Origin of the sequence: Methylocaldum sp. GT1TLB (assembly GCF_051027445.1) — a bacterium.
GTDB lineage: Bacteria > Pseudomonadota > Gammaproteobacteria > Methylococcales > Methylococcaceae > Methylocaldum.
This window is the reverse complement of record NZ_CP194898.1, coordinates 4,323,762-4,381,432: the sequence shown is the minus strand read 5'-3', so window position 1 is coordinate 4,381,432 and position 57,671 is coordinate 4,323,762. Positions and strand designations below refer to the sequence as shown.

General features: G+C 57.4%; 45 protein-coding genes and 2 pseudogenes (2 of these 47 cut by a window edge). 37 read left to right on the top strand and 10 right to left on the bottom strand.

Going from position 1 to position 57,671, the window contains the following annotated elements; translation table 11 throughout:
- From ACR2R1_RS19225 to ACR2R1_RS19095, 27 genes and pseudogenes are all read left to right on the top strand, one after another.
- Nucleotides 1-62 carry the end of a DUF3147 family protein gene (locus tag ACR2R1_RS19225; protein WP_240502649.1) on the top strand. It extends 331 nt beyond the left edge of the window, so the window shows 62 of its 393 coding nt (coding positions 332-393); its start codon lies beyond the left edge, outside the window; the stop codon is at nt 60-62.
- A 74-nt stretch (nt 63-136) separates the two neighbouring features.
- A complete protein-coding gene (locus ACR2R1_RS19220) occupies nt 137-1,072 on the top strand; it encodes a chromate resistance protein ChrB domain-containing protein (RefSeq protein ID WP_156879700.1) in 936 nt (311 codons plus the stop codon).
- A complete protein-coding gene (gene chrA / locus ACR2R1_RS19215) occupies nt 1,069-2,460 on the top strand; it encodes a chromate efflux transporter (RefSeq protein WP_156879701.1) in 1,392 nt (463 codons plus the stop codon). The genes ACR2R1_RS19220 and chrA overlap by 4 nt, the downstream gene beginning before the upstream one ends.
- A complete protein-coding gene (locus ACR2R1_RS19210; protein ID WP_077732426.1) occupies nt 2,457-2,648 on the top strand; it encodes a hypothetical protein in 192 nt (63 codons plus the stop codon). Before chrA ends, ACR2R1_RS19210 begins: the two co-directional genes overlap by 4 nt.
- A gap of 12 nt (nt 2,649-2,660) precedes the next feature.
- Nucleotides 2,661-4,238, top strand: coding sequence for an ABC transporter permease (locus ACR2R1_RS19205; protein WP_077732425.1), 1,578 nt, complete (start codon nt 2,661-2,663; stop codon nt 4,236-4,238).
- Entirely contained in the window at nt 4,157-4,996 is an 840-nt protein-coding gene (locus ACR2R1_RS19200) for an ABC transporter ATP-binding protein (RefSeq protein WP_240502648.1), read from the top strand. The genes ACR2R1_RS19205 and ACR2R1_RS19200 overlap by 82 nt, the downstream gene beginning before the upstream one ends.
- A 320-nt stretch (nt 4,997-5,316) precedes the next feature.
- A complete protein-coding gene (locus ACR2R1_RS19195) occupies nt 5,317-6,273 on the top strand; it encodes an IS5 family transposase (RefSeq protein WP_434110401.1) in 957 nt (318 codons plus the stop codon).
- Between the two features lie 162 nt (nt 6,274-6,435).
- Entirely contained in the window at nt 6,436-6,843 is a 408-nt protein-coding gene (locus tag ACR2R1_RS19190; protein WP_434111500.1) for a chromate resistance protein ChrB domain-containing protein, read from the top strand.
- Between the two features lie 20 nt (nt 6,844-6,863).
- Nucleotides 6,864-7,787 carry a DUF1259 domain-containing protein gene (locus ACR2R1_RS19185; protein WP_077732422.1) on the top strand — a complete coding sequence of 308 codons (924 nt, stop codon included), beginning with the start codon at nt 6,864-6,866 and terminating at the stop codon, nt 7,785-7,787.
- A gap of 2 nt (nt 7,788-7,789) precedes the next feature.
- Nucleotides 7,790-8,476 (top strand): family 16 glycoside hydrolase, encoded by a 687-nt coding sequence (locus ACR2R1_RS19180; protein WP_205780883.1) that lies wholly within the window; start codon nt 7,790-7,792, stop codon nt 8,474-8,476.
- A 3-nt stretch (nt 8,477-8,479) separates the two neighbouring features.
- Nucleotides 8,480-9,238 (top strand): transporter, encoded by a 759-nt coding sequence (locus ACR2R1_RS19175; RefSeq protein ID WP_434111497.1) that lies wholly within the window; start codon nt 8,480-8,482, stop codon nt 9,236-9,238.
- A gap of 10 nt (nt 9,239-9,248) precedes the next feature.
- Nucleotides 9,249-10,250 carry an extracellular solute-binding protein gene (locus ACR2R1_RS19170; RefSeq protein WP_434111495.1) on the top strand — a complete coding sequence of 334 codons (1,002 nt, stop codon included), beginning with the start codon at nt 9,249-9,251 and terminating at the stop codon, nt 10,248-10,250.
- Nucleotides 10,251-10,963: 713 nt separating this feature from the next.
- Nucleotides 10,964-12,058, top strand: a complete 1,095-nt coding sequence (locus ACR2R1_RS19165) for a type IV toxin-antitoxin system AbiEi family antitoxin (RefSeq protein WP_434111493.1) — start codon at nt 10,964-10,966, stop codon at nt 12,056-12,058.
- Nucleotides 12,036-12,725, top strand: coding sequence for a nucleotidyl transferase AbiEii/AbiGii toxin family protein (locus ACR2R1_RS19160; RefSeq protein WP_347259092.1), 690 nt, complete (start codon nt 12,036-12,038; stop codon nt 12,723-12,725). The genes ACR2R1_RS19165 and ACR2R1_RS19160 overlap by 23 nt, the downstream gene beginning before the upstream one ends.
- Before the next feature lie 208 nt (nt 12,726-12,933).
- Nucleotides 12,934-13,290: pseudogene (locus ACR2R1_RS19155) on the top strand (transposase); the annotation flags it as partial.
- A gap of 681 nt (nt 13,291-13,971) precedes the next feature.
- Nucleotides 13,972-15,198: a methyl-accepting chemotaxis protein gene (locus ACR2R1_RS19150; protein ID WP_434111491.1), complete on the top strand. Its 1,227-nt coding sequence runs from the start codon at nt 13,972-13,974 to the stop codon at nt 15,196-15,198.
- A gap of 18 nt (nt 15,199-15,216) precedes the next feature.
- Nucleotides 15,217-15,585, top strand: a complete 369-nt coding sequence (locus tag ACR2R1_RS19145) for a response regulator (protein WP_077732414.1) — start codon at nt 15,217-15,219, stop codon at nt 15,583-15,585.
- A 13-nt stretch (nt 15,586-15,598) separates the two neighbouring features.
- Complete coding sequence (locus ACR2R1_RS19140; RefSeq protein ID WP_077732413.1) at nt 15,599-15,934, top strand: STAS domain-containing protein; 336 nt, start codon at nt 15,599-15,601, stop codon at nt 15,932-15,934.
- A complete protein-coding gene (locus tag ACR2R1_RS19135; RefSeq protein WP_133717064.1) occupies nt 15,931-18,093 on the top strand; it encodes a chemotaxis protein CheA in 2,163 nt (720 codons plus the stop codon). Before ACR2R1_RS19140 ends, ACR2R1_RS19135 begins: the two co-directional genes overlap by 4 nt.
- A 107-nt stretch (nt 18,094-18,200) precedes the next feature.
- Nucleotides 18,201-19,832 (top strand): methyl-accepting chemotaxis protein, encoded by a 1,632-nt coding sequence (locus ACR2R1_RS19130; RefSeq protein ID WP_434111488.1) that lies wholly within the window; start codon nt 18,201-18,203, stop codon nt 19,830-19,832.
- Between the two features lie 29 nt (nt 19,833-19,861).
- On the top strand, nt 19,862-20,404 hold the full coding sequence (locus tag ACR2R1_RS19125) for a chemotaxis protein CheW (RefSeq protein WP_077732410.1): 543 nt from the start codon (nt 19,862-19,864) through the stop codon (nt 20,402-20,404).
- Between the two features lie 106 nt (nt 20,405-20,510).
- Complete coding sequence (locus tag ACR2R1_RS19120; protein ID WP_086134195.1) at nt 20,511-21,317, top strand: CheR family methyltransferase; 807 nt, start codon at nt 20,511-20,513, stop codon at nt 21,315-21,317.
- Nucleotides 21,314-21,850 carry a hypothetical protein gene (locus ACR2R1_RS19115; RefSeq protein ID WP_086134194.1) on the top strand — a complete coding sequence of 179 codons (537 nt, stop codon included), beginning with the start codon at nt 21,314-21,316 and terminating at the stop codon, nt 21,848-21,850. Before ACR2R1_RS19120 ends, ACR2R1_RS19115 begins: the two co-directional genes overlap by 4 nt.
- Nucleotides 21,847-22,920, top strand: coding sequence for a protein-glutamate methylesterase/protein-glutamine glutaminase (locus tag ACR2R1_RS19110; RefSeq protein WP_434111485.1), 1,074 nt, complete (start codon nt 21,847-21,849; stop codon nt 22,918-22,920). Before ACR2R1_RS19115 ends, ACR2R1_RS19110 begins: the two co-directional genes overlap by 4 nt.
- Nucleotides 22,921-23,025: 105 nt before the next feature.
- Entirely contained in the window at nt 23,026-25,989 is a 2,964-nt protein-coding gene (locus ACR2R1_RS19105) for a bifunctional diguanylate cyclase/phosphodiesterase (protein ID WP_434111483.1), read from the top strand.
- Between the two features lie 187 nt (nt 25,990-26,176).
- Nucleotides 26,177-27,652, top strand: a complete 1,476-nt coding sequence (locus ACR2R1_RS19100; RefSeq protein ID WP_077732405.1) for a PAS domain-containing sensor histidine kinase — start codon at nt 26,177-26,179, stop codon at nt 27,650-27,652.
- 15 nt (nt 27,653-27,667) lie between these two features.
- Nucleotides 27,668-28,291 (top strand): response regulator, encoded by a 624-nt coding sequence (locus tag ACR2R1_RS19095; protein ID WP_077732404.1) that lies wholly within the window; start codon nt 27,668-27,670, stop codon nt 28,289-28,291.
- Nucleotides 28,292-28,684: 393 nt separating this feature from the next.
- On the opposite strand, the gene ACR2R1_RS19090 is transcribed toward ACR2R1_RS19095, so the two are convergent.
- The 4 genes from ACR2R1_RS19090 to ACR2R1_RS19075 form a co-directional block, all read right to left on the bottom strand.
- Nucleotides 28,685-29,635 carry a cation transporter gene (locus ACR2R1_RS19090; RefSeq protein ID WP_434111480.1) on the bottom strand — a complete coding sequence of 317 codons (951 nt, stop codon included), beginning with the start codon at nt 29,633-29,635 and terminating at the stop codon, nt 28,685-28,687.
- Complete coding sequence (locus tag ACR2R1_RS19085; protein ID WP_434111478.1) at nt 29,632-30,135, bottom strand: transporter substrate-binding domain-containing protein; 504 nt, start codon at nt 30,133-30,135, stop codon at nt 29,632-29,634. The genes ACR2R1_RS19090 and ACR2R1_RS19085 overlap by 4 nt, the downstream gene beginning before the upstream one ends.
- A gap of 337 nt (nt 30,136-30,472) precedes the next feature.
- On the bottom strand, nt 30,473-32,218 hold the full coding sequence (gene mobH / locus ACR2R1_RS19080) for a MobH family relaxase (RefSeq protein ID WP_434111476.1): 1,746 nt from the start codon (nt 32,216-32,218) through the stop codon (nt 30,473-30,475).
- A 333-nt stretch (nt 32,219-32,551) separates the two neighbouring features.
- The gene (locus ACR2R1_RS19075) at nt 32,552-32,800 is read right to left on the bottom strand and encodes a hypothetical protein (protein ID WP_156879710.1); all 249 of its coding nucleotides are present in this window, start codon (nt 32,798-32,800) and stop codon (nt 32,552-32,554) included.
- A 126-nt stretch (nt 32,801-32,926) separates the two neighbouring features.
- Between ACR2R1_RS19075 and ACR2R1_RS19070 the strand changes: the two genes are divergently transcribed.
- The gene (locus ACR2R1_RS19070) at nt 32,927-33,379 is read left to right on the top strand and encodes a very short patch repair endonuclease (protein WP_077731979.1); all 453 of its coding nucleotides are present in this window, start codon (nt 32,927-32,929) and stop codon (nt 33,377-33,379) included.
- Here the strand turns inward: ACR2R1_RS19070 and ACR2R1_RS19065 are convergent.
- Nucleotides 33,351-34,988, bottom strand: a complete 1,638-nt coding sequence (locus ACR2R1_RS19065; protein WP_434111474.1) for a DNA cytosine methyltransferase — start codon at nt 34,986-34,988, stop codon at nt 33,351-33,353. The two genes, ACR2R1_RS19070 and ACR2R1_RS19065, sit on opposite strands and share 29 nt — an antisense overlap.
- A 1,071-nt stretch (nt 34,989-36,059) precedes the next feature.
- On the opposite strand from ACR2R1_RS19065, the gene ACR2R1_RS19060 reads away from it, so the two are divergent.
- The 8 genes from ACR2R1_RS19060 to ACR2R1_RS19025 all read left to right on the top strand — a co-directional run bounded on the left by ACR2R1_RS19060 (nt 36,060) and on the right by ACR2R1_RS19025 (nt 50,195).
- Nucleotides 36,060-38,147, top strand: coding sequence for an AIPR family protein (locus ACR2R1_RS19060; protein ID WP_434111472.1), 2,088 nt, complete (start codon nt 36,060-36,062; stop codon nt 38,145-38,147).
- Nucleotides 38,148-38,181: 34 nt separating this feature from the next.
- On the top strand, nt 38,182-39,141 hold the full coding sequence (locus ACR2R1_RS19055) for a hypothetical protein (RefSeq protein WP_156879713.1): 960 nt from the start codon (nt 38,182-38,184) through the stop codon (nt 39,139-39,141).
- A gap of 5 nt (nt 39,142-39,146) precedes the next feature.
- Entirely contained in the window at nt 39,147-40,718 is a 1,572-nt protein-coding gene (locus ACR2R1_RS19050) for a hypothetical protein (protein ID WP_156879714.1), read from the top strand.
- Nucleotides 40,706-42,466, top strand: coding sequence for an ATP-binding domain-containing protein (locus tag ACR2R1_RS19045; RefSeq protein WP_434111470.1), 1,761 nt, complete (start codon nt 40,706-40,708; stop codon nt 42,464-42,466). Before ACR2R1_RS19050 ends, ACR2R1_RS19045 begins: the two co-directional genes overlap by 13 nt.
- 1 nt (nt 42,467) lies before the next feature.
- The gene (locus tag ACR2R1_RS19040) at nt 42,468-46,142 is read left to right on the top strand and encodes a helicase-related protein (RefSeq protein WP_434111468.1); all 3,675 of its coding nucleotides are present in this window, start codon (nt 42,468-42,470) and stop codon (nt 46,140-46,142) included.
- A 4-nt stretch (nt 46,143-46,146) separates the two neighbouring features.
- Nucleotides 46,147-48,294: a DrmB family protein gene (gene drmB, locus ACR2R1_RS19035; protein ID WP_434111466.1), complete on the top strand. Its 2,148-nt coding sequence runs from the start codon at nt 46,147-46,149 to the stop codon at nt 48,292-48,294.
- Nucleotides 48,295-49,143: 849 nt separating this feature from the next.
- Entirely contained in the window at nt 49,144-49,329 is a 186-nt protein-coding gene (locus ACR2R1_RS19030; RefSeq protein ID WP_156879717.1) for a hypothetical protein, read from the top strand.
- Nucleotides 49,326-50,195 (top strand): oxidoreductase, encoded by an 870-nt coding sequence (locus ACR2R1_RS19025; protein WP_156879718.1) that lies wholly within the window; start codon nt 49,326-49,328, stop codon nt 50,193-50,195. The genes ACR2R1_RS19030 and ACR2R1_RS19025 overlap by 4 nt, the downstream gene beginning before the upstream one ends.
- A 115-nt stretch (nt 50,196-50,310) precedes the next feature.
- On the opposite strand, the pseudogene ACR2R1_RS19020 reads toward ACR2R1_RS19025, so the two are convergent.
- The 3 genes and pseudogenes from ACR2R1_RS19020 to ACR2R1_RS19010 all read right to left on the bottom strand — a co-directional run.
- A pseudogene (locus tag ACR2R1_RS19020) lies at nt 50,311-50,442 on the bottom strand (IS3 family transposase); the annotation flags it as partial.
- Nucleotides 50,443-50,606: 164 nt separating this feature from the next.
- Nucleotides 50,607-50,981 (bottom strand): hypothetical protein, encoded by a 375-nt coding sequence (locus tag ACR2R1_RS19015; RefSeq protein ID WP_156879720.1) that lies wholly within the window; start codon nt 50,979-50,981, stop codon nt 50,607-50,609.
- A 121-nt stretch (nt 50,982-51,102) separates the two neighbouring features.
- Nucleotides 51,103-51,483, bottom strand: a complete 381-nt coding sequence (locus ACR2R1_RS19010; protein ID WP_156879721.1) for a type II toxin-antitoxin system VapC family toxin — start codon at nt 51,481-51,483, stop codon at nt 51,103-51,105.
- A 654-nt stretch (nt 51,484-52,137) separates the two neighbouring features.
- On the opposite strand from ACR2R1_RS19010, the gene ACR2R1_RS19005 reads away from it, so the two are divergent.
- On the top strand, nt 52,138-53,355 hold the full coding sequence (locus ACR2R1_RS19005; protein WP_434111462.1) for an MFS transporter: 1,218 nt from the start codon (nt 52,138-52,140) through the stop codon (nt 53,353-53,355).
- Between the two features lie 164 nt (nt 53,356-53,519).
- Here the strand turns inward: ACR2R1_RS19005 and ACR2R1_RS19000 are convergent, their stop codons facing one another.
- Complete coding sequence (locus ACR2R1_RS19000) at nt 53,520-55,529, bottom strand: TonB-dependent receptor plug domain-containing protein (RefSeq protein ID WP_086134181.1); 2,010 nt, start codon at nt 55,527-55,529, stop codon at nt 53,520-53,522.
- Nucleotides 55,530-56,347: 818 nt separating this feature from the next.
- Nucleotides 56,348-57,671 carry the 3' portion of a bifunctional YncE family protein/alkaline phosphatase family protein gene (locus ACR2R1_RS18995; protein WP_156879724.1) on the bottom strand. It continues 1,220 nt past the right edge of the window, so 1,324 of the gene's 2,544 nt are visible here — the last part of the coding sequence; the start codon falls outside the window, past its right edge; the stop codon is at nt 56,348-56,350.

Below are 57,671 nucleotides of genomic sequence, written 5' to 3'. Positions count from 1 at the left end.
TCGCGGCGATAGCTACCAGCGTGTGCTATGGCTTGGTCTTATTGCTGAGAAACCTGTTTTAAAAGGCGTTTACGCAACTTGAAGCCCTTCAGCTTAATGAGTAGCATAATCTACATTACTGTAGAGAATGCTACACATGTCTTGGCTTTTGCTCATACTGACTCTGCCGACGGAGAACGCCACGGCCCGAATGCGGGCCTGGCGAGCGCTCAAAGCCTCGGGCGCCGCGGTGCTCCGGGATGGCGTCTATTTGCTGCCCGAACGGGACGGCTGTCGAGAGATTCTGGCCGAGGTCGCCGACGATCTCCGTGAGAACGGCGGCACGGCCTATTTGCTGAAGACTGAAGGAAAAGGTGAAGACGGTTTTTCGAGGCTATTTGATCGTTCATCCGAATTCGGCGAATTGCTGGTGGAGATTGCCCAGTGCCGCGCCCGGCTGACGAGCGAAACCGCGCCGGCGACACTGAAACAAGCCAGAAAGCTCCGCAGGACATTTGGACAATTGGCCGCCATCGACTTCGTCCCGGGGGAAGCCCAGAAACAAGCCGATGCCGCATTGCAGGAGCTGGAAAGTTCGGTCAGCCGCTGCCTGTCCCCCGACGAACCGCATGCGGCGGCCGGTGCGATCCCACGCTTGGATATTGCCGACTATCGCGGCCGCGTGTGGGCGACTCGTGCCCGCCCCTGGGTGGATCGACTCGCGAGCGCCTGGCTGATTCGCCGCTTCATCGACCCGGACGCCCGCATTCTCTGGTTGGCTTCACCCGCCGACTGCCCGGAGGACGCGTTGGGGTTCGACTTCGACGGTGCCGCCTTTTCCCATGTGGGCGGCAAGGTGACCTTCGAGACCCTCCTGGCCGGATTCGGCCTGGAGTCGCCACCGCTCGCGCGACTCGCCGGCATCGTGCACTTCCTCGACGTCGGCGGCATCCAACCTCCGGAGGCCCAAGGCATTGAGCGCGTATTGGCGGGCCTGCGTGAAACCAGCGCCAATGACGATCAACTGTTCACGGCCGCCAGCGTTCTGTTTGACGGGCTACTGGCCGCATTTGAAAAGGATTCCGCGCCATGAGCGAAACTTCCCACGTCACCGCACCCACTAAGAACAATGTTCGCCCGGTCGCCGTAGGTTTTTGGGCCGCCTTCCTGTTCTGGCTCAAGCTCGGCTTCATCAGTTTCGGCGGCCCTGCCGGCCAGATCGCCATCATGCATTCGGAATTGGTCGAACGGCGCCGCTGGATCAGCGAGAAACGCTTCCTGCACGCACTCAACTACTGCATGCTCCTGCCGGGGCCGGAGGCGCAGCAACTGGCGACCTATATCGGCTGGCTGATGCACCGCACCTGGGGCGGGATCATCGCGGGAGGGCTGTTCGTGTTGCCTTCGCTCTTGATCTTGATCGGACTGGGCTTGATTTACCTGGCGTTCGGCCAGGTGCCCGCCGTGGCCGGCGTGCTGTACGGCATCAAGCCGGCGGTGACCGCCATCGTTTTGTTCGCAGCCTGGCGCATCGGCTCGCGGGCGCTGAAAAATTGGGTGCTGTGGGCCATGGCAGCCTCGGCGTTCGTGGCCATTTTTGCTTTCAAAGCGCCGTTTCCCTTGATCGTGCTGGTAGCGGCGATTCTGGGCGGCATCGGCGGCAAGTTTGCACCCGGCAAATTTGTGGTCGGAGGCCATGGTGCGGCCAAGCAAAGCTACGGTCCGGCGCTGATCGACGACGATACGCCGGTTCCCGCCCATGCCCGCTTCACCTGGGCCAGCTTGCTCAAGATCATTCTAGCGGGCCTGATCCTATGGAGTGGCGCGATCGGCTTCCTATACGCGCAGTATGGTTGGCACGGCGCGCTCACGCAGATGGGCTGGTTCTTCACCAAGGCGGCCCTGCTCACCTTCGGCGGTGCCTACGCGGTGCTGCCCTACGTCTATCAGGGCGCGGTCGAGCATTTCCACTGGCTCGCTCCGCATCAAATGATCGACGGCCTGGCCTTGGGCGAAACGACGCCGGGGCCGCTCATCATGGTGGTGACCTTCGTCGGTTTCGTCGCCGGCTGGGCCAAGCAACTGTTCGGACCGGATCAGCTTTTTCTGGCAGGCACCGCAGCCGCGGCCGTGGTGACCTGGTTCACCTTCCTGCCCAGTTTCCTGTTCATCCTGGCGGGCGGCCCCCTGGTCGAAACCACCCACGGCAATCTCAAGTTCACCGCGCCCCTGACCGGCATTACCGCCGCCGTGGTGGGTGTCATCCTCAACCTCGCTGTGTTTTTCGCCTACCACGTATTTTGGCCGCAGGGCTTCTCTGGGCGCTTCGATGGCGTTTCGGCTCTGGTAGGCCTGGGTGCGCTGCTGATCCTGTTCCGTTGCCGGGTCGGCGTCATCCCGGTCATCGGCGTCTGCGGCCTGGTCGGTTTCTTGTTCACCTTCCTCAAACCCTGGTTGGCCCAGGCGGGAGTGCTGTTATGAACCGCATCGTCTTTCCGAGGATTACGCTAGGAACTTTCCTTTTCCTGATGTGCGCCATGTTGCCGGCCCGCGCGGAAGCACCGCCGCCTTTCGACCCGGTTCAGGGGGTGATCGACGCCAAGCGGGACGAGGCGGTGAAGACCATTCCCTTCTCCAAAATGCCTGAAGGTATTGCCGTCAGGCATTAAACCACCGGTTCCATGGGTTCGAGACGCCTCACCCTGACCCTTGCGGCAACCTTGTTTCTGGGGCTGGGATTGGCGCCGCTCGTGGTCATGTTCGCATCGAGTCTCACCGTGGACGGAATGTTCGGCCTGGATCGCTATCGGGACCTGTGGGCATCGCCCCGCCTGCCTCGGCTCTTCGGTCGGAGCGTGCTGCTCGCGGGACTGGCCACCCTGGGCGCGCTGGGACTCGGCGTGCCGCTCGGCCTGCTGCTCGGCAAGACCGATCTGCCGGGGCGGCGCCTGTTCGCCGCGGGGTTCATCCTGCCCCTGCTGCTCCCGCCCTATTTCCTCGCGCTCGGCTGGTTCGCCCTGCTGGGGCGGGAGGGTTGGCTCGCCCGCCTGCTGCCCGCTTCAGTGGCCGGAACTCTCTCAGAATGGCTGTTCGGACTGCCGGGCTGTGCCGTAACGCTGGCCACGGTGTTTCTGCCCCTGATCGTGCTACTCACGGCGACCCTCCTCCATAGCGTCAATCCCCGCCTGGAGGAGGCTGCGAGGCTGTACGCCGCCTGGCCGAAAGTGCTTGGCCGCATCACCCTGCCGGCCGTTGGGCCGGGCGTTCTATTCGGCGCTGTCCTGGTGTTTCTGCTGGTCCTGGGCGAACTCACCGTGCCCATGTTCCTGCGCTATGACGTGTACCCGGTGGAAATCCTGACCCAGTTCGCGGCCTTCTACGATTTCGACGCGGCCATCGCGGCAGCGGCTCCGCTGGCGCTGGTCGTGGGCTTGCCGCTGGCGGCGGAATGGCGCTCGCGGCGCTTCGCGGCACCCGATCTTCGGCCGGCGGGAACCTCGCTTTCCATCCGCCTGGGCGCTTGCAAATGGCTATGGACGGTCGGCGTATCCAGTCTGCTTTTGATGCTCGTGGTGTTGCCGCTCGGCGCACTACTGCTTCAAGCCGCCCCGGCGGACTTCGGCGACGCGTGGCGTCGGGCGGGCGATGCCCTCGGGCGCAGCCTGTTGTACGCTGCGCTCGGGGCCAGCCTTTTGACGGCCTTCGGATTTTTTCTGGGGCTTTTGTGGCGCGAGCGGACGCGCGGCGCAGGCCTCACCGAATTCGCCGCCCTGCTGCTCCTGATCCTGCCCAGCTCAGTTGTAGGCATCGGCCTGATCGGACTGTGGAACCAACCTGCGACTGCCGGCTTCTACGCCTCGCCGGGTCTCCTGCTGTTGGGGTATCTCATCCAGTATGGAGCATTGTCCGGGGGCATCGCCCACAGCGCTCTGGCGCGCCTCCCGCCGTCCCTGGAGCAGGCGGCGGCCGTGGCCGGGGCTGGCTGGTGGCGGCGGATCCTGTTCATCGCGCTGCCCCTGAGCCGGCGAGGACTCCTGACCGCCTGGCTGGTCGCTTACCTCTTTTGCCTGCGCGATACCGGACTCGCCCTGCTGGTGTACCCGCCCGGCGGGGACACCCTGCCGGTGCGCATCTTCACCGTGATGGCCAACAGCCCGTTCGGGTTGGTGGCGGCGCTGTGCGCCTTGTTGGTGGCCGCGGCACTGCCGCCGCTCATCCTGACTGGACTTGGCCTTCGCAGAGAGGCGCACTCGCCATGAGCGCCGTCGAGTTCCGGCAGGTTTGGGCGTCCTATCGGGGCAAGCCGGCGGTGCGGGATTTTTCCCTGGACGTGGAAGCCGGCGAGCGGGTCGTGCTGCTCGGCCCTTCCGGCTGCGGCAAGACCACGGTGCTGCGCCTCGCCGCCGGTTTCCGCGTGCCCGAGCGGGGCGCCGTACTGCTGGACGGGGCGGTCGCGGCGGAAGCCGGCCGCCTTGACCTGGAACCCGAACAGCGGGGTCTCGGCATGGTGTTTCAGGACCTGGCCCTGTGGCCGCATCTCACGGTGCGCGGGAATCTGGAATTCGGCCTGAAGGCGCAGGGCGTTGCCAGGGCGGAGCGGGAACGGCGCATCCGGGAAACCCTGCGGTTGGTGCGCCTGGAATCGCGGCCGGACGCGCGCCCCGGCGAACTTTCGGGCGGCGAGCAGCAGCGTGTCGCCCTGGCCCGTGCCCTCGTCACCCAACCCCGCCTGCTGCTCATGGACGAACCCCTGTCCAGCCTGGACTTTGAACTGGCCCTCGAACTGCGCCGCGAGATTCTGGCGCTCCAGGAAGCACTCGGATTCACCCTGCTCTACGTCACCCACAATCTGGACGAGGCGTTCGCCATCGCCCAGCGGATCGTGGTGATGCGCGCGGGCGCCATCGTCCGCCAGGGGTCGGTGGAGGAAATCCGCGCCCACTTCGACCAGGTTCGCCGGGGACTCCTCGCCTCGGGTACTGACGGGACGGCGGAATCGGCCGGTGTAAAGGGATAAGACGGAATGGCATCGGTCAACGGGATAGCGCGCGTGGCGAAGTGGTTAGAACTCAAGAGGTGGACGAACCCGTCCGCAAGGTCCTCATCGTGGATCTCTTGGATGCCATGGGCGCGTGCTACCTGTTTACGCGGCCTTCGCCGCGGCAGGCGTGCTCACGCATACCGAGAAAGGCGCCGATAAAAAACTGCTTCCATAACTCACTGGAGGTCAAACATCATGAAGTGGATCACGCGCGAGAACGTTAAGGAAACTCTGAATAAGTCCCTGGCCCCGATAAAATAACGCCCAACGTCCAATTTTCGACAGGTCGATACCAGATGAAGCAACTCGGACTCAGTGCCACCGTGTTTGTGAAGAAACCGAAGCTGACCAAGCGTCAGAAATTTCTCCAGGACATGGAGCAGGTGATTCCTTGGGGGTTGTGGACGAGCCGGATTGCGCCGTACTACCCGACGGCCGGCCGGGGCAGGCGTCCCTTTCCTTTGGAGACGATGTTGCGCATCCACCTGATGCAGCACTGGTTCGGCTACTCCGATCCGGCGATGGAAGAGGCGCTGCATGACATTCCGATGCTACGCGAGTTTGCCGGGCTGGATGCGGGCGAGGACGCCATGCCGGATGAAACCACGATCCTCAAGTTCCGGCGCCTGTTGGAAACCCATCAGATGGCGCAAACCCTATTCGATGAAACGGCGGCACTATTGGCGGAAAAGGGCTTATTGTTGCGTCAAGGGACCATCGTGGATGCCACCCTGATCGCCGCCCCGCCGTCCACGAAGAACCGCGAGCGGAAGCGGGATGGCGAGATGAGTTCGACCAAGAAGGGTAACAATTACCACTTTGGCATGAAGGCGCACATCGGCGTGGATGCTGATTCAGGCTTGGTGCACACGATGGAAGTCACCACCGCCAAGGTGGCGGACGGGGTCATGACCGATGCCCTGTTGCACGGCGAGGAGCAGGTCGTCCTGGGCGATCGGGCCTATACCCGCAAGGACCGCAATCTGGAGGTCGAACGCCAGGAGGGCGAGCCGGTCTGGGCGTTTCCCTTCAAGCGTAAGAAGGGCGAGGACTTGCCTGCGGAACAAGCGCTTCACAACCGCATGCTGGCCGCGCTGCGGGCGGTGGTCGAACACCCATTCCGGATCGTCAAACGCCAATTCGGCTATACCAAGGTCCGGTACCGGGGACTCTTCAAAAACGGGCAGCAACTCTACCTGCTGTTTGCCCTCGGCAATCTCTACCAGGTGCGGGAGGAGTTGATGGCGGCCTAGGGATCAATCCGTGCATCGTCCCGGAAAACCGGGGGCGAGGGGCGGAAAGAGCGCCGATAGCGGGCGCCAATTGGGGAGGGAAAAACGACCTTTTTCGGCTGGTAGCCCCGGCCGGTTTATCGGAGCCACCAATAAAACGCACTTATTCAGAGCTTCCTTAAGGTGGACCGGGTGGCCTGCCCCTGGCTCATCAAAAAGTTCATTGACCCTGAGGCCGAGTTCTTGTTCGTTCCGGCCGACCAGGTCCTGGCGGTGGCCGAGCGACACGGCGCTATTCCTTTCGATGTCCCCGGCGTGGAACTCGGGCACCACGAGGGCCGGTGCAGTTTCGAGGCGGTCGTGGCCAAGTACCGGATCGACGATCCCGCCGTGGCCCTGCTCGCGAGAATCGTGCACGGCGCGGACGTGAAACAGGACCTCTACGGGCGGCCGGAAGCCGCGGGGCTCAAGGCCATCGCCGAGGGATTTCAGCACCTGGGACTGAAGGATGATGGGGAGATTCTGGAAAAGGAATTCATCGTCTACGAGGCCCTTTATGCCTATTGCCGGCAAACGGTGAACACACTGTGAGACCGATCGAGGTATTCTCCATGAACAGAGATACGATTTACCGCTTGACCGCCATCTTCATGATAACGCTCTTGAACCTCTTGCCCGGCCCGGCTGCGGCGGAGGCCCCCAGCGGCGGGCAAGGGCTCGATACGGCAAGAATCGAGCGGCTGACCGGCGTCAAAGGGAAACTGGACGAAAAGGAGGGCGTATTCAAAGTCAGCCAGCCACGCGCCGATCTCCGGGTGACCGCGGCGGGCGTCAAAATGACGCCGCCCCTGGGGCTGACCTCGTGGGCCGCGTTCATGAAGGCGGGGGGCCGAACCCTGGTCATGGGCGACATGGTCCTGCTCGAAGATCAGGTGAATCCGGTCATGAGCGTGGCCCTCGACAACGGCCTCGAAATCACCGCCCTGCACAACCATTTCTTCTGGGATTCCCCCAAGGTGATGTTCATGCACATCGGCGGCACGGGGGATGAAGAAAAGCTGGCGGCCGCCGTGGGCGAGGTATTCGCCAAAGTCGAGGAGACCCGCGGCGGCCGAGGCGAGGTACCCTTCGCTGCCATCGACCCCGCCCAAACCTCGCTCGATCCCAAGAAAATCGAGGCGGTCATCGGCGCCAAAGGCGAGTTGGCCGGAGGCGTCTTCAAGATCACCCTCGGGCGAACCACGACCATGGAAGGTAACACCCTCGGCAGCACGATGGGCGTCAACACCTGGGCCGCGTTCGCAGGCAGCGACGAGCAAGCGGTCGTCGACGGTGACTTCGTCATGTGCGAGGACGAACTGCAGCCGGTGCTCAAAGCGCTGCGCCGCGCCGGCATCCAGATCGTAGCGATCCACAGCCACATGACCATGGAATCGCCACGAACGGTCTTCCTGCACTACTGGGGCGTCGGCCCCACGGTCGATTTGGCGCGGGCGCTCCAATCCGCCTTGGAAACCCAGAGGAGAAACCCTTGATCATGGCGACAAAACAACTCATCCATTTGGCTGTGTGCCTCGGGCTGTGCACATTCACCGGTCTGGTCTCGGCCGAGGAGAAAGCGGCTACGAGTCCCGCGGTATCCCGGCTGAGCTTCGATGAACTGACGCCGGGCGGCATTCCGCCCGGCTGGACCATCGCGGCCACGAATCCCGGCGGTCCCCCGGCGGAGTGGCAAGTCAAGGCCGATCCCAAGGCGCCGAGCGCGCCCCATGTTCTGGCGATCACGAAGATTCACGACGATTCCGGGGATGTTTTTAACTTGTGCTGGACGAACGCGGTGAAATTCCGGGACGGCGCCATCGAAGTCAGCCTCCGCGCCGACGGCGGCAAGGAAGATCAGGGGGGTGGTCTCATCTGGCGGGTGCAGGACGCCAATAACTATTACGTCGCCCGCTATAACCCCCTGGAAGACAACATCCGCCTGTACTTCGTGAAGGACGGGCGGCGCAAGCAACTGGACAGCGCGAACATCTCCGGCGTGAAATCCGGCGAATGGTTCCGGTTGAAGATCGTTCAGCAGGGAGACAAGATCGAAGCCTATTTGAACGACCGGAAATATCTGGAGACTACCGATAGAACCTTTATGAAGGCGGGCGGGATCGGCTTTTGGAGCAAGGCGGATGCGGCCAGTTCGTTCGACGATCTGGTGGTGACCGCCCGATAATCGATGGGCCGTGGCACGCCGGCGTCCACTCGGTGGGTCTTCTCTTTGGTTTTGGCCGGATCGGCCTCCGCCTTCGGCGGCCCGCCCTTCTTCACCAACGATCCCGACCCGCCGGAACCGGGCCAGTGGGAGATCAACCTGCCCTGGTTCATGGAACGCAGCCGGGATGGTTCGGCGATCGGCGAATTCGTGCGCGTGGACGTCAATTACGGCTACGACCCTTACACCCAGCTCAGCATCGAGCTGCCCGCGCCCTACAGGCTCCCCGCCGAAGGCGGATTGCGCTCCGGCGTGGGCGATGTGCTGTTCGAGTACAAGCGGCGCTTCGGCCTCGACGCCGAAGCGGGGTATTTCGGCATCAACCCCCAGCTCACCCTGCCCACGGGAGACGAGGAAAGAGGCCTCGGCGCGGGACGGGCGAACCTGCAATTGCCGCTGCTCTATCAGAAGCAGTGGGGCGACACCGTGATCTACGGCGATGCGCGTTACAAGCTGTGGGCCGGGGGCGAGGGCAAGAGTTACTGGTTTTTCGGTTTGGCCTTGGAGCACGCCGTGGGCAAGCGGCTCAAGCTCGGCGGCGAGGTGTTCGCCATTACGTCCCCTTCCCCCGGCGGCGAGCCCAACGCCGGCTTCAACCTGGGCGGAAAGTGGGTCATGGCCCCCGGCCGGGTGTTGATGGTGTCCGCCGGCCGCTCGTTCCGGGACGAGCCGGAACTGACTTTGTTCATCGGCCTGAAACTGCTGTTTTCGCCAAACCCTTAAGGAGGCAACGATGACAATGCAACCCTACAGATGGCTATCGCTGCTGCTGAGCCTGGCGCTCGCCCGGACTGCCGTGGGCGCGGAAGCCACGGTCGTGGTCTATGCCAGCGAGGATCAGGTGTTCTCGGAACCGATCCTCAAGGATTTCGAGCGGGATACCGGCATCCGCGTCAAAGCGGTGTACGACACCGAGGAAACCAAGGGTACCGGCGTCATGAACCGGCTGCTCGCCGAGAAGAACAACCCGCAGGCGGACGTCTATTGGGCGAACGAACCGATCCGGGCGGAAGTCCTGAAGCAGCGGGGTGTTTCGGCGCCTTACCGGTCCCCCAATGGCGAAGGCATCCCTAAGGTCTTCAAGGACCCCGAAGGGTACTGGACCGGCTTTTCCGCAAGGGCGCGGGTGTTCATCATCCACCACAAGGCCCGCGTCAAGCCGCAAAGCCTCGCCGCCTATACCGATCCCAAGTGGGCGGGCAAAGGCGTTATTGCCAACCCCCTGTTCGGCACGACCGCCACCCATGTGGCGGCCCTGTTCACGCTGTGGGGCGATGAGCGCGCCAAAGGGTTTATGGACGCCCTCAAAAGGAACGGCACCAAGATTTCCACCAGCAATGGCGAAAGCGCGGACCTGGTGGCCGCCGGGGAATTCGAGTTCAGTCTGGTTGACAGCGATGACGCGGTCAACCGCATGCGCCAGGGTAAACCCGTGGAGATGATCTGCCCGGACCAGGGCGAGGGCGAACCGGGTTGCCTGATCCTGCCCAACGCCGTCGTGCCGATCCGGGGCGCGCAGCACCCGGAGGCCGCCCGCGAGCTCGTCGATTACCTCCTGTCTCCGGACACCGAGCGCAAGCTGGCTTTCGCCGACTGCGCCCAAATTCCACTGCACCCTGGCGTGGAAACCCCGCCCGACGTGCCGAAGCTCGACCAGCTCAGAACCATGCCCGTCGATTACGGGGTGGTGGCCCGAAAGCTACAAGCCATCCAGCCCTGGTTAAAGCGGTGGTGAAGACGCCTCCACAATCACTGGGTCACTATGCCTAGTGCCGCATTGCCAGAGTGAGGCGCACAACTGGCTGCCCGGACTGTAGGCGCCGTCCAATCTTCTCGCTAGATCCAGTAAGCCGCCCCCGCCACGCCCTATTTGTCCACCATAGAAAGGGAAAGCCTGCTGGGCGTGAGCAATGTAAGGTTGAGGCGCGTCGGTCGAGCGGAGGCCGGCCCGTGAAAAAGACTGAACGGCGAAAGTGACACCCCCTCGTGCAGCGCGTCATCATTGCGCTAGCTTTGGACGGTTTCCTGTCACAACCAAACATCCGCTTTGTCTCGGTTTGCTACTGTTCGGAGTCCCTGGCCGAGTGGCTCATTCGGGCACGTGCTGCTCGCTCGACGTTGAGGAAAGCAGTCGTTCGTGACCGACAGGTATTGGACAGACTGAATGGCCGCAAATGGCCGAATTTCAGACAATGAGAGCAGCCTCTATTTCTGGCCATATAGGGCTCTTCCGTGGCTATCGGAAATCTATCTGAACTCATGCTTGGCTCTATCGAGGCGGGCGCCGACGCGATTTTCAGTTCATAGATACTCCGTCTTCTGATTGCCCGCGACGTTCACGTAATGATCATGTTCATGCATCGTGAACATGATCATTACGTGAACATTTCGCTTGATCTTGTGTTCGCTGTCTTATAATGTTCACGTTACGTGAACAAATGATGAAATATGAACATGCCGCTTCGCTATCGAGAAGAATCCCTGCATCACCAAGAGCAAGCCCTCCTGGAGCGTGCCTTAGCCGCACTGCAGGAAACCACTGGCTTGACCGGGAAAATTATCGCCGCGGAGCCCTTATTGGAACAGGGAGTCAGAGTCGATGCAGCCGTGGAAATCGACGTAGCCGGTCAGCCCCATCGTTATAGGGCTGAAATCAAACGAATCGATCGCTTTACCGCGATCGGCCAAGTCAGGAACCGATTCGATTCATTTCAGCAGCCCGGCTTACTCGTGGCCCCGCGGATCACCGCTGAAATGGCCGACAAATGCCGTGAACTGGACGTGCAGTTCATCGATGCCAACGGCAACGCCTATCTTCATGACCTAGGCCTGTTTATCTTCGTGAAAGGACTGCGCCCTCGAGCCAAGGAGGGGATGGATATCACGACTGCGGAACCACCTCGTGCAGGTACTGCAACTGCCCTTAGAGTGATATTCGTCCTGCTATGCCGTCCCGAGTTGGTCAATGCACCTTATCGCGAGATCAATCGAGCGGCCGGCGTTGCGCTGGGGGCGGTGGGAGAGGTTTTTTTAGATCTGAATAACAGGGGTTACGCCATAATTGGCAAGGGAATGGGCGAGCGACGCATTCTGGAGCGCAAGCGATTGATTGACGAATGGGTGACCAACTACCCCATCAAGCTCCGTCCGAAGTTAAACCCAAGACGGTTTCAGGCTTCGACTCCGGACTGGTGGCGGCAAGTCGATGTCACCCGGTACAAAGCCCAATGGGGCGGCGAAGTCGCGGCCGACAAGCTGACCGGCTATTTGAGGCCCAACACCTTCACTCTATATTTCCGACCCGAAAACGTTCGTCAAAATCTCACGAAGCTAGTGGTCGAAAACAAGCTGCGTGCCGATCCCAAAGGTGAAATCGAGGTATTGGATGCCTTCTGGAATTTTCCAGCCGATGGCGCCCTGTCCGAAACCGTGCCACCGATCCTCGTCTATGCGGACCTTCTCGCCACCCTCGATCCGCGGAATCTTGAAACGGCGCGCATGATTTATGAGCAGAGCATCAATGGTTCTGGCACCCAGGGCTGAGCGCCCGATCGACCCCATTACCCTCGCGGTCCTGAGAGAAATTCAGAATGCATCAGTTGCTCTGGGTCTGGAAGCCTTCCTGGTAGGAGCAACCGCCAGAATCATCTTGCTTGAGCACGTATTCGGGCTGCAGGCTGAACGTGCTACCCGCGATATCGATTTTGCTTTTGCGGTTGAAAACTGGGACCAGTTTAAGGCAATCAAGAGGTATCTTGTCACCGGCTCCGGTTTTCAAGAAATGGAACGGGTAATGCAGCGGCTGCTTTACCAACCAGAAGGCTGTAGGCGTAAATTCGTCGTGGATTTAATCCCGTTTGGTGGGCTCGAAGTCGAAAAAAATACCATCGCTTGGCCGCCGGACATGAGTATCCTAATGAATGTCGCCGGCTACCGAGATGCCTTGGTATCCGCGGTGCCAGTTGAAGTTGAACCTAGACTTATCGTATCGGTAGCTTCCGTCGCTGGGATTGCCATCCTCAAACTCTTTGCTTGGGTTGACCGTGGCCGAGAAGATCCCAAGGACGCCATCGATCTGCTCACACTACTCCGTCGGTATCACGAGGCGGGTAACCAGGACCGAATCTACGAAGACGCATCGACCGTGCTGGAATCAGCCTACCCCAGTTATTCTCACGTCCATTCGCCCAGACTTCGCACAACCATTTGACATAAAAAAGTGAGGAAGGCAAGAGCCTCGGAATGCATCCGTTTATCCACAGTTCGGGTGGAAAAGTCCGTGGATAAGATTGTGAAAGAAACGTTACAGCCCGCGGCTTTCCTGATTTGCGTGCTTATTGTCGAATAATGTGTCAGTTTCCTGTCTGACACTCCAGAGCGTGTTATGAACTTTTTGCTGTGGGCAAGGTACTGCAGGGATGCTTACTCGAAAACCTTACCCCAGCGATGTTTCAGACGACGAATGGACGTTCGCGGTCCCTTATTTAACCTTGATGAAGGCGGCCGCGCCCCAACGCCAGCACGATCTGCGCGAAATCGTCAATTGCTTGCGTTGGTTGGTGCGGACTGGTGAGCCCTGGCGGATGTTGCCGCATGACTTGCCGCCGTGGGGAGCCGTCTATCGGCAGACCCGGCGTTGGCTCGCGGCGGGCTGCTTCGACGCGATCGTGCACGATCTCCGCGAAGGTTTGCGCCTGGCTCAGGGGCGAAAACCGCAGCCGAAGGCTGCGATTTTGGATGGACGCACGCTGCAATCCAGTTGTGAGAGTGAACCGGAGTTCACCCCCGGAATTTACACCACCTTGACGGACTCACCCCCTCTCTCCCTCCCTTAGCCTGCACGCTTTGGCGAACCATACCTTCGAGACGGCAAGCATCCGACACCCCTACATCTAATTCCGTTTTTCCTACAAAAAAATCAGAATTTTCTTACTTTCATTCTGTGATATCCGTACCAGACTTACATTCGCTGGAAAAATGCTCGGGAAAGTTTCAATTGCTAATGGCTACGACCGCCTGGTCTGATTAGTTTGAATATAGCCCCGGAATCGTCACGGAAATCAAGGCTGCGGCCGCAAGTCGATGTACCGGGAAAATTTTCGAACAGCAGCCCCAGCACGGGCCATCTTGGACTCTTCCCGCCGACACAAACGGCTGTGCTCAGCGTCATAGACAATCGTGTCATATGCACGCATGGCCACATATCCGACTCGATAAGGAGTGCCGATAGTGTCGACCTTTAGGGATACATAGTGGCAGTTTGCCGCGAATCCTCTTATCCCCAGCACTGAAATAACAACCTTACCCAAATAACGCCCTCTTTAACCGCTATGCAGTTACCGAGGGTGCGAGCTTTATTTTGACTAATGAAAACGGTTCTAGGACGTGACAAGAGCCGGCATGTAACACGGACACGGTAATTCGGAAATCGAAAACCACCAGGAGTGAAAACACAGATGCACAGTGAAAAGGAGTTATACGCCACCCGCGAATTCTCCACCTCCGACCATTTACCGAACAAAGCCTTATGGTGTTATGCGGGTTGCCTTGGGATGGGCGGTTTTCTCATAACGACGCTGATAGGAAATTGGAGCGCCGGCAGCCTGATCGGAGGCGGCATCTTGCTACTCATGGCGCTGCTGCCGGTTCGTCTGCTCGCCGCGCAATCCGAGCGAGGGTTAGCGGCGGCGATAAGCGAAAGCAATGCCATTCTGTTGGCCGAACGGAAAGAGCAGCGCGAACACATCCACAGTCTGGACAAATTATGTACGGCCGTATTGCCCGTGTGGTCCGGCCAGATCGAGATGGGGCGGTCGCAGATGGAAGAGGCCATAGTCATACTCAGCGACCGCTTTGCCGATATTGCGCACGACCTACAAACCACGGTGATCGCTTCGCAAGAAGCGGCCTTGGATATCGGTGGACAAGCGGGCGACAGCGGCATGGTTTCGCTTCTAACGCAGAGCCAAAACGAATTGAACTCAGTTCTCGCCTCTTTAAAGACCGCTCTCGACATGAGGCGGATGGCGATGCACGAAATCCTGCAACTGTCCCACTTCACGGAAGAGTTGAAACAGATGGCAGCGGAAGTCGCCAATGTCGCCGGGCAGACCAACTTGCTGGCCCTTAACGCGGCCATCGAAGCCGCACGCGCGGGGGAGGCCGGAAGAGGATTTGCGGTCGTCGCGGATGAAGTACGGAAATTGTCGACGTTTTCCGGAGAAACCGGAAAACGGATCAGCGAACGGGTGAATGTCATCAACGAGGCCATCACCTCGGCATTGGAGCTTTCCGAAAAAACTGCCAATCAAGACGTGAAATTGCTGACCGATTCCGAGACCGCGATCAACCGTGTTCTCGACCAATTCAGCAAGGCGGGCGGCGCTTTGTGCCAATCCGCCGAGATCCTTCAAGGAAAAAGCGTAGAGATCAAGAACGAGCTATCGGACATTCTGGTTTCGCTGCAATTCCAGGACCGGGTTAGCCAAATTCTGGGGCACGTGCGCGACGATTTGGAAAAGCTCCATGCATGTATTTCCGAAGCATCCGGAAAAGAAACGATCGATGCCAAGCTTTGGCTCAAGGAATTGGCGCAAACCTATACCACCGAAGAGCAACGCCGGCACCACCCCGGCGTACAGCCTGTCAGTTCCGATCGATCCGCAAACATTACCTTCTTTTAATCCATAAGGAGTAGCTCCGTGGCCAAAACCATTCTCATCGTCGACGATTCGGCTTCGCTTCGCCAGGTCGTGAGCATCGCCCTGAAAGGAGCGGGCTATGACGTCGTCGAAGCCCGCGACGGCCAAGACGCCCTGACCAAGCTGAACGGGCAACGAATCCACCTGATCATCAGCGATGTCAACATGCCCAATATGGACGGAATAAGCTTCGTCAGAGAAGCGAAACAGCTCCCAGCTTACAAGTTCACTCCGGTGATCATGCTCACCACCGAGTCTCAAGAAAGCAAGATGGCCGAAGGCAAGGCGGCCGGCGCCAAGGCTTGGGTCGTCAAGCCATTCCAGCCTGCCCAAATGCTGGATGCCGTATCGAAATTGATCGCACCCTAAGAGAGCGTTAGCCATGGCCATCGAATTCACAGAAGACGGCGGCGCATTGCGTCTCTCCGGCGAACTGACCATCTATCATGCCGCGGAGATCAAACAGCCACTCCTGACGATGCTGCAATCCGGAAACGAACTGGAAATCGACTTATCCGGCATCAGCGAAATCGACACAGCGGGATTTCAACTTCTCATGCTGGCCAAGAGGGAAACCGATCGTACCGGCGGCAATCTTCGCCTGACCTCGCACAGCCCGGCTGTTCTGGAATTGATCGAGCTGTATAACCTGGCGGGGTTCTTCGGCGATCCGCTGGTCATCACCGCCGCGCACGGTGCGGGAGGACGGTCGTCATGAACCTGGATCAAGCACTACCGGTCTTCATCGAAGAAGGTCGCGCCCTACTCCAAGAAATGGAAGAAGGGCTCCTGGGGCTGGAACAGACGCCGGACGATCCGGATATCCTGAACGCGATTTTTCGCGCTGCCCATACCATCAAAGGTTCGGCAGGCTTGTTCGGTCTTGACGGCATCGTCTCCTTCACCCATGTCGTGGAAAACGTGCTGGATCGGATGCGCGCCGGCGAAATCCTGACTCAGCCGGATTTGACCAATCTCTTACTCCAATCGTGCGACGAAATCTCGGTGCTCATCGAGGCTGCAGCGGCGGGCTCCCAATCGGACGTCGACCCAACGTCCAACGGCGTCGGGCTGCTCCATCGATTACGCGCCTATCTTGAGACATCCGATGCTAGCAACGATGCCGGTCGCCTCCCGGCCAAAGCGCCCGCACCGGTAGAGGTTTGCGGCGAAGCTGCCGTGTCCGGCGACTGCTGGCGCATCGTCGTGGATTTCGGCGAAAACGTCCTGCGCAACGGCTTCGACCCGGCATCGTTTATACGCTACCTCTGCAATCTCGGGGAAATCGTTCATCTCGCAACCAAGACGGAACGGCTTCCGCCCGCCGAGCTCATGGATCCGGAGAGCTGTTACCTCGGTTTCGAAATCGACTTCAGAAGCGCTGCGGACAAACAAACCATCGAAAACGTCTTCGAGTTCGTACGGGAGGATTGCCATATCCGCATCACCCCGCCGCCCGCTTTCGCCGAAGTCGCCATCGAACGCATCGAAGCTCTCAAAGCAGAAGCGGACAAGGTGGGCGAGATCCTGATCGAAGCCGATGCCGTCACCCCTCGGGAAATCGAAGAAGCGCTGGCCCTGCAAAACGAGATTGACGCCAGAACCCAAAGACATCCGCCCATGGGCGAAATACTGGTGCAGGAAGGCATGCTGCAACAACCGGTCGTCGAAGCGGCTCTTGAAAAACAAAAGAAAATCCGCGACGCAAAAATCGGCGAATCCCGATTCATCCGTGTCGATTCCGGAAAGCTGGACCAACTCATCAATCAGGTGGGCGAATTGGTCATTGCCGGCGCGACGGCATCCCTGCTGGCGCAGAGAACGAACGACAGCGAACTGCAAGAAGCGCTTTCCACCATTCTGCGCCTGGTCGAGGAAGTCCGCGGCGGCGCCCTTCAGTTGCGCATGGTGCAGATTGGCGAAACCTTCAACCGCTTCAATCGCATTGTCCGGGATGTTTCCAAAGAACTCGGCAAAGACATCGAACTCCAGATCAGCGGCGCTGAAACCGAACTGGACAAAACCGTGGTGGAAAAGATCGGCGATCCCCTCACTCATCTGGTGCGCAACGCGATCGACCACGGAATCGAGTCTACCGATAGGCGTGTCGCTGCCGGCAAGCCGGCAAAGGGCACGGTTCGGCTCAACGCCTATCACGAATCCAGCAGCATCGTCATCGAAGTGACCGATGACGGCGGAGGATTGAATCGCGACAAAATATTGAGCAAGGCAATAGAGCGGGGACTGGTGAACGCCGGCCAAAACCTGAGCGAGCAAGAGATTTACAACTTGATCTTCGAGCCCGGTTTTTCCACCGCCGACACGATCAGCAACCTGTCCGGACGCGGCGTCGGCATGGACGTCGTGCGGCGCAATATCGAAGCGCTCCGCGGCATGGTGGAAATCAACAGTCGTCAGGGCCAAGGCTCGACCGTACGCATTCGCCTGCCTTTGACCCTGGCGATTATCGACGGCTTCCTGGTGAGCGTCGCCGGCTGCTCCTATGTGATTCCCCTGGAAGTGGTATCGGAATGCGTAGAGCTTGATGAACGGGAACAGCGCCACGGCTGCTATGTGAATCTTAGGGGTGAGGTATTGCCCATCCTCAACCTGCGCGAACACTTCAAGATACACGGCCAAACCTCCCGCCGTCAGAACATCGTCGTGACGCACTTCGGCGGGCAAAAGGCGGGGCTTTTGGTAGACGAACTAATGGGCGAGTTCCAGACCGTGATCAAGCCGCTCGGCAAGCTATTCGGCAAGGTGCGCGGCGTCAGCGGCTTCACCATCCTGGGCTCCGGCGAAGTGGCGCTGATTCTGGATGTGCTTTCGCTGATCCAGTATGCCGCCGGTCTGGAAGCTCAAAAAGCAGCCTGAAAGCGAACCCTTCTCTAGCCAACGGCAAACGACAGCTCGGAAGCACGAGAAGGCAATACGCAAACACACAACGATCACTTCCCACACGACAAAAAGGAAGAACAAAAATGACTGCATTCCATCGATTCACCGTCAGAACCCGGTTACTCGGACTGGTTTTCCTGCTCTGCGCCTTTCAGATCATGATCGGCTGGAACGGTTTGTCCGGCATGAAGCAAAGCAACGCCGGGCTCCATACCGTCTATAACGACCGCGTCGTGCCTCTCAGAAAGCTGAAGAGGATTTCCGACGCTTATGCCGTCCACATCATAGATGCGGTCAACAAGGCCAATGCCGGATTGATTACCGCAGAAGACGCCCGGCAGCGGATACGCAGTGCCAACGAACGCATCCGGACGGAATGGAACGCCTACGCCGCTACCCGCATGACCGAAGAGGAGAGCAGACTGGTCAGCGCGGTCAAGTCGATGTTTAGCGAGTCCGACCGAAAGATCGATCGTCTGCTCGAGGTACTGGATGCCAAGACCGGAAATATCGTGGGACAACTCGGCGAATTCGATGGCCCGCTCTACGCTGTGATCGATCCGGTCACCGATAAGATCGCCGATCTGTCCAATCTGCAATTGACCGTCGCCGAACAGGAGTTCGACAAAGCGCAAGAAAGCTATCGCGTCGTCTTCAGTTTTGCCATCGGTACGATCGTCGCGAGCATTCTCATCGGCTCCCTGGTCGGCTTGTGGCTCGTCAACAACCTCGCCAAGCAACTTGGCGGCGAGCCCGGCTATGTCGCGGAGGTGGCGCGCCGGGTGGCGGGTGGTGATCTTACCGCCACTGTCGAGACCCGGCACGGCGATACCACCAGCGTGGTTGCCGCCATGAAGTTCATGGTGGATAAGCTCTCGGCCATCATCACCGATGTGCGCGGCGCGGCGGGCCAGTTGTCGAGCGCCTCGGAAGAAGTCTCGGCAACCGCCCAGAGCCTGTCCCAAGCCTCCAGCGAACAAGCGGCCAGCGTCGAGGAAACCAGCGCCGCCGTCGAAGAGATGTCCGCCTCCATCAACCAGAACGCCGAGAACGCTCGGGTCACCGACGGCATGGCCGGCAAAGCCTCCACCGAGGCCAAGGAAGGCGGCGAGGCGGTTCAGTCCACGGTCGAAGCGATGCGCCAGATCGCCAAGAGGATCGGCATCATCGACGACATCGCCTATCAAACCAATCTCCTAGCCCTGAACGCCGCTATCGAAGCCGCCCGCGCCGGCGATCACGGCAAGGGCTTCGCCGTGGTGGCGGCGGAAGTGCGGAAATTGGCCGAACGCTCCCAAGTCGCCGCCCAGGAGATCGGGGAATTGGCCGACAGCAGCGTGAAACTGGCAGAGAAAGCCGGCAAGCTCTTGGATGATATCGTGCCCTCCATCGCCAAGACCTCCGATCTGGTGCAGGAGATCACCGCGGCTTCCAACGAACAATCCGCCGGCGTGAACCAGATCGCCACGGCGATGATGCAGCTCAACCAGATCACGCAGCAGAACGCCTCGTCCTCGGAAGAGCTTGCCGCCACCGCCGAGGAAATGAGCAGCCAAGCCGAGCAATTGCAACAGCTCATGGAATTCTTCAGGCTGGCACAAGGCGAGAACCGGGACGCGCCGGCCAAGCCCTCCGTTCGTCAACCCAAACCCGCCCAAGCGCCACGTCTCTTGGAAACCTACGCCATGAGCCAGCACGAATTCGAAAAATTTTGAGACAAGCATCCGAATAACGAGGAGCCGCTATGGCGAATATCATTGCGCACCAAAAGTCGTCGCCGCAGATCGACCACGAATCGGACAGCGCACAGCAATACCTGACTTTTCAACTGGGCGGAGAGCTGTTCGCCCTAGATATTCTTCACGTCAAGGAAATCCTCGAGTACGGCCACGTCACGCCGGTACCCATGACCCCGACCTTTATCCGCGGCGTCATCAATCTGCGCGGCGCGGTGGTGCCGGTCATCGATCTCCATGCGCGCTTCGGCCGCGGCCTGGCCGAGGTGACCCGGCGAAGCTGTATCGTCATCGTGGAGGTGCAACACGAGGAAGAACGCCACGACATCGGGGTGACCGTCGATGCCGTGAACGAGGTCGTTGAGCTTCCGCCGGCCGAAATCGAGCCGGCGCCGGCCTTCGGCGCGAAGATCCGCACCGATTTCATCGCCGGTATGGGCAAACTCGACGGCCGCTTTGTCATCTTGCTGGATCTCGCCAAGGTGCTGTCCGTGGACGAGATGGCTCTGCTCGCCGAGATGGGACAAGGAGACCATGGAAACGGGGAGTAGGCGGCAAGACGGCCCGGTCGGTCTGGATCGGCCATCGAACTTCCCGGCGGCAGGAGCGAGCCGCAAAACCAAAATCGTCTATCCGAAAAACGACCGTTCTTGAACCATGGACGCTTTGACCCTCAGCGATCATGAATTCCGTCAATACCAAAAGCTCCTCTACGACATCGCCGGCATCCATCTGTCGCCGGCGAAAAAAGCCCTAGTATGTGGACGATTGGCCCGGCGTCTCGCCCAGCACGGATTGACCAGTTACGGGGACTATTTTCGCCTCTTGACCGACCGACGGGAGGCGGAGGAGCTTCAGCACGCGCTCGACCTACTGACCACCAATGAGACCTATTTCTTTCGCGAACCGGGGCATTTCGATTTTTTGCAGAACCACATCCTCGGCTCCCACCGCCGGGCTCAAACCTTCCGGGTCTGGAGTGCGGCCTGTTCCAGCGGCGAAGAACCTTACAGCATCGCCATGGTGCTGGCCGATCGATTGGGTAGCGGTTCCTGGGAAGTATTGGGCTCCGACATCAGTCGGCGCGTCCTCGAAAAAGCCCGGCTCGGCCATTATCCCATGGAGCGGGCCAGACACATCCCCAAGGATCATTTGACCCGCTATTGCCTCAAGGGAGTCGGCTCTCAGAAAGGCACTTTTCTCATCGACACCCCTCTGAAGAGCCGCATGCGATTCATTCAGATCAATCTGAACGGACCGCTCCCCAAGATCGGCGAGTTTGACGCCATCTTTCTGCGCAATGTCATGATCTATTTCGACCTGGCGGCAAAACGACGGATAGTGGCCCGTCTGATCCAGACGTTGAAACCCGGCGGCCATTTTATCGTCGGCCATGCGGAAACCCTGAACGGTGTCGATGAAACTCTGAAACCCGTCGCCCCTACCATTTACCGCAAACCATGAGATGCATCGCCGTTTCGCCCCCCGGATTTCAGGAAATCCATTTGCGTCCGGGCGACTTCTACTTCGGGCAAGGAGCAGTGCGCCTGGTTACCCTGCTCGGTTCCTGCGTGGCCGTGATTCTATGGCATCCGCGCCTCTGCCTCGGCGGCATGTGCCATTACATGTTGCCGGCCCGCGGCCACGGGCGGGCGTCGGAACCGGACGGACGCTATGCCGACGAGGCTATGGAACTCTTCCGCCGGGAAATCTTGCGCGCCGGAGCGCCGTCGTCCGAATACCGCGCTCGATTGTTCGGCGGCGGAAACATGTTTTCCAACCGTTCCGTACCCGCCGTCCTGAACGTGAGCGCACGCAACGTGGAAGCCGCACGAAACCTGGCAAATCGCCTTGGTTCCCGGATCGACGAGGCACACTTGGGTGGCGTTGGGTATAGGAAACTGGCATTCGAACTTTGGAGCGGCGAGACCCGCCTCGAACATCGCCAGGAGCTCATCGAATTTTCCACGGCGAGAAGAAAGAACGAATCTAAATGAAAAAAATAGGCGTCATGCTCGTGGACGACTCGGCCGTAGTGCGCCAGGTCATCAGTGATATCTTGAGCCAGGATCCCGCCCTGGAAGTCATCGGCGCGGCTTCCGATCCCCTCTTCGCCATGGAGCGAATGAAACGGCGGTGGCCGGACGTCATCGTCCTGGATGTGGAAATGCCCCGCATGGACGGAATCACCTTTTTGAAGAAGCTCATGATGGAACACCCGACCCCGGTCGTGATTTGTTCCTCGCTCACGGAGAAGGGCGCAGAAACCTCCTTGCAAGCCTTGTCCGCTGGCGCGGTGGGTGTCGTCGCCAAAGCCAAGCTGGGAATCAGGCAACATCTGCAAAGCATCGCCGCAGAACTGATCCACGCCGTCAAGTCCGCGGCCCTGGCCGATCTCAAGCGGCTGACGCTCGCGGGCCTGCCGCACAAGGTCGAACCCAAGCATACAGCCGATGCCGTGCTGTCCTATTCTCATCGCCCTCTCACGCAGACAACCGACAAAGTGGTCGCCCTGGGCGCCTCCACCGGCGGCACGCAGGCTCTGGAAGCGGTGCTCACGGCTCTGCCTCGGGTCTGTCCCGGCATCGTCGTCGTTCAGCACATGCCGGAAAAATTCACCACCGCTTTTGCCAACCGCCTGGACAAGCTCAGCGCGGTCGAAGTCAAAGAAGCCGCCAACGGCGACCGGGTCTTGCCCGGCCGGGTACTGATAGCACCCGGCGGCCGCCATATGCTGCTCAAACGTAGTGGCGCTCTTTATTACGTGGACGTGATTGACGGCCCGCTGGTCAATCGGCACCGCCCGTCGGTGGACGTGTTGTTCCGCTCCGTGGCCAATACCGCCGGAAAAAATGCTTTCGGGGTAATCATGACCGGCATGGGCGACGACGGCGCCCGCGGCCTGAAGGAGATGCGCGAGGCCGGGAGCCGAACCTTGGCTCAGGACGAAGAAACCTGTGTCGTGTACGGCATGCCGAAAGAGGCCGTGCGACTCGGAGCGGCGGAACGCAGCATCGCGCTTTCGGATATCCCGTCAGCGATCCTGGATTATGGCGCGAGCCGGTAAGTTACTCGCTCCATACACGAACATCGCCATCACCGCGGTATTTTCTGAACGATTGGTCTTTAGAACCCTACATCGTGATTAGCATCATTCTCGGAAACGGAAGTTATGACAGACATAGACTTTGATCGGTCCGGGCACTCGGTATTCGTATTCGGTACCGATACGGAGAAGACGGTAAGGCAGATTGTATTGCTGCTCCTTCCTCTCGGCCTGTTTTCCTTCGGACTCTGGCTGTGCGTACAGGAACACGGCGTCCGTTTCGCCGATTATTCCGCTCTTCACACGCTTGTGGAGATTCCCGCCATCGTGATCGCCGCAATGGTATTCGGCATCGGCTGGAACGCATACGAGGAGAATCGTCCGTTGACTTTGCCGATCCTCGCCTGCGGCTTTCTGACCGTCGGATTGCTCGACCTGATGCACGTACTGTCGTTTCCGGGAATGCCGAATTTCATTACGCCGAGCAGCCCGGAAAAAGCCATCAATTTCTGGCTGGCCGCACGCTACTTGGCTGCCGTTACCTTCCTGGCCGCCGGCTTGCTGCCTTGGCGCCCGATGAAGCGGCTTTCATTTCGATGCGCCATACTGGCCGGATGCCTGGCGTTCGCTTCGCTCATCGTTTGGCTTGGCCTTTTCCGGGAAGATTTTTGGCCGCGGACGTTTCTGTCAGGACAAGGCTTAACGCCTTTCAAAATGAAGGCGGAATATGCACTGACGCTCATCTATTTCACTGTCACTCTCGTTCTGCTCTATCGCTTGCGCCGACCGCAGCCCCGGGTTCTGGCGTATTTGATGGGCGCCTCGGCGGTTACGGCCTTGAGCGAGTTGTGTTTCTCGCGATATCGGGCGGTCGACGATCTGTGCAATTTTGTCGGTCATGTTTACAAAGCGATCGCCTATTTTCTCGTTTACCGGGGAATCTTCGTCGAAGGCGTGCACGAACCTTATCTGCGGCTCCAGGCCTCCCGCGAGGCGCTTCGGAAAAGCGAGGCACGTTTTCAGGATCTGCTGGAATTCGAGCCGGACGGGGTTTTGCTGGCCGACAGCGCATGTCGCATCGCCATGGCCAACGCCAAAGCGGAGGCCATTTTCGCCTGTCCGCGAGCGGAACTCATCGGCCGGTCGATAGAAACATTGATTCCTGAGATTTGCCGGGCAAAGCACTCAGCGCGATGGCACACTCATCGCGAGGAAAAGCAAACCTTATCGGTAGGACGGGAAGTATGGGGACGCCGCAACGACGGATCCGATTTTCCCGCCGAAGTAACGCTCGGTCCATTGCATACCGAACAAGGATTGATGACCATCGTCGCCGTACGCGACATCACAGAACGAAAACAACGCGAGGAGGAGCGAGACCGACTCGTGGCCATTCTGGAAGGGACCTCGGATCTTATCGGTATCGTCAACGCCGACTACAAACCGATCTACATCAATCAGGCCGGACGCGCGATGCTGGGACTCGGCCGGGAGGAAGACATCTCCGCCCTGCATATCGAACAGTTTCACCCGCCTCAAGTATTCAATACGTTACTGAGGGGAGGACTTGCGGAGGCGGAGAAGAGCGGCGTCTGGCGGGGCGAAACGGAACTGGTCAACCGGTTCGGCAACAAAATCCCGCTCTCCCAGGTCATCATAGCCCACAAGGGGAACGACGGGCGGGTCGCTTACTGGTCGACGGTGGCTCGCGACATCGCCGATCAGAAACAGTACGAGACGATGCTGAAATTTCAGGCCACCCACGATCCTCTAACCGCATTGCCCAATCGTTTCCTGTTTCGCGAGCGGCTGGAGCAGGCGATGCTGAGAGCATTCCGCAATGGCAGCTTGGTCGCAGTGCTTTTGGTCGATCTGGACAATTTCAAGGATGTGAACGATACCTTGGGACACGATTTCGGCGACGAGTTGGTAAAGCTGATCGGAGGCCGCCTTAGAGAAGCCCTGCGCGAGGAAGATACCGTAGCGCGGCTGGGCGGCGACGAATTCGCGGTACTCCTGCCCCACATCACCGATTCCTCGTGCGCGGCGCAAAAGGCGCAATTACTGCTGGACGCCATTGCGCAGCCCTGCAGGATCGAGCACCACCATATTCTTATCAGCGCCAGCATCGGTATTACCGTTTATCCCGGCGACGGCGACGATGTTCACGGACTGTTGCGCAATGCCGACATGTCCATGTATAAGGCTAAGGACGAAGGACGGAGCAAGTTCCGGTTCTACACTGCCGAAATGGGCGCTTGTCTTCGGGAAAGACTGGACATCGTCAACGACCTGCGCACGGCTTTGGACCGAAGCGAATTCACCTTGCATTATCAGCCCAGAGTCAGTCTTGTCACCGGTCGAATCTGCGGTGTCGAAGCGCTGATACGTTGGCAGCATCCCCAAAAAGGCTTCATTGCACCGGCCAAATTCATCCCGATCGCGGAGGAAACCGGTCTGATCGCTCAGATCGGCGAATGGGTTTTCCGCACTGCCTGCGCGCAAGCAAAAGTATGGCGCGATAAAGGGCTGGCCTTCAACCGAATGGCCGTCAATCTATCGGCACGCCAATTCGCACAGCCGGATCTGGTCGAGGTCGTTACCGCCGTCGTCGAACAAACGGGTCTTCCGCCGCAGACCCTAGAACTGGAAATCACTGAAAGCATGCTGATGCGCGACCGGTCCATAGCGGCCGATGTGCTGGGCCGGTTGAAGCAACTCGGTATCTCGTTGGCGGTCGACGACTTCGGAACGGGCTACTCCTCCTTGAGCTATCTGAAACAGTTTCCGCTGGACTATCTCAAGATAGACCGGTCTTTCATACGCGATCTAGCCAAGGATCCCGATGATGCACGCATCGTCGAAGCCATCATCGTTCTGGCCCATAGCCTCAATCTCGGGGTGATCGGAGAAGGTGTCGAAACGCCGGAACAAGCCGAGTTCCTGAAGACCCGCCATTGCGACGAAATACAGGGGTATTACTTCAGTAAACCGACGCCCGCCGATGAAGTCGAAGCGATGCTGCGGACCGGCAAAACGCTCGAGTTTACGGTTCCGAAATCGCTGTCGCCGCTGACCGCGTCGGCCTGACGGCCGATATTCGACCGTATGGCAATCCATCAACGTCCACAGACGTTTCTCCATCGCCTATCGCAAGCAAGCAAACGCGAGCTATAACTCCGAACATGCCTGAAACTCGCTTTCTCCAGTCAATCCTCAAGTGAATCTCACTCTCGTCATAGCCACTTTAGGGCTCTTCGCTCTATTCGGACATCGGATGCGGCTACTGTCGAAACGCTTGCTGCGAGCCGAGCTCTATTTACACGAAATTCTGGACCGTGTGCCATCAGGAGTGATCGTCACCGACCGGTACGGACGAATCGAGATCGTCAATCCGGCTGCAACCCGGATGTTCGGTTACGGATTGAACGAAGTGCTGCCGCTCAGCACCGATCAACTGATGTCGGAAACACAGGCCGAAAAACACTACGCTCCTATCCAAAATCATCGGAATTCCGAGATGCGCAAAGTTCACGGCTCCGGATTCCGCTCTTGGCAAGGCAAGCGTAAGGACGGCACCTTCTTTCCGGTTGAAATGGCCATCGACGAACTCGAATCGAAGGACGAGCGGCATTTCCTGATCATTGCACGGGACATTACCGAGAGAGCGTACCTAAAAAGCGAATTGGATAGGCGCGAGCGAGAATTCCGGGCACTCGTGGAAAATTCGCCGGATATCATCGCTCGCTTCGATCGAGCTCTGCGCTTTATTTATGTCAACCCGGCCATAGAACGCGTTCTGGGCCGACCGGCGTCGAGCTTTCCGGGCAAGACGTATCAAGACCTCGAATTACCTGACGATCTGGTGAGATGCCTACAGTCGCCGCTAAAAAACGTTTTCGCCAGCGGTAAGGAACAAATCGCCGAGTTCGTCCTGCCGTCCCCTGACGGCGAACAGCACTTTCAGTCCCGCCATGTACCTGAGCTCTCGCCCGATGGCACAGTGCACAGCGTGCTGTTGAACTGCCGAGACATCACGGTCCTCAAGAAAACAGAATTCATGCTGCGGGAACGGGAGCAAGAAATCCGCGACTCCCGGCGACTTTTGCAACGCCTGGCCGCTCACAGGGAAAATTTGAGGGAAGAAGAGAAAAAACGGATCGCTCGGGAAATCCATGACGAACTGGGCCAGATCCTGACGGCCATGAAGATGGATATTTCCTTCATACGAATGAACTTTCTTCAAAACCACTCCGAATTGGCAAAAAAGATCCAGGCCTTGGGCGTCCTGGTAAATAGAGCGGTTCAGGTCGTACGCAACATATCGACCGATTTGCGCCCCAGCGCACTCGACTTCGGCATTGCAGCCGCACTGGAATGGCTGGTCAAAGAGTTTGAGACCCGCACCGGTATCCCATGTGTCTTAACCACAATGAGCGATATCGTCCTTGATGAACAACTGGCTATCGCGATATTCCGTATCGCCCAGGAATCGCTGAACAATGTGGCAAAGCATGCCAATGCCCGCCACGCTTCCGTACTCCTGGTTTCCCGGAATGATCATATTCGCGTCGAAATACAGGATGACGGCTGCGGCTTCGATGTGACGGCCGAGCACAAACCCAAGTCCTTTGGCCTTTTGGGAATACGGGAACGGGTGTCGGCATTGGGCGGCAAGTTCGACATCCATAGTACACCCGGGAAAGGCACCCGGCTTGCGATTCGGCTTCCTCCTAGAAGTTCTCCTTTTTGAAAATCGGAATGATTGATGATCAAGATCCTGGTAGCCGACGACCACCCTATCATTCGCCATGGAATAACTCATATTTTGTCTTCAACCGTCAATTTCTCGGTCGTGGATGAAGCCGCGGATGCGTCCGAAGTCTTGGACAAGTGCCGCTGTACCGATATCGACGTTCTGGTTTTGGACTTGTCCATGCCGGGCACTCAAGGCGTCGACTTGATTAGACGCGTCCAGCAGATCAGACCATCGCTTCCCATACTGATCCTGACCATGCATACCTCGGAACAGATCGCCGCAGAAGCGATCAAAGCCGGCGCCGCGGGTTACATCACCAAGGACTGCGAACCGGGCATCTTGGTTGCCGGCATAAGAAGAGTAGCGAGCGGTCAACGCTTCATAGAGTCTTCGCTGGCGGAAAAAATCGTTTTCACTATGGTGCCGGACCAATTTCCTCACGCGGCACTTTCGCAGCGAGAGCGGCAGATTCTCCGTCTTTTCGCTTCGGGCAAGCGAGTTCAGGACATCGCCGACGCGTTATCCCTCAGCGAAAAAACCGTCAGCACCCACAAAACGCGCCTGATGCGGAAACTCAGCGTCAAAAATAACGCCGACCTGATCCGGTATGCCGTCGAGCATGACTTGATTTGATCTGATCATCTCGGAAAAACAACAGCAGACGGACATAAGCCGGCTGGCCGCACCTAAGTACATTCCGCAAATACTTGCGGAATCTCGACTGTTTGGCTTGATTGGCGGGGTTGTCCTGCAGGTTGCCTATGCCGCAAGACTTCCCTGAATGTACTTAGAGCGTTTTCCATCCCGGTGTACGGATTCGTGCCAGGAGGGGAGAACGTAGGTCGGCAATCCCTTGCCGACGTATCGGCTCGGCGAAGGGCTTTGTCGGCAAGGGATTGCCGACCTACGTATCTGGCTGGCCGCATCCTAGATTTCTAGGATGGGCGAAAATTGCGCGAGGGCGCCGAAATTCCGAAAGTGGCGCTGCCCTCGACATGCAATCTCCTCCTCCGGCAAGCGTCAGGCTCACTCAGGCGGCCGGTCCAGCACCGTGATTGTCACGTCGTGGAGCCGCCAGTTGATCGACTTCGCATCCGCCACAGCGTGACGAATCTTCGCGGGCAAGTCCTCGGGCGAACCGCGCGGCGTCACGAACACTTCGCCGAAGAATACGTGCCCGACCTCGCGCAGCCTGACCGTGGCGCCGGCGACCCAGTCGAGCCTTTCGATGCATGCGCGCAACTCATCGGGGAGCGGCTCCGGACCCGAGCGATCGGTTTTCATCGGGCGGCGCTCCATGAGGTCGTGTACGGCCACGTACACGTTGACCACGCCGTCCTTGAGAATATCGGCGGAAACCAGCGCGGCTGCCACCGGATCGAGCCACCACAGACCGAGGCCGACACCGAGCACGCCGACGGCCGTCGCCGTCTCCGCCATCCAGTCGGCCTTCATCATCTTCGCGTCGGCGTAAAGGATTTTGTCATGGATTTGGGGTGCGAGCTTGAGTTTCGCGCGACCGAAAAAGACGCTCGGTATCGCCGTGTAAGCGATTGCCGCGAGCATAGGCCAGCCGGCCCAGACCGTGTAACCGAACAGCGTCATCCCACCGATCGTCGTGCGTTCGACAGCGATCAGCTTGGTCACGGCTTCAACCAGCAAAAACCCGCCCAGACCGACGAGCGAGAGCGAGGCGGTGAGATAGCCGATCGAGACGACGCCATGGTAACCGTAAGGGAAATCCTCGTTCGCTCTGCGGCGCGCGATGCGCGTGCAGACGAGAAAGGCGATCGCCGGCACCGATGAAAACGCGTCTTCAAAGAAGCTCGTCCGCATGGCTTGCGAGGTGCCCATGGTGAGACCGAGAAAGGTCGTGGACGAGGCGATATAGATCAATGTCCACGTTTCCAACCGCCGCGCCTTTTTTAGGTCGCGTTCCTTTTCGGGCGGCAGGTCAAATGCATCGAGGGGCCTCATGGCTGCGCGTTCTCCTGCTGAGCACGGCGTCGCAACATGGCTTTGTCCTGGGCGGCAAGGAATCGGTCCAGCGAAAAAAGCAGCGCGCTCTCGCCCGGCGTCACGGCGAGCACGTGTTTCTTCTCGGTTCCGTATCGATCCTCGATCTCAATGTAAGGCTGCGTAAGACCGAGCTTGGATTTGTAAGGCGTCTTGCTGTCGAGCCCCGCCGCCAGTACATCGATCTCTCGGCGATGCAGCGCTTCAATGAGTTCCGCTTCTGCGCCGCTCCGCCAGGTCACGGGGGCACCGAGGCCTTTCGCCCAAGCCTCGATCAGCTCGGGTTCGAGTCCCGTGACGCAGCCGCCCTCGAAGCGTACCCAGGGTGGGTTGTCCGCCACGCCGACACGCAATTCGCCACCGCGCACGCGGTTTAGCGCCCCGGCACTGTCGCGCGGAAGGGAATCGCAGCCGGCCAAGAAGAACACGGTGAGCGCCACCAGAACCAGAGTAGGCATCATCGTTGCGTTCGAGATAGGCCGAATTCGGTCGGTACAATATTAGACCGGCTTGAAGCGGTACGATTTCGTTTGCGGACCTACTAGCAACACCGGCCCTATCATCCGGCCCAATGAGTTGCGATATATCAAATTCCGGAGGGGCTTATGACAGGGGTGCAAGTCGACCGTACTCGACGAGGGCAACGTGTACTTCCTGCTCCGCCCCCGCGTGCAGGAGGAAGAGCCGGAGAAGATCGGTGATATGACGTTCCTCCAGGCGGAAAAACTTGGCGAGGATGTCCGACGAACTGATCAGCGCAAATCGACCGCGGATCATTCAATCCAAACAGTAGATTCATTAAGACGCTCGCCGTAAATGCGGGTTCGGCTGGGGATTGGTGGTCCTGAAGATTCGTCCCACGTCCCTCACCAGAATCCCGTTGATCGCCGTCGAACGGTTCTGTCCGGTCACGATATAGCGGTGGACGTTCATGCCGTTCGCGGTCCGTTCGTGCAAGCCCAGCTTCAGGAAACGCTTCTGCACTTTGTCCCAGGAGCCATCGGATGCATCGGGCTCTTTGGCGAAATCCTGAAATAAACCGGGGCTGACCAGCAACACGCCTTCCGGTACGACATGAATCCGGGTGCCCGGATTGTTGTAATCCAGCTTTTTGCTGGCAATTCCCGCAACCAGCCAGGATAGGAAGGCTTCGCCGAGATCATCGGGAGAAGCGAAAGACAAAGGTAACTTTACCTCATAGTTCTGATGATCGGCCGAATAGCCGGGTGAGTTGGTGCCGGCATTCATCTGGGCAGTCACGGATTCCGGGATATCCGGTGCTGGAGTGGATCGAGGCTTGTCCGAAACCGTGCCTTCCGGTGTTTTATCCACCTGCACCGGCGCCTCGCATCGACGCGGGGAAACCGGCGTGACGGTACCCTGGAATTCGTCGGGCCAGCGATCCCGATTCGGCCAAAGCCGGGAAACCGGAATTCGAATCAGTGTCAGCTCATGCGCCCAACCATCGCCGTTGACCACGGCAAGCCAGATCGCGCGATCGTTGCAGGTCACCAGAACACTGTGTTCCTGCAAGACATCGAAGATACGGTCGTTCTGGGTCGGAATGCCGGTGTGTCCGGATTGCACGAGATGCAAACGTATGGCGTCGACGGTGCGCTTGCTGACCATCCAGAGATCGTCGCCGACTCGCCATCCGGCCGCGCCGTTTCGGTTGAGCGGCAGTTCCTTTTCGTCGATCAGAAACCGCAAGGCAGCGATCAGCTTCTCATGCAACGGAACGACGGAACCGGACGCTGCGCGCTGTCCCGGCTCCGCTCCCAGATTCCGCGCCACCGATTCGGAATCGGCCTTATTGACGATCTCGCCGATCGCTCCGGCCCCCGCCGTATCTCCGCCGATACAGGAAAGCCACGCCGAAAACGCCTCGCGGTCGCCGGCGAGCCAAGCCAAGCCGTCAGCGGGGATGATTCGATTCACCAATAGCAGCGAAGCTTTTTCATGTAATCGATACTGGCGCTTCGGCACGAATTCCGCGCGATACCACCGAGCACGGGGATCGTCCGTCAGACTGCCTGTCCAGGGGTCCCGCGGCCCGAAGTCTTTGCCGCGTTCGTCGAATACCGTAACGACTTGGTCGACGGCCGGTTTCGCCAGGTCGTGCAGCAAGGCCGCCGTAAAAACGGCATAGGTCCACAAATCGCGCTTGTGGTTTATGTCCTCCGGCACAGCGCCGGGCGGCAACAGGTAGGCTTGTCGCAGTTTCAGCGCGATCGCGGCGACCTCCAATCCATGATCGAGCATGCCGCCGGCATAGGCATGATGGTGAGCTTCCGAGGCGGGAAGCTGCTGTACGAATTCGGCAAATCGGTTGATGGCAGCGACGTAGTAGGCCTGGAAATGATGCCGAGTTACGCCCGCCAACTCCTCGATAAGGTTGACATGCTGCCGGCGACTGAACAGCAGCTCGTGGGGAGACAAGACAGGCAAAGCGCCGGCTGGCCGGCAATCAGTTGGTTCAGGCGACAGCGCAGCCGGGGCTGCTGGCGACCGGTGCATGAACCATCCAAAGATCGGAAGCTTCATGGTGAAAACTCCAAGGCCCGCCTTGCCGTTCGCAGGCATTTCGAAGCTATATTCAATTTTAAGGAGGACAAGATTTCAGCTGCATCCAATGCAATGACAATCCCTGATCTTCATTGTCTTTGACGCCTTCCGTGAAACTTGCTATCTGCCGGCAGCTTACTCAGTGACTGATTGAAACCGTCACACGATCGCTGCATCCGGAAACGACTAAAATTCCCTGAAAGAAACATCAACAACTCATTCTTCAAGGAAAATGGAGTCAACAATGCGGGACGGCGCCGTAATAGTACTTTTGACGATTTGGTGGAGTTGGCCGCGATGCTGCCCTGGTGGTTAGCGTTGCTTTTGGCGGTCATTCTTGGATCGCTCCAGGAAGGCCGCCACCTCCGCTTCGATCGCCGCCGCCAACATTCGCCGGGCGCCTTCCCGTAACAACTCCGTCAAGGCATCCGGCACCGGCGTCGGTGCCCCTGGATTCTTCAGCGGAATGATCTTATCTTCACTCATGGCGTATTCGCTCCTCTTGTAGGAATTGATGACCTCGAAGACCATCAAGAATACGCCGCCGACCTCACACCCCATCCACAACTTTCGAGCATAATTCCTTGATAGATCCGAGGGTCTAAGCCTGATGATAAGGAAAGAAATTTTCAGCCGCTTAATGCGCTCCTACTAAGACAGGACAATTATTCGGTAAACACCTAGTCGATGGATATTGTCTCACCACAAGCTCGAAGCCGGATGATGTCAGGCATCAAGGGCAAGAATACCCGACCAGAGAGGCTTATCCGATCTTTGTTGCACCTCAACGGCTTCAGGTTTCGCTTGCATAGGCGCGATCTGCCCGGTAGTCCTGACGTTGTGTTGCCAAAGTATAAAGCTGTAATCTTCGTCCATGGATGCTTTTGGCATCAGCATCCGGGCTGTAAATTATCGAAAATGCCAGCATCAAATGAACAGTTCTGGCGAGAAAAGCTGAGTGGCAATCTTGAGCGCGATCGGCAGAACATTGGATGTTTGCTCAACAATGGCTGGAGGGTTCTCATCATCTGGGAATGTGTTACCAAGTCGAAAGAACATGTCTTGCAACTTGGTGACGAACTGAAAGCGTGGATTCTGGGCAACGAATCGTTCAGGGAATTGCCAGGCACTCCTCTCTGATACTTCTCGATCGATGGAGCACAGGGGCTGCTGTAATGTCCTTTTTCGCTGGGGCGGCGAGAAATCCAGCGACGACATCGGCTATCTGTTTCGCAAGATACGGTGGTACCGCATTGCCAACCTGAGTGTACTGATGTTTCTTTGGGCCTTCGAAGAAATAATTGTCTGGAAAAGTTTGCAATCGAGCAGCTTCGCGTATAGTCAAGCTGCGGCACTGGCATGGGTCAGGGTGAATGTAGTAATGCCCATCCTTTGCAATATGGGACACTACGGTCGTGGCCGGTATTCCCCGACACTGGACTCGGAACCGATCGTCAAAGGGAACCTCTTCCGCGTTGACGTTTTTGTGTTCCGGCCATAGATCTAAAGGGAATTGAGCAAGTGTAGGGGATTTTTTGTGGATTTCTGCATAGCAGGCCGCAAACAGGTAACGATGCAAGTCACTTGGCATGTGGCTTCGGGCTTCATGCTGACATACCCCGCCCAATCGCGAATCCCTAATCAGATGACTTAGCTCCGCAGGCATATGTCGGTCCGACCATGCCGAGTTTTCAATAAATCCAGCACCGCTGGATTCGATGAATTGGGCCTGTTGAATGGCCTCGACCATAAGCTCCTCAATCTCGGATCGACGCGGGTCTTGCCATCGTTCTAAAGTGCTGGGTGCGTCCTTGAGAGTCTGAAGCCAGTTCTCGAATGAATCGGTCTTGCGAGATCTGATCGACAAACGGCTTCGGATCTCGGGCATGCCGGATAAGGCAGCTTCGATAGGAACAACAGCAGTACGCCTAACCAGAGGGTGATGTTGTCTTGCAGCATAATCCTGACGCACCCCGAAGAGAACGACCCGATGCCTCCTTTGGGGGATTCCGTACCATTCAGCTTCGATAACAAAGTCGCTTGGTTTGCTGTTACCATTTTCCCGTACGAAAGACCGGATTTCGTATTCGAGATCCTTTTCTGGATGGGACAGGTCATCAAGAATCCTGTCGAATATCGGCGAGCCCCCGTGCTTTGATGAGAGAATCCCTTTGACGTTTTCCATAACGAAAACGGCTGGTTTGAACTCCTTTATGATTCTGAGGTACTCCTGATACAGAAAATGGCGCTTGTCGTTTTCGAATGCATGAGGATCTCCCCTGCGCATGCGAGCACGCCCAACCACGGAATATGCTTGGCAGGGCGGACCACCGATCAGCACCCATGGATCTTGGTTGCCAATCGCTTCCCGAATCCAATCGTTGACAATCTTAGGAGAGATTTCTCCCAACGTGGCACAGCGAGCCTCATACCCGGACCGCAGCCATTCCTCCTTGACCAATTTATTGGTGCTCAGATCCTCTTTTCCTATGCTTCCCCTGATGTAATCGTAATAACAGTCTGGAACCGATCCGCTCGGAAAGGCCCTGAAAAAGGAACGCAGTTTGAGTGTTTCAAAGGCGTGTGGATCCTTTTCGATCGAAACTCGAACATCGAATAACGGCTCTCCACCCGCGTCAGTTAAGGACGAAAAACCTTCGCTCAATCCTCCGGGACCGGCAAACAGGTCAACAACAGGTATGCGATTTACTGGCATCGTTAAGTTTTTCTTATTTCGTTTTTGTTGCAAGAATCTCGAGCCAACGGAGGACTAAAAATGCGAGAGCTCGGTGATTTTGGTTAATCATCCCTTAATGATGATGGGCGATGCAGGGGTTTAACCCCCGTCCCTTGCTGTGTGAAACTCCGCCTATTTTTATAGAATTTTACCCCGGCTTTCCGTTGGCAGAACGTCGTGCCTAACCGAGTTACGCAAATTCTCGCTGCCCCCAAGCGGAGAGCCCACTGAGGCAGTATAAATTGTGAGCACAAGATGGGTGGCCATCAAATTCCGGTAAGGTTGAGATTGCGACTTTCAATTTGACCCGGGAGACATCGATGAAAGAACGAGAAGGCAGCATGCATATCTGGAGTGGTTAGGTCACACGGCGGGTCTACTTCCTGTGCAACCGCTTGGCCTGTTTGTCCAAAGTAATCCAATCGCTGGTCGGCACCTTGGTGCACGAGGTGTTCGTCCGGCCCACCATGGAGAGGACTCGACTGGCACGGACAGCTCGCGGATCAACTGCGTCCTCTTTTCCCGAAAGCTGCGGACCTGATGGATCAGGTGGAAACCGATGTGCTGCCCCCTCTGGAGTTCCCGGGCGCTCACATGATCAAGATTCACTCCACGAATATCCTGAAGCGACTTAAAACAGGAATTGCGGCGGCGGGTCAACGTGATTGGCATCTTCGCGAATGAGGCCGGAATCGGCAGCCTGATCAGGGCGGTGCTCACGGAATAGTTGAACCGCTGCTCCGGTTCAACTATTTTCGATTGGAGCAGAATTGAAGAGTGGCAGTTGCAACACCGCTATTTGCCCAAGCACATGATGAAAACCTGTCGAGCAACGCCGATTTGGCGCCACTGCTCGTGTAAACCAGCGTACAACCGAGCCGGAGTTCGCCCTCGGAATTTATACGATCTTGACGCACTCAACCGCTAAATTCTTGCCTTCGATGTTCCACAGTTGGAACACAAAGGCCGGTTGAGAAGGGATATGAGTTGCCATCATGTGGCGAGAATACTCATCTAGAATAATTATGTAACATACATGTACATGAATTTGGTGGGGACTAGTTAACAAATATGGGGGAGAGAATGGACCTGGACGATTTCAGCGAAGATCTGCTGAGCGCGATACAGGTTCGTTTGCCTGACGAGCCGACGGAGGCAGATCGATGCTTCGCCTTCGTCTGTGAGGTTGGCGAACGCCTGACTCAGGCAGAGGAATTCCATGATTTCATTCCCAGCCATTTTTTTGGTACTGGATCTAAGAACCGCAAATTAAGAGTCGACGGCTATGAGTTTGATGAATCGGATGATTCCGTCCGACTTGTTGTTGCGGATTTTTCTGGCGGTATTCAGCGGGAAGTAATTACTCGTACTCGGGCAGAATCCCTGTTCGGTCAGTTACAGGCTTTTGTTGAGGATTCCTTATCCGGTCGAATCTGGAGCAACACTCCTTCCGGCATGGAAGATGGCCTGGAACTCGCAGGCATGCTTTCCGACAAGCACCCGGCGCTGACGCGTTACAGATTCTACCTGTTTACTGATGCACACCTGAGTGGCCGATTGAAAGATCTCACTCAAGGCGAAATCGATGGTCTACCTGTTGAATATCATATCTGGGACATCGGCAGGCTCCACACTGTATCCTTGTCCACTTTTGGGACTGAGGAGCTTGAGATCGATTTTACGGAGTTCGTACCAGGGGGGCTTCCCTGTCTTCCGGCAAGCAAGGGAGAAGACTATCAAGGTTATCTTGCAGTGATCCCAGGTAATGCGCTGGCCGAACTTTATGACAACTACGGTAGCAAATTGCTGGAGGGCAATGTCAGGTCCTTTCTTAGTGCTACTGGCAAAATCAACAAGGGAATTCAGGGCACTATCCTGAAGGAGCCCGAACGGTTCTTTGTTTATAACAACGGAATATCTGCAACAGCTACTTCTGCAGAGATAGTAGAAACTGCGCAAGGGCACAGACTGGTTTCGGCTAGGTACTTTCAGATCGTGAACGGTGGTCAGACAACAGCTTCGTTGTATGTGGCACGACGGAAAGGGAATGCCGATCTGAGCGAGATTCACGTTCAGATGAAACTGTCAGTGGTGACTGCTAGGGATACCGAGAAGCTGGACGACATGATCCAGAGCATCGCGATGTTCTCCAACAAGCAAAACAAGGTCAGTGACGCCGATTTCTTTTCCAATCATCCTTATCATCGAGCTATGGAGCGCCTCTCTCGTCGTATTCCTGCGCCTGCGGCTGAAGGGGCGCAGTATCACACATATTGGTTCTACGAGCGGGCGCGTGGCCAGTATCAGAATGCTCACTCGAGTCTGACCCAAGCTCGGAAAAAGGAGTTTCAGAGAACAAACCCTCGCTCACAACTAATCGTCAAGACTGACCTAGCAAAATTCGAGAACTCGTGGCGACAACTTCCCCATGTTGTCAGCACAGGAGCCCAGAAGAACTTTACTGCTTTTGCCGAGCATATCGGCAAGGCATGGGGTGAAGACGGTCATGTCTTCGACAATGACGTCTACTTCAAGGAGGTGGTCGCGCGTGCCATCCTATTCAGAGCAGTCGAGAAACTTGTCAGTGCAGCTGGCTGGTATGAAGGCGGATACAGGGCAAATATCGTCACCTATTCGATTGCCAAGCTGGCAAGCATGATCGAATTGCAGAAGCCGGGGTACGCGCTTGACTTCAAAACCATATGGGCACAGCAGGGACTAACCGATGCACTGAAGGGTCAGCTTGAGGAAATTGCAAAGGCAGTTGTTGATGCCATTACCAGCCCTCCCATCGCCCAAATGAATATTACGGAATGGTGCAAGAAGAAGGAATGCTGGCAAAAGGTGCTCGATTTACCAGTGAGATTGTGCGAGGCACTATCCAGGGAACTCATATCGCCCGATGAGGCAAGAAATATCAGCAGGGAAAAAGCCTGTCAGGGGAAGCTTGATTCGGGCATATATGCCGTATCGGCGGTAATTGAGCGCGGCACCGGTTATTGGACAAAGTTGGCCAGTTGGGCGCGACATAATTCGCCACTTTACGGAAAGGAAGCCGATCTGGTCCGAAATGCCTCTAGGACAGGCTGGATTCCGACTCCATTACAGGCAGCCTGCCTGATGAAGGTAAGCGAGCGGCTGGAAAGTGAGGGCTTCGCTCCTGCTGGATAACATATAAAGAACAGGCATTAAGCGCTAGGGAGCGATGGATTTTCCTGAATCCATGGGCATTCGCCATCAGATTTTCTTGCTCGATGACGGAAGAAGGTTACCGATTCCGGCTTGGGCCAAAGCGGAGATATGGCTGGGTTGGTGGTGCAGGAAGTGGCAACTTGACAATGCACGTCTGCTCACAGTCGCAGTGCTGCCAGCGCGTGATCTTGCTGCCGCATTCGCAGCGCTGGGGTGCCTTCTCGCCGGATCGCAGCAATTCACCAGTGGTTTAACTTGGGAGGATCTGAGGAACCTGCCGGCAGGAAGCGCGATATTCTGGGGTATCCCCAACGAAAGAGCACGATACGAGGGCGTAATTCTGGAAAACCAGAGTGATTATCTTGTGCCAGTAAGAATCAGGAAAGGGCGACGGAGGGATGTGAATGCTGTCTGGTACTTCTCAAAGCAGAGATTCGCTCAATACCTGTTCAGCCAAGAATGTCTTCCTACCCAGCGAGGCATGCTCGCAATTGGTTCCGCACAGAGCTTCCAGCAAGGTCTTGGCCTGAAAACAAACCCACGGTGGTTATGGACAGCAGGTGCCGAAGCATGCGTGGTAACCAGCCAGGCCAGATTCGCTACCGCAATTGATAATCTAGGCTTGACCGCGGGCGACTCGCCCTTTTCAGACTTCCACGATGTCCTTTGTATGTCCAGCTCCAACGAAAGGAGTTTGGCAAAGCTGCGCATCACCTCGCCGCACAAGCCAATAGATCTGGTAGCGCCCGTGAGCATTCTCGATGGAAAGAATGCATTTGATCAGATCAGGGAGATCAACACCGGCAACATTCTGATATTGCTGGATCGAGGCGAGTATTCTCCGGAGATCCATAACCTGTTGCTGGAAGCGCAAAATGCTGCACGGCACCCTTCATGCGAGATGCTGAAGGATCTACCGGCTCGCTTCCCACCAAGCGTCGAGCTTGCAGCCTTTGTCCTTCCTGACGAATGACTTACATGGGGTATAGTCTTCTCCAGCAGACTGTTCACCGGTTCAGAAATGCCACTGCTCTGAACATCCGGAAAATTCATGTTCCCTGTCACCCGATTTCTGGGGTACTGGATGCGTGCCGAGACCTTTTTGGCCAGTTTGACCGGCGCAATCCAAGTCAGGTAGAACTCGTGCGAAAACTATGGCGATTGCGTACTCATATCCTGTTTACTCTTCTGCCATTTGACAGTACCGAACTTGCACTTGCTGAACAGCTTGATGCATTCAGGCAGGCTGCTTTATGCATCCCGAGTCTTATCGACGGTGCGACAAGCCTTGAAAGGAGCATTCACCGGCTACTGTCCCGGCCGGAGAATCCGAAGAGTCACTGGATAACTGACCGTTTAAGAGGGATCGGCATTTTAGACAACAAAAAAATTGGGCTTCTCGTCGTGATGACTGGCGGAGGAAGAGCGGGAGTAGCTGCGACGGAAGTAGGAGCTTCTGAAATACCCTCCGGTATCACAGTCATCGAATCCCGCAAGCAACTTCTGGAAAACGTATTCGACATGCTCATTATTCCGGGCACGTGTCACTACCTTTCAAACCGCATCCACACAGAGATTTTCCATATGGGCCGCATCCGGGAAATCGAAGTGCTGCTATACCCAGGAGAACGATTTTCGCTTAGAGACCGACTCACCCCACCGGACAGTTCCATCTTCAGGGGCCGACTGACCAAAAGCCGTATCCTTCTTTCCAGCAATGACATCTCCGCTCTTGAAAGCGCCGATGATCAGGATACCGACAGGGAAATGAGCGAGGCTCTCTGGGATATGTCACACGATGGTCAACGATCACCCACCCCGAATCAGGTCAAATCGCGTTACGTACTGCTCATGGATGGACAGGGACTGTTTGTCCCGACAGAAAACCACTTGCTTGTCTGGCGTGATGACGCGACCGAAGATGAAAAGTATCTGGCAAGTATCGCAGTTGATGAAGTCTGCGAAGGTGACTGTGTGGTCATGCAGCCGAATGACACAGGAAAGTTGCTCGACCTGGTTTCGGCAAGGGCTGGATTCGACCAGAAGCTGGAAGAGTCATGCGACTGGCGACCGGCGCTTGAGAGATTCCTGCTGACAAGTAGCCCCGAGCAGCTCGCCGCGATCATGCAGGCAGATGGTGCTCGTGGCTTGTCACTGGCTCAGAGTATCCGCAACTGGGCCAATGGATCGGTCTATGGTCCTGGAAGCCGAAATGAATTGCGGGTGCTGCTTTCAGTACTGGTCCGACAGGGCATGCTCGCGACCCCCCTGGATTTCGATGAGTTTGTCGAGAATCACTGGAGGACGCTCCAGGAGGTTCGGGGCATTCGCCATCGTGCCGGTGCAAACCTGCGTCAGGAACTGACCAGACAGATAGCGGATGCTCTGAAACGGCATTCATCTCTTTCTGAAGGCCAAATCCTCGGCCTGGATAACGGCATCAGCGTTCGGATCAGCCAGGTGGCGGCTGTAGATGACCGGTGTTCATGGGTTCCGTCTTCTTGCGTCATGCAGCTGAGACCCATGCGAGGTGGGCGATGGCAAGGATGATCCCACCGGACATCCCATCCGATGCACCGGCTGGTGAAGCAATCCTCTTCAACAAGCTCAGAGATGATCCCGGAACCGAGGGTTGGGTCGTCCTGCATTCTCTCGAGTTGCGGCGACACCGGACCAAGGCCGAAGGAGAGATTGACATGGTCATTCTCGCGCCGGGGCTGGGGGCTATCTGTCTGGAGGTGAAGGGCTGTGACGTCTCCCGGAAAGATGGCCTGTGGGTCTATCCCTACGGAACATCCGTCGAAGGTCCCTTCCGGCAAGCATCGCGCGCCATGCACTCTATGCGCGATTATATCCAGAAACGAGATCCGTCTCTGACGGGCCTGCTCTATTGGTCCGCTGTTGCCTTCACGCGCATTCGTTTCAATGAAGAATCGCCCGAATGGCATCCTTGGCAGGTGATTGACCTTCGAACCTTGGGACGCAAGCCAATCTCGGAGATCATTTCTGGTGTCATTGAAAAGGCTCACCGCCATATCGGCTCCGGACCAGGTGGACGCGGCTGGTATGACCGACAGCGAAGTCGCCCGACAGTCGAGCAGGTTCGCCGGCTGACTGGCTTGCTGCGTGGCAATTTCGAGTGCGTCGTTCAGCCCCGCAGTGACATACAACGTATCGAAGAATCTCTTTTGCGGCTGACTGAGGAACAATATGACGCACTGGATGCTGTGCAGGAAAACCCCCGAATGATCATCAAGGGATTGGCAGGTACGGGCAAGACACTGCTCGCCATCGAGGCGGCAAGACGTGCCGTGACTGAAGGGAAGAACGTTCTTCTTCTCTGTTACAACAGACTGCTCGGTGAATGGCTGAAGCCGTTGTCCCAAGACATGGTGCAAGGCAAGAAAGGACATCTGCGTTGTGTCCATCTGCATGGTTTGCTGCGCGAGCTGGCGGGTGATTACGCCTGCATTCGCAACGACCAGAATTTCTGGAGGTACAAACTTCCCATTCATGTGATTGATTGTCTGCTTTCGGATGGCCAAGGCTGGCACCAGTTTGATCTGCTCTTGGTGGATGAGGCACAGGACATCCTGGCTGATGAATATCTCGATGTGCTGGATCTGTTGGTGAAGGGGGGATTGGCCGGTGGGCAATGGGTGCTCTTTGGCGATTTCGAACGCCAGGCCATCTATTTAAATGGGGGAAAAGACGCCTCGGCGGAGGCACTTGCGGTGCTCAGGCAGCGTGCACCTAATCACGCCAGCTTTGGCTTGCGCGTCAATTGTCGAAATGCTGGCCCGATAGTGGAGACCCTGACGCTTGCCTGCAATGTCTCCCCCGGTTACAGTCGGTTCCTGCATGAAATGGAGGGAAGCAGTGTCGATCCTCTGTTCTGGAGTAATGCGGAAGACCAGTGTCTGAAGCTGGATCAGTCAGTGGCCGAACTGCGCACGATCTTTCATGTGAATGAAATCGTAGTTCTGTCCCTGAATGCCGATGACCGCAGCTGTGCGCACAAGAACTCGGCAAACCAGCCCGGCAGGTACATCCCCCTGCGCGAATCTGATGTTCCTGTTACTCGTGTCCGGTATGCCAGTGTGCACGCCTTTAAGGGGCTGGAGGCACCTGCGATCATCGTGACGGATATTGTTCGACTGGATGAGCAATCCCGTTCCCTGCTTTATGTGGCGATGTCCAGAGCCAGAATCAGGCTCACCCTGCTGATGCAGGAAGCCTGCCGCAAAGAATACGTCCGGATGCTCGAAGCCGGCCTGACCCTGAGCATAGGAAAGTGAAATGTCATTGACAGAAAATCTCGCCAATCGAACATGGCTGCTTGAGCGACTGCGCGCTGAAGTCGTCGGGCCTGACCCGGTAAAGAACCCAGAAATTCGACTTGACCCGGCGAATCTGTGCAAACTCACGAAAGATGATTTCTATAAGAAGCGAAAGAGCCAGATCAACGGTGAAGAGATCCTCTGGCAGGATCCACCCAACAAGCGTTATGGCGCCGGCATCCTCTACCCGGCGGGTCTACCGCAAGCCGAGGTGGCTGAATCAAACGATGAGCAAGAGGGTCATGAAGAGAGCGCCGGAACACCGGAAATCGAAGAAGCCCTGCTCAATGCAAACGAGGAGTTGCTGGCACGCAATAACCGACTGGCGGATGAGTCCGAGGACTATGATGTTACGTTGGCCAATGCCTTTCGCCCGTCTGCTATCGGTCTGAGTTTCCTGGCCGACCTCGAGCGGGAAGTCAATGGGTTCATGGTCGAGTTGGTTTGTGTTGGTCGGCTGGGAGCTAACGAATTTTCACTGCAATCCACAGCAACCTATCGGCATGCCACAGTGAAGGTGGGGGATCGAGGAGGAAATGAATTTGAACGCTCGATCTGGTTTCGGGTGCCGCTACTCGATGATAATGGCAAATTCCCGTATGTGGAGTTCAGCCGGGACGAGTTACTTGGTCATGGAACTGTGAATCGTCGGAAGTGGCTACCGGGCGTCGAGAACGTCGAGGTCGTGGTTGTTTCACGGCCTTGGACAGGAGACATGCAGAGCACCGCCAGGAGATTGGTGACAGTTTCTATAGTCAATCGGAGGCAGGATGGCGGAAGTGGCATGGACGGTCACTGCGTCTTCCAATCTGGTCTGCGTATCAGAGGAGTCGCCAGTGACAACTGGATCATTCCGTATCCGGAGCATGGTGACGCAACGATTGCAGACCCGTTTTCGGATGAGGCCATCAATCGCCTACTTTATCGAGAGTCCCAGACATATGCAATTGGCCACGGGTGCGCAGCTGACTGGCACGGCAATCCGCTCGAAGGAACCGGGGAGATCTGGAGCGACGTACTACCGGCACACGAAACACCACAGACAACGGCAGAACCTGAGGTCTTTAGGGAAAACGGCGTCATACGGCGCATCAAGGTCAGCATGCGCAAGCTGGCCGGACTCGATCCCAACGATGCCGGCCGAGAAGAACTGAATGAACTGGTCGATGCCTATGCAGGCTGGATCGATGAGCTGCAGCATGAGCGACCGAATGTGCCTCCAGTCCCCGACGCTCTGAAACGGACGGCTGGCGAACTGATCAGGCGCTGCAGAACCTGTCTGTCCAGAATTCAGGATGGCCTTCGCCTGCTGTCCGAGGAGACCGAGCAGGCAAGGCGTGCTCGTGATGCATTCAGGCTGGCGAACCATGCCATGCTCATTGCTCAGCTCAGGGCAGGCGTCAAGGTTCGACGACCGGCACCGACTGGAAATGGACAGTGGCAGTCACCGATAGAGAATCCTGACCCGGCTGACCCCAACCACGACCGAGGATTCTGGCGGCCTTTCCAGATAGCCTTTCTGCTCATGTCACTCCGAGGTATCTGCGATCCTGAACATGTAGACCGCGAAACCGTGGACCTCATCTGGTTTCCTACGGGCGGAGGCAAGACTGAAGCTTACCTTGGCCTAACGGCCTTCACAATCCTTTTCAACAGGCTATCAGGGCGCGAGCCGGGTGGAGTCGATGTTCTCATGCGTTATACCCTGCGCCTGCTCACAGCACAGCAGTTTCAGCGAGCAGCATTGCTGTTCTGTGCCATGGAATATCTTCGCCGCCGCGACCCAACCCTGGGTGAAAAACCTTTTCGACTTGGGCTGTGGGTCGGCACGGCAACGACGCCCAACACACGGCAAGACGCCATGCGCGCCCTGAGCAGGCTTGAGAAGGATTCAGCAGCAGAGAACCCTTTCGTACTGCTTAAGTGTCCGTGGTGCGGTGCAGCCTTTGGACCATGGGAACGAAGTACTGCCAAAGGAATGCGTAGGCAAAGGGGCGACAATACAATCACAGTGAACGGATATGAGCGAGATGGTGTCGGCACATCGAAAACTGTTGTCTATCGCTGTCCGGACCATGCCTGTGAATTTGGCAAGAAAGCTTCTCCCATCGGGAGACCTGCCCCGCCACTTCCAGTCATGGTTATCGACGAGGACATGATAGAGGCCCCACCCAACTTGCTGATCGGTACCGTGGACAAGTTCGCCATGCTGGCGTGGAAGCCGGAATTGCGAAGGTTTTTTGGCATCGAGCAAGACGGGCAGCACCACAAGGAACCACCTGTTCTCGTAATCCAGGACGAACTTCACCTCATTTCCGGACCATTGGGTACCATGGTCGGGGCCTATGAAACGGTGATCGACCGGCTATGCCGCGAGCATGGCATCGGCAGGATTGGTCCCAAGATCATCGCCTCGACGGCCACCATCAGTCGCGCTGGCGAACAGATCCGTCATCTTTATGCTCGCGACAGCGTGGTGCTGTTTCCTCCTTCTGGACTGGAAGCCGGAGATTCCTTCTTCGCGAGGGAAGACCGAAGCAAGCCCGGTCGCCTTTACGCTGGGGTAATGGCACCGGGCCATGTGTCATTGCAGACTACGCAAGCGAGGGTTTTCGCTACGCTGATGCAGTATGCGGCCGTCATGGATGCCGATGATGCGGCTCGTGACCCATGGTGGACATTGCTCTGCTTCTTCAATTCGCTACGCGAATTGGGTGGCGCAGCCACGCTGTTTGTGGCCGATGTGCGAGAGTATCTGCGCGTCATCATTGATCGACACGGAATCGACTATGGAAAGATTCGCAGTCCATTTGCCACGGAACTGACCAGTCGTATCCGCAGTGATGACATCCCCAAGGAACTGGCAAGGCTGGAAATTCCCTACGGCACGGGCAAGCTGCGAAGCAAGGACGATGCAACCAGTGACCGACCGGTCGATGTCTGTCTCGCATCCAACATCATCGAGGTGGGCATCGATATCCCGAGATTGTCTCTGATGGCTATCGTCGGCCAGCCAAAGACAACCTCCCAGTACATCCAAGTCTCCAGCCGTGTTGGACGAGACAGGGACAAGCCGGGCTTGGTTGTGGTGCTCTATGGCCAAGGAAAGCCCAGAGATCGCAGCCACTACGAACGCTTCCGCAGCTATCACCAGCAACTTTACGCCCAAGTAGAACCGACCAGCGTTACCCCTTTCAGTCTGCCTGCTGTTGACCGTGCATTGCATGGGTTGGTTGTCGCAGCAGTTCGACAGCTTGGTGAACAGCAGCGAGAAGGTGAACATCCTGCGCCATTTCCACTGGCGGAGGGGGAGCAGCTGCGCAAAATCATCGAGGACATGATCAGGAACCGGGTGGCTTTTGTGACTCACGATACGGAAACACAGCCTGTAATGGAGCGCTTGGCTAGGCGGCTAACTGAGTGGCAATACTGGAATCCAGACGAGTACGGAAGTTTCGGCAGCATGCCCGAACATCCACCGCTGATGTATCCGGCAGGTTCGAATCCGCTACCCGAATGGAACAATCACAGTTGGCCGACCCTTTCTTCGCTGCGGGAGGTAGATTCAAGTTGCGAAGCCGATGTGACCGACTGGTTCAACAGCGCTGTCGAACAACGACAAGACACTGAGTAATGACATGAGCCGTCCTGTTCGCAAATCGCAGGCCATTGCACCATTCGGACCGGGTGCAATGGTGGATTTTCCTGGCCCGGTTTCACTGATTCACGCCGGGCTGGACGCATGGCCCTTTGACGAGAACAACCCGGATCATCGGGAATTCATTATAGATGACGAAAAACGACTGGCCAGACGCCTAGGTGTCGACTTCTTCGTCCAGCCACCAGATTTCCGAAGACCGAACCGTCATGGCGGTCAGCAGCGTAATATCAATCTTAAGTTGCCTTTCCTGCGCTTTCCGCTCTGGCATGTTTGCCCAAGGTGCGGCCGCATGCATCTAGGGCGCTATCATGACAAGGATGCGCCGATATGCGAAGGACCGATTTCGACCGGTTCGGATGCCGGCAAGATGCACCCGAAGCGTAAGACATTTCAAGTGCGTTTTGTCGCTGCCTGTGCAAAAGGGCATATCCAGGATTTTCCATGGGTGGAATGGATATTTAATGGCAACAGCATGGATTGGAAACCTGACGGAATTGATAGATGGTTGCGCATGACCAGTTCTGGTAGCGCCTCGCTAGCGGGCGTCTCCGTTCAGGCCGAGGAGAAAGATAAGGACGGGAAAGTTCAGGTTGTACGCTTTGGAGCTAATCAACTCGCTAAACGATCGCTTGCAGGAGCATTTGTGCACAATGATCCGCAGGCGGGCGAAGAGTGGAGCAAGGCGTTAAGTGAGATAAACGTCAGCTGTTCAGGCATCAATCCGGTGCTGGCGGTTGGAACCGATCTTCGACCTGCTGCCGGTTGTGGGCATCCTCTCCATGTGGTGCTTAAGAGCGCCACCAATCTTTATTTCCCTTCGGTGGTCAGTTCGATCTATATCCCGGATATTGATGACAAGTCGTTGACTCAGGAAGTCTTGGACCTTCTCGATGATCGCGACGTCAAGAACCGTCTGCGAGAGAGCGCTCTGGACTCAGACAACGGTCTTGTGAGCCATCGAGCCGCTGTCAATGCCCTTGCGAAGTATTACCCCGAATCTATAGTGGAGCCTGCCACTCTGGCCAAGGCGGCCAATCGTCATCTTTTGCACGGTATCCTTCTGGATAATCGCACAACACGCGCGTTCTTGGACCAGTGCATCAAATCAGCATCAGATCGCCAGCTGTCACTGGATGCTGTCGCGGCTGCGGTGAAGAGTCTGAACTGGAATGCTGATCCCACATTCATTTTGGATGCGCTCAGGTCGCATTTTTCCGGAAATGGCGTAGAAGTAAGAGCCGCCAACCCTGATGACGAAGAAGTAGGCTATCGTCAGCAGGAATTCAGCGTGTTCTCCCGCGACCTTCAAGTGGGCTACCCCAAGACGGATCTGGATATTCGCGGCACCGATATTACGAAGTATGACACATTCGTTCAGAGTGCCTTCAGTCGAGTTGCGCTTCTGAATAAGCTTCGGGAAACGCGGGCCTTCGAAGGCTTTTCCCGTATTTACTCCACTGGCCTCACGCCTGATGAAAAGCGTGCTCTATTCATGGCAGGTCACAAGAAGTGGTTGCCGGCCATAGTAGTGCGTGGGGAGGGTATCTTCGTTCAGTTTTCCGAGTCCCGCTTACAGCAATGGCTGGAGCGACATAGAATGGAACTGGATGGTCGACTGTCCCTTATGCGGAAAAACATGGATACGCTGGCAGAAAGACGCCATCGGGAACAGCGGCTGATCACCCCCAGATTTGTGCTCTTGCATACCTTTGCCCACCTGCTGATCAATCAACTTGTGCAGGACTGTGGTTACGGTTCGGCATCGTTGCGCGAACGAATCTATTCTGCCGAAGGTGAAAATCCCATGGCGGGGATCCTGATCTACACGGCTGCTGGCGATTCGGAAGGCACCATGGGCGGCTTAGTGCGCATGGGCCAGCCAGATCGCTTGGGAAGCGTGATACAACGTGCCATGGAGAAGTCTCGCTGGTGCTCATCCGATCCAGTGTGCATTGAGAGCCGAGGACAAGGTCCAGACAGCTGCAACCTGGCGGCATGTCATTCTTGCGCGCTTCTGCCGGAGACATCGTGCGAGGAACAGAATCGTTTGCTTGATCGTGGTGTGGTTCTCGGTACCATTGAAAACCCGGCTATCGGCTTCTTTTCAGGATTTGGCCAATGGTGATTTTGTCATTGATCTTTTCACGGGATCGGTAGCTTGGGTGAAAATTCGACTTCTGTTGTAATGATTTCAAAAATCCGATTTTTTAAGATTGGGACCTCCTTTACAGGCGACCGGCCGGTCGCTCACGGCATTTGTTCACAAGCCCGGGCTCGCCAGTCACTTCATCGATCGGGATCTGCGCCCAGCACCCGACACGGCAAGGAATCGACATACGGTTCCATCCATCCGTTCTTGAATCCGTTACGGAATCAAAGCAGCCGCGACAACGAATGTGATGCCCGGCTGTTGGCCGATGAAAATTGATGTTGGCTATCGGTAGTGTCAGTCCTGTTTGGCGCTTTGGTCACGTGACTAAAACGTGACAAACCCCAGTCAAGCTTCTTCATTTCGTGGCATTCTCAGTCCGGTTCACGCGGGGAGCATGTGCCTAAGTTACTGATTTACCAAGTCTGAAAAAATGATAGCTTCCCTCCTAAGGGGAAGGTCGTACGTTCGAATCATATGCCGACCGAGTAGCGCCCGGTTTCAAGAGAATTGTATTCCCAAGTGTCGCCCCAACTCGCCGAACACCTGGTACATGCGCTCGTACAACTTACGCGTCGCTGGGCCTCAGAGCGTGCCATGCAGCGCATCCGCCTCGGTCAACAGGCGAATATCTTCCGCCTGTAGCGCCGCGTATAAAGATCTCGCAGGCGCCTTATGGCGGTCCTCGATTACACCCGCGATTGTCAACGCCGACTGAAAATTGGCTCTCCCGCACTTTTCGTGGTGCGGGAGAGCCTCAAACTGCTTCCCTGAATCAAACGATTGACATCACGAATGTCTTCCGCAAGTATTTGAATCGTCAGAATGAAAGCCGGTCAGATGGTTAGCCTGACCGCTCCCAGTTGGGAGTATTTTCAGCCGCATTCAAAGCGGACCCACGACAAACTGCAGGCGCTTTCACGCCTGTACTTTGGCTGCGTCCGCCCTGAATGGCTTTCAACTTTCATGGTGGATGTGTCGCTTTACACAACCATCTGGAGCAAACCATGAAATTGACTGACCACCTCATCTTCACCCTCCCAGGTACTTCCATGACCTTGCATCGACTGGGTTATGGTGCCATGCAACTCGCCGGTCCTGGGGTTTTCGGGCCCCCGCGCGATGTATCCGGCGCCGTGGCTGTATTGCGCGAAGCAGTCGCCCTCGGGGTCAACCACATCGATACCGCAGACTTCTACGGTCCGAATACCACCAACCAGATCATCCGAAAGGCCCTTCACCCATACCCCAAAGGGTTGGTGATCATCACCAAAATTGGAATACTCCGGGGGGATGATAAATCGTGGCGGCCCGGCTACTCGGCCCAAGAACTGGCCTCGGCGGTCCACGACAACCTGCGTAACCTCGGTATGGAGGCGTTGGATGTGGTTAACCTGCGGGCCCCTGGCATCCACGGACCACAGGAAGGCTCCATCGAGGAACCGCTCGCCGCTTTGGTCAAACTCAAAGAACAGGGGCTTATCCGCCACCTTGGCCTGAGCAACGTCACCGCGAGGCAATTTGCACAGGCACAGTCCATGACCGAAATCGTCTGCGTTCAGAACAAATACAACTTGGCGCATCGCGCCGATGATGCATTCGTCGATGACTTGGCCGCCAAGGGCATCGCGTTTGTCCCGTTCTTTCCGTTGGGCGGATTCGCGCCATTGCAGTCTTCGGCGTTGGCGGAAGCAGCAAGCTCACTAGGGGCTACGCCCATGCAGGTCCTGCTTGCGTGGCTGCTGCAACGTTCTCCAAACATCCTGCCGATCCCAGGCACCACGTCGGCCGACCACCTCCGGGAGAATCTCAAGGCGGCAACACTGCAACTACCCCCCGAGACGCTGGCAGCCTTGGACTCCATCGATACAGTCTGAGCAGGTCCGATCAGCGCAGCATAATCGGACGCACGAAGGCCGGTATGTCGCGGGATTCCATCCGGCCTAACCCGGAGGACTCAAGACCGACTATCTCTGGAAGCAAATTCTCGCCAGTTTCCCGGCTCCGGGTATGAGCCGCCCGGATCGCTACTTCCAAGCGCGCATTCTCTTGCGACCGCTTCGAGGGTTTGCGCTTCAGCCAGGCGTGATAGCCACTGTTCGAGACCTCGAACACGCGGCACATCAACTCCAACGGGAAGTCTCTTTCCGGCAGCGTCAGCTTTTTGTCCGATACCAACTTTACGGCCTGTTCTCGAAATTCTGCTGTGAATGACTGTCTTGGCAACCATGCCATTTCGTACCTCCCTCAGCCACTTTAAGGGATTGATGGCGTCCACTTTTTCGAGCCTACCCCGTCCCGCTGGAGGTGCGTTCGAGCGGACGTGCCACGCTGCCGTCGCTGTGCCATTGCGACTGGCTGCTGCCTCGCAATGCCAACGCCACGGTTTCCCCGGCCATCATTGGAAGGGTTCTCGGCGGCACACGTAGCCGAACTGGTGGCGCAGGCGCAGCAGGTACACCTTCTGCAGCGAGTTGCTGGACAGTCCCTTTGCGCTGATAGTTCGGGTTGATCTGGATGAGTGGCTCCGGCCAATAACGGCCTTCTGCATATTGCCGCTCGACTTCATCGCGGATATCGGTGACTTCGATTCGAACAAAACTGCGAGAGAAGGTGCGATACCCTTCGATCAAGGTATCGCGAAAGTTAAATACGTTTAACATTCTGATTTTTCATCACACTGGAGACGTTGTCCGGGTGTCCTCACCGCTGGTTTCTGCGTTCGACCCAATGCCCCGAACACTTCTGTTGGGGTGGCATCCACCGTTGTCCCGTTTCAATACTTCACGGGGCCGTTGTACCCAGGAACTGGTCGATTGCTACCGCCTGTCCCGGAAACGCATGCAGCACTTTCTTGTCTGCCGTTACCAACGGGATTCGCAGATAGCGGGCGAGCCACACAAACTCGCAATCGTATGCGCTGCAGCCACTTTCAATTGCAAGATCGAACACCGCAGGTCCGTCGATGGCTGCTTCGGGTACCGTAATGACTTCTTGCGCTCGAGCCAAAAAACTATCGGCATCACTCCGGGCGATATTATCGCGACGAACTGCGCCGAGGAGAACATTGCGGAATTCGGAATGGATAAGTTGGGGTGCGAACCAATCGGGATCCTTGATCAGAACTGCCTCGGCTTTAGCCGTATGGGGGGTTGGCAACAGCAAGGTGGATTTCAGGTTTACTGTCAGCAGAGAGCTAGCCGCCAGGAATCGCCCAAACCTTCGAAGATGACTGTAAGTCGGCCCAGTGGGAACGACGCTGCGATATGACGACACTTAATCTGTCGCTAATGTGTGGCTTCCAAGGATCTCTGCTGGGGTTGTAAGCCGGAATCCTCGATTCTTCCGGGGCATCAAACTTTCCAGTTTACGACGCGTTAGATGGCCTGATTGCTGCCTAGTCAGCCCTGATTCGGCCGGAATTGGCGGCAAAGACTTTTCACTTTTGGCATCAATTACGGAAAGTTCTGCTGAATAAATAAGCGGAAATGATCGTGCGAAGCGCTATCGGGAAGAGTTTGATCAGGAATCGATCTTGCAGGTGAATTCATCAGCCTGTATATCCTTTCCTAAGTCCGCAACGGGCCGCCATGAGTAACGACATCACGGCCGAAGACTCGCTCTGGCTCCGATGGGAGAAGGAGGCCCGGTACTACGAAGTCCACCTCCAGAAGGACCCGTGGGACGAGTGGGTGCTGCCCCGGATCCGGGGCCGTCGCGGACCGACGACTGGCCAGGTGAATATCCTTGAATAGCCGCATGAACGTCCCGTTATCGCTCGTATTCCGTGGCGTGATCCCTTTTTGAACACATCAGCGAATGAATCGACTCGATCAATCCGCAATAGCATCGCCGTCGGGCGCCCGCATCCCGGCGGCCATCTGGGCTCTCGGTTTCGTCAGCCTGCTCATGGACATCTCGTCCGAGCTCATCCATAGCCTGCTGCCGGTCTTTCTCATTACCTCCCTGGGCGCAAGCGCGTTTGTGGTAGGGCTGATCGAGGGGGCGGCGGAAGCCACCGCGCTGATCGTCAAGGTCTTCTCCGGCGCCCTGTCGGACTACTGGGGCAAACGCAAGCCCCTGGCCGTCCTCGGCTACGGTCTGGGCGCGGTATCCAAGCCCCTGTTCGCGCTGGCGACGAGTTCCGGTCTAGTGCTCGCCGCGCGGCTGATGGACCGGGTCGGCAAAGGCATCCGCGGGGCGCCCCGCGATGCGCTGGTGGCGGACATCGCGCCGCCCGAGGTGCGCGGCGCGGCCTTCGGCCTGCGCCAGTCGCTCGACACGGTGGGCGCCTTCCTCGGCCCGCTCCTCGCCATGGGGCTGATGCTTGTCTGGGCGAACGACTTCCGCGCCGTGTTCTGGGTGGCCATCATTCCTGGGTTTCTCGCCGTCGCGCTGCTGTTCTTCGGCGTACAGGAGCCGAAAAGGGACAAGTCGGAACACCGTGCCATCAATCCGATCCGACGGGAAAACCTGCGCCGGCTGTCTGCAGCGTACTGGTGGGTGGTCGGGATCGGGGCGGTGTTTACCCTGGCGCGATTCTCCGAAGCCTTCCTCATCCTGCGTGCCCAACAGGGCGGGCTGCCGATTGCCTTCACCCCACTGGTGCTGATCGGGATGAATGTCGTCTATGCGCTGTCGGCCTATCCCTTCGGCAAGCTCTCGGACGGCATGAGCCACGCTAAATTGCTTGCGCTGGGTTTGGTCGTCCTGGTCGGTGCCGACGTCGCGCTGGCTTACAGCGACCACTGGACCTGGGTCTGGCTCGGCATCTCCCTGTGGGGCTTGCACATGGGCATCACCCAAGGGCTGCTGGCGACGATGGTGGCCGATACCGCGCCAGCGGACTTGAGAGGCACGGCCTATGGCTTCTTCAACCTCATGAGCGGACTCGCCATGCTCCTGGCCAGCGCGTTAGCCGGACTGCTGTGGGACCAGTTCGGCGCCGCATTCACCTTCGTTGCCGGGGCGATATTCAGCGCGGCTGCGCTGGTTGTCATCCTGCTCCGAAGCGGTGTTCGGGCACGCCGAGCGTGATCGTCCAAGTGTTCATGGCTTGCGATCGAATTTTCCGGACACATCGAGACCTAGACACCGAATCCCGTACCGCGGTTTTGAACGTCGCATGCACCAGGATCGGTTGAGCGGCCGATGGCGGGAGGAGCATCAATACCCACAACGCGATGATGAACAAACGCGGGCTAGAACCTAAATCGGTAGGTCGCCAAAACGTTGAGTCCGGGAGCGAAAATGCCGGATCCGTGCGACTTGTATTTCTTGTCGGTCAGGTTTTCCAGTTCCAGCAACAGCTCGTGTTGGGGATGCGGCGTATAACCCGCCTTGAGGTTGAACACAGTGTATCCCGGCGTTCCTCCGGCACCGATGCGCGGGTCTTCGATGTCTCCCTTAGCGAGTTGGTCCTGATTGTCGGCCCACCAGACCGAACCCTCGATCCACAGGCGATCCATGGGGTAGTAGACCAGACGGGCCGCACCGTTGAGCGGGGGAATCCGTCGCAGCGGGGCCTTCGTTTTCGCGTCACGTCCCTCGGTCCAGGTCAGGGTTGCGCCGACCAGCCATTGAGCATTCAAGGGATATTCGGCACTGGCCTCCACGCCCTGGATTTCGGCGTCATTGATGTTTTGGCGCTGCTGGATCGGCGCGCCGTCGGCCCGCCGGCCTACGGTAACCCGATCGATAAATCCTTCATAGTCACTATGGAAGTAAAATATCTCGGCACTTAGGACCTCATCGCGATATTTGAGGCCGATTTCTTTGGAGAAGGATTCTTCCGGTTTCAGCGAGGTATTGGGTATCTCGCTGAAGAAGTCCACCCGGCCGAAAAAGTCCTCCATGTTGGGTGCGCGAAAGCCGAACGCCAGCCCGCCCACCAGGTTGAGAGCGGGCGTGAGCCGGTAACCCAGGTTGATATTGCCGGCTACGGCATCCGTCTCGAAGCGGAGGCTCTGATCGGTCACCTCGCCGCGGGCTTCGTATCGGTTGTAGCGCACGCCGAATACGCCTTCAAGCGAATCCAGGAGGTGCGCCTCGTCCTGAAGATATAAAGCCCAGTGTTCGTAAGTCGCGCCATCCGGCGTGCCGGGCGTCAGTTTGCGTTCCGACTCCGTCACCCGGTTTCGCTCGACTTTCCGGGTCTGATAATCATCATGGTAGTAGTCGGCCCCGTAGGTCAGGTCATGGTCGCCGAAGATCCGATTCTTCAGCTGCAGGGAGAGTCCGACAGTGTCGACATCCGTGAGTTCCAGCGTTTCGATGGCAGGGTTGCGCCTCGTGATCACTTGTTCCCCTTCGCGCTGGTTGTTGTAGGAGGCATTGATACGTACGCCGTCGAAGACCCCAAGCTGACGCGCCCGGTATTCCAGGTACCCGAAGCGGCGTTCCTGCGGCTCGTAATCGAATTTCAGCTTGTCGCCCAGGGTCACTTCGCTGGTCTTGGGGACGTTGAACTGGCGGGTATACTGGCCGGCGAAGATCAGCTCCTGATTTTCGTCCAGTCGGTAGTTCAGTTTCAGGTCCGCGTCGCTTTCGTCGTACCCGCTGGGAACTTGTCGGCCAAGATTTCCGCCTCCGTCGAGGTCGTCATACAGCTTGCCGGTTGCCCCGGCGATCAAGCCGAGCTGGTTCCAGTTGCCCTCCACCTCGCCACGGAACACGCCGGCGTCGGCGGCACTTTCGTAATGGGCGGAGAGCAGGCCGTTATAGCCGAGCGGTTTGGAAAAGTCGGAGCGTTTGCGCGTGATGATGTTGATGGCCCCACCCAGCGCGTCTGTGCCGTAGAGTACCGAGGAAGGCCCCCGCACGGTTTCGATGCGTTCGATGATGTTCGGATCGATCGTATTGAGATACTGGTGCGGACCGAACCGATAGAAGGAGTTGTTCAGCCGGACGCCGTCGACCAGGATCAGCACCTGTTTGCCGGTCAGGCCGCGGATGAACGGCGAACCGCCGCCCTGGTTGGTCTTCTGGATGTATACCCCCGGCGTGAATCGGAACAGATCGGGGGTCATGGATTGCAGCGAATGGTCGATGAATTCCGGAGTTATGCTCGCTATGGCCTGTGGGACCAGGAAGGAATCCCGTTCGCTTTGAGTCGCGGTGACTACGATGGCAGGAATCGTCGGCGGTTGATCTGCGAGTGCATAACCGCACACGAGGATGGCCAGCGCCAAACCAGAACGCACAAAGTTCATCGCATTTTTCTACTTGTTGGTTCCCGGAACAGTGATACCGTAAGGTATCTGTCTGTTCGTCTCGTCTTGGCTTCAGTACACGCACGTCCTGCCAATGCACTCACCGGAACGCAGACTGTCCGTCCTTCCAGCGGCGCGCACGACATCAGCCGCCTAGAGCGTTTTCCGAATCGGTGAAGGGATTCGGATATGTAGGTCGGCAATCCCTTGCCGACGTATCGGCTCGGCGAAGGGCTTTGTCGGCAAGGGATTGCCGACCTACGTTCTCCCCTCCTGGCACGAATCCGTACACCGGGATGGAAAACGCTCTAAGTACATTCAGGGAAGTCTTGCGGCATAGGCAACCTGCAGGACAACCCCGCCAATCAAGCCAATCAGTCGAGATTCCGCAAATATTTGCGGAATGTACTTAGAGGTGAACGGATCTCCCCAGCATCGATCCGGTCGAAAATGCCAACGCGGCGTTTGTCCAGCGCATCCATGCCGCTACTCGTGCGGGCAAAATGTCCTTAGATTCGGCACCTGTGGAACTTACCGGCTTAGCGTGTCAACGTGCTTACAACTCGGTTACAAATTCGTGTTAATTGCATTCTCAGGACGAGGGAACATGCGCGCAGAATGAAAAGGAGCGCCGCGGCTTCATTTCCGGGATAGGGATAGGAATCGGTTCCGACGAAGCAGGACAGGGATTCACAAGGCGGATACGGGGCGGTCGATTGCGCCCGTTGCGGGCATCAGAACAGGAACTTCGGTTGGGATCTGGTTCACGGGCAAGAATGCCGACCCTGCGCGAGGGTCGGCTTGTGTGGCTGACGTTGTTAGTCGGTCCGTGAGACCAGCAATACTTCCCGAATGCCGGGTTCGCGCGGCTGGCGGCTCAGAGGCCGAATAGGCTGGCTGCCCTTGATCGCCTTCCAAAGAATCTCGTTGTATTCGCGCATGTCTGCGGCGTCCACTTCGGCCAGATCGAGTTTCATCGAACGCTCCGCGAGCTGGCGCTTTTCCCCTTGCAGGGAAGCCAAGGCGGGGTTCATTTCAAAGAGATCCTGGGCCGGTACGACATGCTCGTAAGGCGTGAAATCGGGCTTGGTCGTGAAACTGCGATCCATGGTGTTGGCGGCCGCGTCGAACTGGCTCATGGGCTTGAGACCCAGCAATACCTCGGCGGTATGGATCATGGATACGGTGCTGTAGTGAGTGCTGTCGACGGCTTGGCGCTTGACGTAGGGGCTGATGAGCAAGGCCGGCGTGCGGTGGGTATCGACATGGTCGAAACCGTCCTGGGTATCGTCCTCGATGACCATGATCAACGTGTTGGGCCAGAATCGGGAATGGGAGATGGCGTCGACGATGCGTCCCAGGGCCAGATCGTTGTCCGCCATCATGGCCTGGGGCGTGGGATAACCCGGGCTGGTGCCGGCGAGATGATCGTTGGGCAGGCTGATGATGGACAGGTTGGGGAAGCCGCCGTTCTTCTTATGGGTCTCGAACTCCTCGAGCCACACCTCGGCCCGCTTGATGTCCATATGCTTCAGGTCGTAGGTGCGGTACATCGGCGAAAAGTGGTCCACCAGGGCGGGCATGCGGGTGGTGGCGGGCTCGTAACTGCCGTCGGGGTATGTCTTGCCGTTGATCACGTACTCGCCGTAGGAGCGGTAGCTGATGCCGGCCGCCCGGGCAGCGTCCCACAGGTAGCCGCCGGGCACATTGGTGATGGCGATCAGTGCCCGGTTGATCAGGGTGCCGCGGCCGGAGTAGTCGCTCGGCCAGACCTTCATCGTATAGTCCGTAGCGTTTCCGCCCATGGAGCGTTCGTGGCCGTCCTTGCTGATCTCCGCATCGCAGTAGGTGTTGTCCAGAAGCACGAATTCGCGGGCCAGACGGCGATGGTTGGGGGCACTCCGATCATCGAACATGAGCAGGCTGGGGTCTCCATTGCCCTTCGGAAGATCGCCGAAGATCTGGTCATAGGCGCGGTTTTCCTTGAGGATATAAACCACGTGTTGGATGGGTAGCTGCTTGAGGATACCGGAGTGGGCATGGGCTTCCCCGAGTTCGCCGCCCGCCGTTACGGCCTTGCCGCGGGCCACCATGTTGTTCTCGTTGACCTGGCGGGTGTAGCGTTCCAGCGTGCCCCGGTCA

Excerpts from the sequence above, each read along its gene's own strand:
- ACR2R1_RS19090 (WP_434111480.1), bottom strand. The coding sequence starts at position 29,635 with ATGAGGCCCCTCGATGCATTTGACCTGCCGCCCGAAAAGGAACGCGAC.
- ACR2R1_RS19205 (WP_077732425.1), top strand. The coding sequence starts at position 2,661 with ATGGGTTCGAGACGCCTCACCCTGACCCTTGCGGCAACCTTGTTTCTG.
- ACR2R1_RS19060 (WP_434111472.1), top strand. The coding sequence starts at position 36,060 with ATGGACCTGGACGATTTCAGCGAAGATCTGCTGAGCGCGATACAGGTT.
- ACR2R1_RS19055 (WP_156879713.1), top strand. The coding sequence starts at position 38,182 with ATGGATTTTCCTGAATCCATGGGCATTCGCCATCAGATTTTCTTGCTC.
- drmB (WP_434111466.1), top strand. The coding sequence starts at position 46,147 with ATGAGCCGTCCTGTTCGCAAATCGCAGGCCATTGCACCATTCGGACCG.
- ACR2R1_RS19015 (WP_156879720.1), bottom strand. The coding sequence starts at position 50,981 with ATGTTAAACGTATTTAACTTTCGCGATACCTTGATCGAAGGGTATCGC.
- ACR2R1_RS19175 (WP_434111497.1), top strand. The coding sequence starts at position 8,480 with ATGGGCCGTGGCACGCCGGCGTCCACTCGGTGGGTCTTCTCTTTGGTT.
- ACR2R1_RS19005 (WP_434111462.1), top strand. The coding sequence starts at position 52,138 with ATGAATCGACTCGATCAATCCGCAATAGCATCGCCGTCGGGCGCCCGC.
- ACR2R1_RS19025 (WP_156879718.1), top strand. The coding sequence starts at position 49,326 with ATGAAATTGACTGACCACCTCATCTTCACCCTCCCAGGTACTTCCATG.
- ACR2R1_RS19210 (WP_077732426.1), top strand. The coding sequence starts at position 2,457 with ATGAACCGCATCGTCTTTCCGAGGATTACGCTAGGAACTTTCCTTTTC.
- ACR2R1_RS19040 (WP_434111468.1), top strand. The coding sequence starts at position 42,468 with ATGTCATTGACAGAAAATCTCGCCAATCGAACATGGCTGCTTGAGCGA.
- ACR2R1_RS19075 (WP_156879710.1), bottom strand. The coding sequence starts at position 32,800 with ATGGGGTGTGAGGTCGGCGGCGTATTCTTGATGGTCTTCGAGGTCATC.
- ACR2R1_RS19170 (WP_434111495.1), top strand. The coding sequence starts at position 9,249 with ATGACAATGCAACCCTACAGATGGCTATCGCTGCTGCTGAGCCTGGCG.
- ACR2R1_RS19220 (WP_156879700.1), top strand. The coding sequence starts at position 137 with ATGTCTTGGCTTTTGCTCATACTGACTCTGCCGACGGAGAACGCCACG.
- ACR2R1_RS19000 (WP_086134181.1), bottom strand. The coding sequence starts at position 55,529 with ATGAACTTTGTGCGTTCTGGTTTGGCGCTGGCCATCCTCGTGTGCGGT.
- ACR2R1_RS19195 (WP_434110401.1), top strand. The coding sequence starts at position 5,317 with ATGAAGCAACTCGGACTCAGTGCCACCGTGTTTGTGAAGAAACCGAAG.
- ACR2R1_RS19045 (WP_434111470.1), top strand. The coding sequence starts at position 40,706 with ATGGCAAGGATGATCCCACCGGACATCCCATCCGATGCACCGGCTGGT.
- ACR2R1_RS19095 (WP_077732404.1), top strand. The coding sequence starts at position 27,668 with ATGATCAAGATCCTGGTAGCCGACGACCACCCTATCATTCGCCATGGA.
- chrA (WP_156879701.1), top strand. The coding sequence starts at position 1,069 with ATGAGCGAAACTTCCCACGTCACCGCACCCACTAAGAACAATGTTCGC.
- ACR2R1_RS19160 (WP_347259092.1), top strand. The coding sequence starts at position 12,036 with ATGGTTCTGGCACCCAGGGCTGAGCGCCCGATCGACCCCATTACCCTC.
- ACR2R1_RS19105 (WP_434111483.1), top strand. The coding sequence starts at position 23,026 with ATGACAGACATAGACTTTGATCGGTCCGGGCACTCGGTATTCGTATTC.
- ACR2R1_RS19130 (WP_434111488.1), top strand. The coding sequence starts at position 18,201 with ATGACTGCATTCCATCGATTCACCGTCAGAACCCGGTTACTCGGACTG.
- ACR2R1_RS19185 (WP_077732422.1), top strand. The coding sequence starts at position 6,864 with ATGAACAGAGATACGATTTACCGCTTGACCGCCATCTTCATGATAACG.
- ACR2R1_RS19050 (WP_156879714.1), top strand. The coding sequence starts at position 39,147 with ATGGGGTATAGTCTTCTCCAGCAGACTGTTCACCGGTTCAGAAATGCC.
- ACR2R1_RS19070 (WP_077731979.1), top strand. The coding sequence starts at position 32,927 with ATGGATATTGTCTCACCACAAGCTCGAAGCCGGATGATGTCAGGCATC.
- ACR2R1_RS19165 (WP_434111493.1), top strand. The coding sequence starts at position 10,964 with ATGAACATGCCGCTTCGCTATCGAGAAGAATCCCTGCATCACCAAGAG.
- ACR2R1_RS19120 (WP_086134195.1), top strand. The coding sequence starts at position 20,511 with ATGGACGCTTTGACCCTCAGCGATCATGAATTCCGTCAATACCAAAAG.
- ACR2R1_RS19150 (WP_434111491.1), top strand. The coding sequence starts at position 13,972 with ATGCACAGTGAAAAGGAGTTATACGCCACCCGCGAATTCTCCACCTCC.
- ACR2R1_RS19135 (WP_133717064.1), top strand. The coding sequence starts at position 15,931 with ATGAACCTGGATCAAGCACTACCGGTCTTCATCGAAGAAGGTCGCGCC.
- ACR2R1_RS19100 (WP_077732405.1), top strand. The coding sequence starts at position 26,177 with ATGCGGCTACTGTCGAAACGCTTGCTGCGAGCCGAGCTCTATTTACAC.
- ACR2R1_RS19180 (WP_205780883.1), top strand. The coding sequence starts at position 7,790 with ATGGCGACAAAACAACTCATCCATTTGGCTGTGTGCCTCGGGCTGTGC.
- ACR2R1_RS19030 (WP_156879717.1), top strand. The coding sequence starts at position 49,144 with ATGAAAGCCGGTCAGATGGTTAGCCTGACCGCTCCCAGTTGGGAGTAT.
- mobH (WP_434111476.1), bottom strand. The coding sequence starts at position 32,218 with ATGAAGCTTCCGATCTTTGGATGGTTCATGCACCGGTCGCCAGCAGCC.
- ACR2R1_RS19085 (WP_434111478.1), bottom strand. The coding sequence starts at position 30,135 with ATGATGCCTACTCTGGTTCTGGTGGCGCTCACCGTGTTCTTCTTGGCC.
- ACR2R1_RS19115 (WP_086134194.1), top strand. The coding sequence starts at position 21,314 with ATGAGATGCATCGCCGTTTCGCCCCCCGGATTTCAGGAAATCCATTTG.
- ACR2R1_RS19140 (WP_077732413.1), top strand. The coding sequence starts at position 15,599 with ATGGCCATCGAATTCACAGAAGACGGCGGCGCATTGCGTCTCTCCGGC.
- ACR2R1_RS19110 (WP_434111485.1), top strand. The coding sequence starts at position 21,847 with ATGAAAAAAATAGGCGTCATGCTCGTGGACGACTCGGCCGTAGTGCGC.
- ACR2R1_RS19125 (WP_077732410.1), top strand. The coding sequence starts at position 19,862 with ATGGCGAATATCATTGCGCACCAAAAGTCGTCGCCGCAGATCGACCAC.